Annotated in this window: 56 protein-coding genes and 3 tRNA genes (1 of these 59 running past the window's edge); 32 read left to right on the top strand and 27 right to left on the bottom strand. The window is 39.5% G+C overall.

All coding sequences use genetic code 11. The annotated features are described in order from the left end of the window. Window positions 1–9: 9 nt before the first annotated feature. Together ACXAG7_RS11005 and ACXAG7_RS11010 are read right to left on the bottom strand one after the other, a co-directional pair. Window positions 10–639, bottom strand: a complete 630-nt coding sequence (locus ACXAG7_RS11005) for a PAS domain-containing protein (RefSeq protein ID WP_408045490.1) — start codon at window positions 637–639, stop codon at window positions 10–12. A gap of 128 nt (window positions 640–767) precedes the next feature. Further along, complete coding sequence (locus ACXAG7_RS11010) at window positions 768–1,394, bottom strand: PAS domain-containing protein (protein ID WP_408045489.1); 627 nt, start codon at window positions 1,392–1,394, stop codon at window positions 768–770. A 136-nt stretch (window positions 1,395–1,530) separates the two neighbouring features. Between ACXAG7_RS11010 and ACXAG7_RS11015 the strand changes: the two genes are divergently transcribed. The 7 genes from ACXAG7_RS11015 (at window position 1,531) to ACXAG7_RS11045 (ending at window position 13,993) form a co-directional block, all read left to right on the top strand. After that, entirely contained in the window at window positions 1,531–3,849 is a 2,319-nt protein-coding gene (locus tag ACXAG7_RS11015; RefSeq protein ID WP_408045488.1) for an NADP-dependent malic enzyme, read from the top strand. 47 nt (window positions 3,850–3,896) lie between these two features. Then, window positions 3,897–4,478, top strand: a complete 582-nt coding sequence (gene ruvA, locus ACXAG7_RS11020) for a Holliday junction branch migration protein RuvA (protein WP_408045487.1) — start codon at window positions 3,897–3,899, stop codon at window positions 4,476–4,478. A gap of 5 nt (window positions 4,479–4,483) precedes the next feature. Then, window positions 4,484–11,593: a T9SS outer membrane translocon Sov/SprA gene (gene sov / locus ACXAG7_RS11025; RefSeq protein WP_476666826.1), complete on the top strand. Its 7,110-nt coding sequence runs from the start codon at window positions 4,484–4,486 to the stop codon at window positions 11,591–11,593. Between the two features lie 28 nt (window positions 11,594–11,621). Then, window positions 11,622–12,002, top strand: a complete 381-nt coding sequence (gcvH, locus tag ACXAG7_RS11030; protein WP_408045485.1) for a glycine cleavage system protein GcvH — start codon at window positions 11,622–11,624, stop codon at window positions 12,000–12,002. Continuing rightward, window positions 11,974–12,351 carry a VanZ family protein gene (locus ACXAG7_RS11035; RefSeq protein ID WP_476666827.1) on the top strand — a complete coding sequence of 126 codons (378 nt, stop codon included), beginning with the start codon at window positions 11,974–11,976 and terminating at the stop codon, window positions 12,349–12,351. The genes gcvH and ACXAG7_RS11035 overlap by 29 nt, the downstream gene beginning before the upstream one ends. A 63-nt stretch (window positions 12,352–12,414) precedes the next feature. Beyond that, window positions 12,415–13,137, top strand: a complete 723-nt coding sequence (locus tag ACXAG7_RS11040) for an energy transducer TonB (RefSeq protein WP_476666828.1) — start codon at window positions 12,415–12,417, stop codon at window positions 13,135–13,137. Between the two features lie 100 nt (window positions 13,138–13,237). Beyond that, window positions 13,238–13,993, top strand: a complete 756-nt coding sequence (locus tag ACXAG7_RS11045) for an energy transducer TonB (RefSeq protein ID WP_476666829.1) — start codon at window positions 13,238–13,240, stop codon at window positions 13,991–13,993. 248 nt (window positions 13,994–14,241) lie between these two features. Here the strand turns inward: ACXAG7_RS11045 and ACXAG7_RS11050 are convergent, their stop codons facing one another. From ACXAG7_RS11050 to ACXAG7_RS11080, 7 genes are read right to left on the bottom strand one after another with little or no spacing between them, the layout of a single operon-like run. Beyond that, the gene (locus tag ACXAG7_RS11050) at window positions 14,242–15,267 is read right to left on the bottom strand and encodes a LacI family DNA-binding transcriptional regulator (RefSeq protein WP_476666830.1); all 1,026 of its coding nucleotides are present in this window, start codon (window positions 15,265–15,267) and stop codon (window positions 14,242–14,244) included. Between the two features lie 60 nt (window positions 15,268–15,327). Next, entirely contained in the window at window positions 15,328–16,686 is a 1,359-nt protein-coding gene (locus ACXAG7_RS11055; RefSeq protein WP_476666831.1) for an MptA/MptB family glycosyltransferase, read from the bottom strand. Further along, on the bottom strand, window positions 16,686–18,176 hold the full coding sequence (locus ACXAG7_RS11060; protein ID WP_408045479.1) for a cellulose synthase family protein: 1,491 nt from the start codon (window positions 18,174–18,176) through the stop codon (window positions 16,686–16,688). The genes ACXAG7_RS11055 and ACXAG7_RS11060 overlap by 1 nt, the downstream gene beginning before the upstream one ends. Beyond that, a complete protein-coding gene (locus ACXAG7_RS11065) occupies window positions 18,176–18,871 on the bottom strand; it encodes a glycosyltransferase family 2 protein (RefSeq protein ID WP_408045478.1) in 696 nt (231 codons plus the stop codon). Before ACXAG7_RS11065 ends, ACXAG7_RS11060 begins: the two co-directional genes overlap by 1 nt. A gap of 1 nt (window position 18,872) precedes the next feature. After that, a complete protein-coding gene (locus tag ACXAG7_RS11070; RefSeq protein WP_476666832.1) occupies window positions 18,873–19,379 on the bottom strand; it encodes a toxin-antitoxin system YwqK family antitoxin in 507 nt (168 codons plus the stop codon). Between the two features lie 6 nt (window positions 19,380–19,385). Then, window positions 19,386–21,008 (bottom strand): 4Fe-4S binding protein, encoded by a 1,623-nt coding sequence (locus ACXAG7_RS11075; protein WP_408045476.1) that lies wholly within the window; start codon window positions 21,006–21,008, stop codon window positions 19,386–19,388. A gap of 3 nt (window positions 21,009–21,011) precedes the next feature. Next, window positions 21,012–22,355: an NAD(P)/FAD-dependent oxidoreductase gene (locus ACXAG7_RS11080; protein WP_476666833.1), complete on the bottom strand. Its 1,344-nt coding sequence runs from the start codon at window positions 22,353–22,355 to the stop codon at window positions 21,012–21,014. A gap of 143 nt (window positions 22,356–22,498) precedes the next feature. On the opposite strand from ACXAG7_RS11080, the gene ACXAG7_RS11085 reads away from it, so the two are divergent. The 4 genes from ACXAG7_RS11085 to ACXAG7_RS11100 are packed head-to-tail and all read left to right on the top strand — an operon-like array spanning window position 22,499 to window position 26,378. Then, window positions 22,499–23,365, top strand: a complete 867-nt coding sequence (locus ACXAG7_RS11085; protein WP_476666834.1) for a hypothetical protein — start codon at window positions 22,499–22,501, stop codon at window positions 23,363–23,365. A 22-nt stretch (window positions 23,366–23,387) separates the two neighbouring features. After that, complete coding sequence (locus ACXAG7_RS11090; protein WP_476666835.1) at window positions 23,388–24,389, top strand: glycoside hydrolase family 113; 1,002 nt, start codon at window positions 23,388–23,390, stop codon at window positions 24,387–24,389. Further along, entirely contained in the window at window positions 24,373–25,116 is a 744-nt protein-coding gene (locus ACXAG7_RS11095; protein WP_408045472.1) for a hypothetical protein, read from the top strand. Before ACXAG7_RS11090 ends, ACXAG7_RS11095 begins: the two co-directional genes overlap by 17 nt. Beyond that, complete coding sequence (locus ACXAG7_RS11100) at window positions 25,116–26,378, top strand: BamA/TamA family outer membrane protein (RefSeq protein WP_476666836.1); 1,263 nt, start codon at window positions 25,116–25,118, stop codon at window positions 26,376–26,378. The genes ACXAG7_RS11095 and ACXAG7_RS11100 overlap by 1 nt, the downstream gene beginning before the upstream one ends. Here ACXAG7_RS11100 and ACXAG7_RS11105 read toward each other — a convergent pair. The 4 genes from ACXAG7_RS11105 to ACXAG7_RS11120 form a co-directional block, all read right to left on the bottom strand. Next, entirely contained in the window at window positions 26,375–26,872 is a 498-nt protein-coding gene (locus ACXAG7_RS11105; protein ID WP_476666837.1) for a rhodanese-like domain-containing protein, read from the bottom strand. The genes ACXAG7_RS11100 and ACXAG7_RS11105 overlap by 4 nt on opposite strands. A 45-nt stretch (window positions 26,873–26,917) precedes the next feature. Further along, window positions 26,918–27,970 (bottom strand): arsenosugar biosynthesis radical SAM (seleno)protein ArsS, encoded by a 1,053-nt coding sequence (arsS, locus tag ACXAG7_RS11110; RefSeq protein ID WP_408045696.1) that lies wholly within the window; start codon window positions 27,968–27,970, stop codon window positions 26,918–26,920. Window positions 27,971–28,045: 75 nt separating this feature from the next. Further along, window positions 28,046–28,381, bottom strand: coding sequence for an arsenosugar biosynthesis-associated peroxidase-like protein (locus ACXAG7_RS11115; RefSeq protein WP_408045469.1), 336 nt, complete (start codon window positions 28,379–28,381; stop codon window positions 28,046–28,048). 31 nt (window positions 28,382–28,412) lie between these two features. Next, the gene (locus ACXAG7_RS11120; RefSeq protein WP_476666838.1) at window positions 28,413–29,120 is read right to left on the bottom strand and encodes a DUF547 domain-containing protein; all 708 of its coding nucleotides are present in this window, start codon (window positions 29,118–29,120) and stop codon (window positions 28,413–28,415) included. A gap of 188 nt (window positions 29,121–29,308) precedes the next feature. On the opposite strand from ACXAG7_RS11120, the gene ACXAG7_RS11125 reads away from it, so the two are divergent. Both ACXAG7_RS11125 and ACXAG7_RS11130 read left to right on the top strand, forming a co-directional pair. Continuing rightward, complete coding sequence (locus ACXAG7_RS11125) at window positions 29,309–30,130, top strand: SDR family oxidoreductase (RefSeq protein ID WP_476666839.1); 822 nt, start codon at window positions 29,309–29,311, stop codon at window positions 30,128–30,130. A gap of 126 nt (window positions 30,131–30,256) precedes the next feature. After that, entirely contained in the window at window positions 30,257–31,162 is a 906-nt protein-coding gene (locus ACXAG7_RS11130) for a helix-turn-helix domain-containing protein (RefSeq protein ID WP_408045466.1), read from the top strand. Between the two features lie 100 nt (window positions 31,163–31,262). Here ACXAG7_RS11130 and ACXAG7_RS11135 read toward each other — a convergent pair. The 3 genes from ACXAG7_RS11135 to ACXAG7_RS11145 form a co-directional block, all read right to left on the bottom strand. Next, window positions 31,263–31,348 (bottom strand) — tRNA-Leu (locus tag ACXAG7_RS11135). Window positions 31,349–31,403: 55 nt separating this feature from the next. Continuing rightward, window positions 31,404–31,489, bottom strand: a tRNA-Leu gene (locus ACXAG7_RS11140). A 21-nt stretch (window positions 31,490–31,510) separates the two neighbouring features. Further along, window positions 31,511–31,582, bottom strand: a tRNA-Gly gene (locus ACXAG7_RS11145). Between the two features lie 167 nt (window positions 31,583–31,749). Here ACXAG7_RS11145 and cyoE point away from each other — a divergent pair. The 10 genes from cyoE to tsaB all read left to right on the top strand — a co-directional run bounded on the left by cyoE (window position 31,750) and on the right by tsaB (window position 39,091). Then, on the top strand, window positions 31,750–32,652 hold the full coding sequence (cyoE, locus tag ACXAG7_RS11150; protein ID WP_408045465.1) for a heme o synthase: 903 nt from the start codon (window positions 31,750–31,752) through the stop codon (window positions 32,650–32,652). Beyond that, entirely contained in the window at window positions 32,652–33,242 is a 591-nt protein-coding gene (locus ACXAG7_RS11155) for a cytochrome c oxidase subunit 3 (RefSeq protein WP_408045464.1), read from the top strand. Before cyoE ends, ACXAG7_RS11155 begins: the two co-directional genes overlap by 1 nt. Window positions 33,243–33,298: 56 nt before the next feature. After that, the gene (locus ACXAG7_RS11160; protein WP_408045463.1) at window positions 33,299–34,279 is read left to right on the top strand and encodes a cytochrome c oxidase subunit 3; all 981 of its coding nucleotides are present in this window, start codon (window positions 33,299–33,301) and stop codon (window positions 34,277–34,279) included. Between the two features lie 19 nt (window positions 34,280–34,298). Next, on the top strand, window positions 34,299–34,643 hold the full coding sequence (locus tag ACXAG7_RS11165; RefSeq protein ID WP_476666840.1) for a cytochrome C oxidase subunit IV family protein: 345 nt from the start codon (window positions 34,299–34,301) through the stop codon (window positions 34,641–34,643). 63 nt (window positions 34,644–34,706) lie between these two features. Further along, entirely contained in the window at window positions 34,707–35,354 is a 648-nt protein-coding gene (locus ACXAG7_RS11170; protein WP_408045461.1) for a hypothetical protein, read from the top strand. Between the two features lie 5 nt (window positions 35,355–35,359). Further along, window positions 35,360–36,007: an SCO family protein gene (locus ACXAG7_RS11175; protein ID WP_408045460.1), complete on the top strand. Its 648-nt coding sequence runs from the start codon at window positions 35,360–35,362 to the stop codon at window positions 36,005–36,007. After that, window positions 36,000–36,524: a DUF420 domain-containing protein gene (locus ACXAG7_RS11180; RefSeq protein WP_408045459.1), complete on the top strand. Its 525-nt coding sequence runs from the start codon at window positions 36,000–36,002 to the stop codon at window positions 36,522–36,524. Before ACXAG7_RS11175 ends, ACXAG7_RS11180 begins: the two co-directional genes overlap by 8 nt. Further along, window positions 36,517–36,735, top strand: a complete 219-nt coding sequence (locus ACXAG7_RS11185) for a cytochrome c oxidase subunit II (RefSeq protein WP_408045458.1) — start codon at window positions 36,517–36,519, stop codon at window positions 36,733–36,735. The genes ACXAG7_RS11180 and ACXAG7_RS11185 overlap by 8 nt, the downstream gene beginning before the upstream one ends. A 218-nt stretch (window positions 36,736–36,953) precedes the next feature. Then, window positions 36,954–38,318, top strand: a complete 1,365-nt coding sequence (locus ACXAG7_RS11190) for a TolC family protein (protein WP_408045457.1) — start codon at window positions 36,954–36,956, stop codon at window positions 38,316–38,318. 98 nt (window positions 38,319–38,416) lie between these two features. Continuing rightward, window positions 38,417–39,091 (top strand): tRNA (adenosine(37)-N6)-threonylcarbamoyltransferase complex dimerization subunit type 1 TsaB, encoded by a 675-nt coding sequence (gene tsaB / locus ACXAG7_RS11195; protein ID WP_476666841.1) that lies wholly within the window; start codon window positions 38,417–38,419, stop codon window positions 39,089–39,091. On the opposite strand, the gene ACXAG7_RS11200 is transcribed toward tsaB, so the two are convergent. Continuing rightward, entirely contained in the window at window positions 39,088–39,894 is an 807-nt protein-coding gene (locus tag ACXAG7_RS11200) for a mechanosensitive ion channel family protein (protein ID WP_408045455.1), read from the bottom strand. The two genes, tsaB and ACXAG7_RS11200, sit on opposite strands and share 4 nt — an antisense overlap. Before the next feature lie 60 nt (window positions 39,895–39,954). Continuing rightward, window positions 39,955–40,308 (bottom strand): DUF1304 domain-containing protein, encoded by a 354-nt coding sequence (locus ACXAG7_RS11205; protein ID WP_408045454.1) that lies wholly within the window; start codon window positions 40,306–40,308, stop codon window positions 39,955–39,957. A 211-nt stretch (window positions 40,309–40,519) separates the two neighbouring features. Here ACXAG7_RS11205 and ACXAG7_RS11210 point away from each other — a divergent pair, with 211 nt between their 5' ends. Further along, window positions 40,520–40,864 (top strand): toxin-antitoxin system YwqK family antitoxin, encoded by a 345-nt coding sequence (locus ACXAG7_RS11210; protein ID WP_408045453.1) that lies wholly within the window; start codon window positions 40,520–40,522, stop codon window positions 40,862–40,864. Between the two features lie 35 nt (window positions 40,865–40,899). Here ACXAG7_RS11210 and ACXAG7_RS11215 read toward each other — a convergent pair whose 3' ends face one another. Together ACXAG7_RS11215 and purN are read right to left on the bottom strand one after the other, a co-directional pair. Beyond that, window positions 40,900–41,538 carry a ribonuclease H1 domain-containing protein gene (locus ACXAG7_RS11215; RefSeq protein WP_408045452.1) on the bottom strand — a complete coding sequence of 213 codons (639 nt, stop codon included), beginning with the start codon at window positions 41,536–41,538 and terminating at the stop codon, window positions 40,900–40,902. After that, complete coding sequence (gene purN, locus ACXAG7_RS11220; protein WP_408045451.1) at window positions 41,531–42,100, bottom strand: phosphoribosylglycinamide formyltransferase; 570 nt, start codon at window positions 42,098–42,100, stop codon at window positions 41,531–41,533. Before purN ends, ACXAG7_RS11215 begins: the two co-directional genes overlap by 8 nt. A 180-nt stretch (window positions 42,101–42,280) precedes the next feature. On the opposite strand from purN, the gene ACXAG7_RS11225 reads away from it, so the two are divergent. The 5 genes from ACXAG7_RS11225 to pyk all read left to right on the top strand — a co-directional run bounded on the left by ACXAG7_RS11225 (window position 42,281) and on the right by pyk (window position 46,504). Next, on the top strand, window positions 42,281–42,517 hold the full coding sequence (locus ACXAG7_RS11225; protein ID WP_028891431.1) for an acyl carrier protein: 237 nt from the start codon (window positions 42,281–42,283) through the stop codon (window positions 42,515–42,517). Window positions 42,518–42,524: 7 nt separating this feature from the next. Next, window positions 42,525–43,775, top strand: a complete 1,251-nt coding sequence (gene fabF, locus ACXAG7_RS11230) for a beta-ketoacyl-ACP synthase II (protein ID WP_408045450.1) — start codon at window positions 42,525–42,527, stop codon at window positions 43,773–43,775. A 7-nt stretch (window positions 43,776–43,782) separates the two neighbouring features. Then, window positions 43,783–44,520, top strand: a complete 738-nt coding sequence (gene rnc, locus ACXAG7_RS11235; protein WP_408045449.1) for a ribonuclease III — start codon at window positions 43,783–43,785, stop codon at window positions 44,518–44,520. An 85-nt stretch (window positions 44,521–44,605) separates the two neighbouring features. Then, window positions 44,606–45,073: an IPExxxVDY family protein gene (locus tag ACXAG7_RS11240; protein WP_408045448.1), complete on the top strand. Its 468-nt coding sequence runs from the start codon at window positions 44,606–44,608 to the stop codon at window positions 45,071–45,073. A gap of 3 nt (window positions 45,074–45,076) precedes the next feature. After that, window positions 45,077–46,504, top strand: a complete 1,428-nt coding sequence (gene pyk, locus ACXAG7_RS11245) for a pyruvate kinase (protein WP_408045447.1) — start codon at window positions 45,077–45,079, stop codon at window positions 46,502–46,504. Between the two features lie 56 nt (window positions 46,505–46,560). Here the strand turns inward: pyk and ACXAG7_RS11250 are convergent, their stop codons facing one another. Continuing rightward, the gene (locus ACXAG7_RS11250; protein WP_476666842.1) at window positions 46,561–48,861 is read right to left on the bottom strand and encodes a M28 family peptidase; all 2,301 of its coding nucleotides are present in this window, start codon (window positions 48,859–48,861) and stop codon (window positions 46,561–46,563) included. Window positions 48,862–48,966: 105 nt separating this feature from the next. Here ACXAG7_RS11250 and ACXAG7_RS11255 point away from each other — a divergent pair, with 105 nt between their 5' ends. Further along, the gene (locus ACXAG7_RS11255; protein ID WP_408045445.1) at window positions 48,967–49,434 is read left to right on the top strand and encodes a CBS domain-containing protein; all 468 of its coding nucleotides are present in this window, start codon (window positions 48,967–48,969) and stop codon (window positions 49,432–49,434) included. A gap of 1 nt (window position 49,435) precedes the next feature. Here the strand turns inward: ACXAG7_RS11255 and ACXAG7_RS11260 are convergent, their stop codons facing one another. Then, complete coding sequence (locus tag ACXAG7_RS11260) at window positions 49,436–49,786, bottom strand: hypothetical protein (protein ID WP_408045444.1); 351 nt, start codon at window positions 49,784–49,786, stop codon at window positions 49,436–49,438. Window positions 49,787–50,004: 218 nt separating this feature from the next. Between ACXAG7_RS11260 and ACXAG7_RS11265 the strand changes: the two genes are divergently transcribed. Continuing rightward, window positions 50,005–50,340 carry a single-stranded DNA-binding protein gene (locus ACXAG7_RS11265; RefSeq protein WP_476666843.1) on the top strand — a complete coding sequence of 112 codons (336 nt, stop codon included), beginning with the start codon at window positions 50,005–50,007 and terminating at the stop codon, window positions 50,338–50,340. Between the two features lie 215 nt (window positions 50,341–50,555). Here the strand turns inward: ACXAG7_RS11265 and ACXAG7_RS11270 are convergent, their stop codons facing one another. After that, complete coding sequence (locus ACXAG7_RS11270; RefSeq protein WP_476666844.1) at window positions 50,556–51,554, bottom strand: helix-turn-helix transcriptional regulator; 999 nt, start codon at window positions 51,552–51,554, stop codon at window positions 50,556–50,558. 40 nt (window positions 51,555–51,594) lie between these two features. Continuing rightward, window positions 51,595–53,217 carry a S8 family peptidase gene (locus tag ACXAG7_RS11275; RefSeq protein ID WP_476666845.1) on the bottom strand — a complete coding sequence of 541 codons (1,623 nt, stop codon included), beginning with the start codon at window positions 53,215–53,217 and terminating at the stop codon, window positions 51,595–51,597. A gap of 148 nt (window positions 53,218–53,365) precedes the next feature. Here ACXAG7_RS11275 and ACXAG7_RS11280 point away from each other — a divergent pair, with 148 nt between their 5' ends. Further along, window positions 53,366–54,250, top strand: a complete 885-nt coding sequence (locus tag ACXAG7_RS11280; protein ID WP_476666846.1) for a hypothetical protein — start codon at window positions 53,366–53,368, stop codon at window positions 54,248–54,250. Here the strand turns inward: ACXAG7_RS11280 and ACXAG7_RS11285 are convergent. The 3 genes in view from ACXAG7_RS11285 to ACXAG7_RS11295 are tightly spaced (at most 58 nt apart) and all read right to left on the bottom strand, a layout consistent with a single transcriptional unit that may run on beyond the window. Next, window positions 54,236–55,078 (bottom strand): HvfC/BufC family peptide modification chaperone, encoded by an 843-nt coding sequence (locus ACXAG7_RS11285; protein WP_476666847.1) that lies wholly within the window; start codon window positions 55,076–55,078, stop codon window positions 54,236–54,238. The genes ACXAG7_RS11280 and ACXAG7_RS11285 overlap by 15 nt on opposite strands. Then, window positions 55,075–55,983, bottom strand: a complete 909-nt coding sequence (gene bufB, locus ACXAG7_RS11290; protein ID WP_476666848.1) for an MNIO family bufferin maturase — start codon at window positions 55,981–55,983, stop codon at window positions 55,075–55,077. Before bufB ends, ACXAG7_RS11285 begins: the two co-directional genes overlap by 4 nt. A gap of 58 nt (window positions 55,984–56,041) precedes the next feature. Beyond that, window positions 56,042–57,283, bottom strand: the 3' portion of a protein-coding gene (locus ACXAG7_RS11295) for a ferritin-like domain-containing protein (protein WP_408045437.1). 795 nt of this gene lie beyond the right edge of the window; 1,242 of the gene's 2,037 nt are visible here — the last part of the coding sequence; the start codon falls outside the window, past its right edge; its stop codon occupies window positions 56,042–56,044.

A 57,283-nucleotide genomic window follows, 5' to 3' on the forward strand; every position in this document is an offset into this window, starting at 1 on the left:
ATCGGTATGTTATAAAAAATCTCCAAAGAAAAACCAGTTTAATCCTTTTTTAAGTTTATTGTTCTCGTTTTCTTTTTCATTTTCTGGACTCGCATTTTTTGCCATTTCTTCTTCAAATAAATCCACGACAAATTCATCGTATCCTTTTTGAACCTCTTCGCTTAAAAATGCTTGGAAGTACAATTCACTCGCTTTTTCACCTTTCACCTGTTCGATTTCTAACAAGGTTTTGTACAAAGGCTCAATTTTGTTGATAACACTCTCTGGAATGGCCTTACGACGTCCAGTAAATCCAGTAGCTTCACCGGCTTCATTACGTTCGATTTCGAAATCGGTAATCACCCAGTAATAACGTCCTGTACGCGACAAGTTTTTAACAATGGCATGAAAATTCTCTTCTTTCTTTAAAGATTCCCACAACACTTTAAAAACCACTTTAGGCATGTCTGGGTGGCGAATAATATTGTGAGGTTCACCAATAAGTTCCACTTTGTTGTATTCAGAGGCTTCTTCAAAAGCGTCGTTCATATACAAGATGGTTCCGTGTAAATCAGTTTTACTGATGATAATTTGGGATTTATCCCATTTTACTTCTTCATCAATAATTTTTGAGGGTCTGGGGGACAAGTTAGTATTCATTGCTTTTATGAGTTTTAATTTTAAAACAAAAATAACTCTTTTATAACAAAAAACATAGGAGAAACCCCTAATGATTCGGGTTTCGTCCTATGTTAAATATCAACGATATACTTAAGGAAAATAGTTAATTATTCAAAGTCTCCGAAGAAAAACCAGTGCAATCCCTTCTTAAAATTACTCTTCTGTTCTTCGGGCTTTGTATCTTTTTCTTTTTGATATTTTTCTTTTTTGCTTTCTTCCTCAAAGAGGTCTACTACAAATTCGTTATAACTCTTGCCGACTTCTTCATTGAGATAAGCGTTAAAATACAATTCACTCGCTTTTTCGCCTTTCAATTTTTCGATGTCTAATAAGGTTTTGTATAGCGGTTCAATTTTTTGAATTACGCCTTCCGGAACGGCTTTTCGTCTACCGGTGTAACCGATCGCTTCTCCGTTTTCGTCTTTGTCAATTGTAAAATCGGTAATTACCCAATAATACCTTCCTGTACGGGTGAGGTTTTTTACAATTGCGTGAAAATTTTGTCCTTTTTTTAGGGCATCCCACAAGGCCTTAAAAGCAACTTTAGGCATGTCGGGATGTCGGATGATATTGTGAGGTTCTCCTACTAATTCAATAGCTGAGTATTCGCAGGCTTGGGTAAACACCTCATTTGCGTAGAGGATGGTTCCGAATAAATCAGTTTTACTGACAATAGTTTTTGTTTTATCCCATTGTACTTCTTCATCGATTATTTGTCGCGGGGTCGTTTCCATACTTTTGGTTTTTTGGTTATTACGGAACAAAAGTCTATCAATTAATGCGAATTAAATATGACTTTTATCATGTTGCAAATTATTTTACTTCATTACAAACCGTATATTTGCAGGTTCAAACAAACAACAAAGTATTATGAGCGAATCAAGAAAACGACGTGAAGCACTGTTGTATCATGCTAAGCCTCAACCAGGGAAGATTTCAGTTGTACCTACTAAAAAGTACGCGACACAACACGATTTGTCACTGGCCTATTCACCAGGGGTAGCAGAACCTTGTTTAGAAATTGCAAAAGACAAAAACAACGTATATAAATACACTTCGAAAAGTAATTTAGTAGCAGTAATATCGAATGGTACTGCTGTACTCGGATTGGGAGATATCGGTCCGGAAGCCTCTAAGCCAGTAATGGAAGGGAAGGGGTTACTGTTTAAAATTTTTGCAGACATCGATGTTTTTGACATCGAAGTAGACGCTACAGATGTGGATAAATTTGTAGAGACTGTAAAGGCTATTGCACCTACTTTTGGAGGGATTAATTTAGAAGATATCAAAGCTCCAGAGGCCTTCGAAATCGAAACGCGCTTAAAGGAAGAACTCGATATTCCTGTAATGCACGACGATCAACACGGAACGGCGATTATCTCTGCAGCGGCGCTTAAAAATGCTTTGGAGATTAATGGGAAAGACATAGAAAAGGTACAAATAGTAGTGAATGGAGCAGGAGCTGCAGCAATCTCATGTACCCGTCTTTACTTAGCTTTAGGAGCCAAACGCGAAAACGTTGTCATGTGTGATAGCAAGGGTGTTATCCGTAAAGACCGCGATAATTTAACTTCGCAAAAAGCGGAGTTTGCAACAGACAAAGATGTCAACACTCTCGAGGAAGCAATGCACAATGCAGACGTGTTTATCGGATTGTCAAAAGGAAATGTCGTTTCACCAGAAATGTTATTGTCTATGGCTAAAAATCCAATCGTGTTTGCTATGGCAAATCCAGAGCCGGAAATCGCCTACGATTTAGCTATTGAAACTCGTGATGATATCATTATGGCAACCGGTAGGTCGGACAATCCTAACCAGGTGAACAACGTTTTAGGATTCCCGTTTATCTTTAGAGGAGCCTTAGATGTTCGCGCCACGAAAATTAACGAAGAAATGAAGATGGCAGCGGTACACGCTTTAGCTGATTTAGCGAAGAAGTCCGTGCCAGAGCAAGTAAATATCGTATACGATGAGGTGAGCTTATCGTTCGGGAAAGATTACATCATTCCGAAACCTTTTGACCCTCGATTGATTTATGAAATTCCACCAGCAATTGCCAAAGCAGCCATGGAGTCAGGAGTGGCTAAAGAGCCAATATTGGATTGGGATAAGTACCGTGAGGAACTCATGGATCGTTCAGGAACAGGAAGCAAGGAAATCCGTTTATTACACAATAGAGCTAAAAAAGACCCTAAGCGTGTCGTGTTCGCAGAGGCAGATCACTTAGATGTGTTGAAAGCTGCACAGCGTGTTTACGAAGAGAAATTGGGAATGCCAATTTTATTAGGTAAAAAACAGGTGATTGTAGAATTGATGGAAGAACTCGGATTCTCGGGTGACGTTCCGATCATCGATCCGAAAACTGACGAAGAAGAGGAGCGCAGAACGCGCTATGCACAATTGTTCTGGGAAATGCGTCAGCGTAAAGGAATTACTTTCTTTGAAGCTGAGAAATGGATGCGTGAACGCAATTATTTTGCGGCAATGATGGTAAATACCGGAGAGGCAGACGCCTTGATAACGGGGTATTCACGACCTTATGCTTCTGTGGTGAAACCGATGTTGGAACTCATCGAAAAAGACAAAGGTGTAACCCGTGTGGCAGCGACGAACTTAATGCTGACCAAGCAAGGTCCGATATTCTTAGCAGATACTACGATTAATATCAACCCAACTGCCAGAGATTTGTCAAAGATTACACAGTTGACTTCGGTACTGGCACGTATGTTTGGAATGAAGCCAAATGTAGCAATGCTAGGGTTCTCTAATTTTGGATCTGCAAAATCGGAGAGTTCTAAAAAAATCCGTGAAGCAGTAGCCTATATTCACCGCAACTATCCGAATGTGGTGGTAGATGGTGAATTACAAGCTGATTTTGCTTTGAATCCTGAGTTGTTAGCAAAGGAGTTCCCATTCTCGAAACTCAACGGTAAAAAAGTGAACGTTTTGATATTCCCGAATCTCGAAGCGGCAAATATTACCTACAAACTCATGAAGCAGGTAGACGGTGTAGAATCTGTAGGGCCTATTTTATTGGGAATGAGTAAACCGGTACATATAATTCAATTAGGAGCAAGTGTTGACGAAATGGTAAATATGGCTGCTGTGGCAGTGGTAGATGCTCAAAACAAAGCCTTGCAACAACAAAATGACGATATTTCTAAAGACCTTGATAACGAGGGTTTTTAAAAACAAATAATTTTTCTACTTTAGACAACGCGAAAAAAAAGGAATAGATGATTACACAATTAAGGGGAAGACTTGTTGAAAAAAATCCAACCGATGTAGTGATAGACTGCAACGGTGTTGGATACTTAGTACATATTTCTTTACAAACGTTCTCTGCCTTGCCGGTAGAGGAGAATGTCGTGTTGTACACACATCTGTTCATTCGAGATGACGCACATACTTTATACGGTTTTAGTACCAAAACAGAACGCGAAGTTTTTTTGCTTCTAGTATCGGTTTCTGGGGTAGGTCCTAGTACTGCCAGAACCATGCTTTCGTCAATGACTTCAGAGGAAATTCAACAAGCAATCGCATCGGAAAACGTCAAACTAATCCAATCAGTAAAAGGAATTGGAGCCAAGACAGCGCAACGAGTGATTGTTGATTTGAAAGATAAAATTTTAAAAACCTTTGATTTAGGCGAAGTTTCTGTAGTACAAGACAATACGAATAAAGAAGAAGCGTTATCTGCTTTAGAGGTTTTAGGATTTGTTCGAAAGCAAGCCGAAAAAGTTGTGAATAATGTATTAAAAGAAACTCCAGAAGCTAGCGTAGAACAGCTTATTAAACTGGCGTTAAAAAACTTATAAGAGAGTTGAAAAAGTCATTTAGGAATAAATTATTTACAGCACTTACTTTATTAGTAAGTGTTGTTTCGTTTTCACAAAGTGGTACTACTAATAACACCCAAGGTCAAAAAAAAGACACAGTAATACCGCTGAAATACAATTTTAAGTACAATCAGAAAGGGAAGTTGTTTTTGAACAACCCCTCCAAAATCCAAGTAACTTATGACAAGGCGCTCAACAAGTTCATGATTGTAGAAAAAATTGGTGATTACTTCGTAGGTGTTCCTATTTACATGACTCCCCGAGAGTACGAACAGTACCGTTTAAAAAACGATATCAAGTCGTATTTTAAAGAAAAAATTGACGCTACAGATTCTCGAAAGAAAAAAGGAAAGAAGGCGAGAAAGAATCTATTGCCAAAATACTATGTAAATTCTAAGTTTTTTGAATCTGTATTCGGAGGAAATACCGTAGAGGTCATCCCGAGAGGTCAGGTAAATATCAAACTAGGAGGGGTGTATCAAAATAATGAAAACCCTCAAATTTCCATCGATCAACAAAGTAGTTTTACCTTTGATTTTGATCAACAAATTAGCGCTAGCTTACAGGCGAAAATTGGTAAGCGATTAAAAGTAACCGCAAATTACGATACGCAGAGTACTTTTGATTTCCAAAATTTAATCAAGTTGGAGTACACGCCAACGGAAGACGATATTATTCAAGGAATTGATGCCGGTAATATTAACATGCCTATTAAAAACTCCTTGATCAACGGTGCACAGGCCTTGTTTGGGGTAAAAACCGAACTTCAATTCGGGAAAACCCGTGTAACTGCAGCTTTCTCACAGCAAAATTCTCAGTCGAGAACTGTGGTAGCCGAAGGAGGTGCCACCATAGAAGATTTTGAATTGCGAGCTACAGATTACGACAACGATCGACACTTCTTTTTATCGCAGTATTTTAGAGAAAACTATACCGAGGCATTGAAAGATTATCCTCTGATCAATAGTCCTATCAATATTACGCGTATCGAAGTTTGGGTGACTAACCGAACGCAAAGTGTTACGGACTACAGAAGTATAGTCGCTGCAGCGGATATTGGAGAATCAAATACCTCGGCCACCTCTGACAATCTCGTAAACAATACCGTAATTGACCCAACCGTAGTGCCAATCACTGCTGCAGGTAAAAATTTACCGTATAACGAGGTGAATAAAATTAGCCAGTTACTTACTGATAACGGACCAGTACGTGATGTGGCAACTATTCAAAATGCCTTTAATGGGGTCGGAATTACTCCAGTAACGCAAGGAACGGACTTCTCATATTTACAAAATGCGAGAAAACTACAATCAAATGAATATAAATTGCATCCGCAATTAGGATATATTTCGTTGAATAGAAGACTGAATGATGGAGAAGTACTCGCGGTAGCCTATGAATATACCGCAGTAGGAGCCACTCAAGGGGCAGCTTCTTCTACCCAAACGGTTTTTAAGGTAGGTGAATTTTCGAATGATGGGGTCGTAGCTCCAAAAAACTTAGTAGTGAAACTCTTGCGCAGTGAGATTTTAACCACTACTCGACCTACAGATCCTAGCAAAGCATTTCCTACTTGGCGTTTGATGATGAAAAATATCTATGCTATTGGAGCTTATCCACTGCGAAAAGAAGGATTTCGTTTCGAGCTACTCTACCGCGACGATCAAACGGGAACCTTGCAAAACACCTTACAGAATGCAAGTACTCCAGATTTGGCGAAAAGACCTTTAATGCAGATATTTCACATTGATCGCTTAGATCAGAGTCAATCGGTTATTTCAGGTGGAGATGGTTATTTCGATTATGTAGAAGGAGCAACGGTAAGTTCAGACAAAGGGTATATCATATTCCCAGATCCTGAACCTTTCGGAACACCGTCTTATTTGAATACGAGTTTAAATACTGCCGATAGAACTAAGTACATTTTCAACGAGCTTTATTTGACCACGAAAATTCAGGCCAAAAACGAATACCAAAACAAAGACAAATTCTTTTTAAAAGGATATTATAAAACGGAATCGAGTAGAGGGATTTCTCTTGGAGCTTTCAATATTCCGAGAGGATCTGTAAAAGTTACTGCCGGAGGCCGTGTTTTGGTTGAGGGAGTTGATTACGTAGTAGATTATCAGCTGGGACGCGTTCAAATTTTGGACCCAGGTTTAGAGGCTTCAGGAACTCCGATTAATGCAACTGTTGAAAACAACACCTTCTTTAATCAACAGCGAAAAACCTTTATCGGTATTGATGTAGAACATCGTTTTAATGAGAATTTTACCATTGGAGGTACCTTCTTAAATGTGACGGAACGCCCGATTACCCCAAAAGTGAACTTTGGTGGTGAACCCATTGACAATACCATGCTCGGGTTCAATTTGGATTATTCATCGGAGGTACCGTATTTAACGAAGTTAGCCAATAAGTTACCTTTTGTTGAAACAGATGCCCCTTCAAAGGTTTCTGTTCGAGCCGATATGGCCTACTTACTACCAGGCTCACCGAGCGGAATTGATGTAAACGGAACAGCGACCTCTTATCTAGACGATTTTGAAGCTTCTCAAATACCGATTAACCTGAGTGCTCCTCAACAATGGACACTTGCGAGTACACCGGAATCACAAGGTTTGGAAGCAGAGGGAGCGCTCGTAAATAACTTGGCTTACAACAATAAACGTGCAAAGATTGCTTGGTATAACGTAGATCAACTTTTTTACGGAACGACTAACAGACCGGGAAGTATTAATGAGAATGAATTGGCCCGTGATGAGGTTCGTCAAATTCGTTATGAAGAACTCTTCAATATTGACTTAGATATCACCCAGCAAAATATTGTTCGTACGCTTGATTTAGCTTACTATCCTAATGAACGTGGACCGTATAACTACAATACCAACACAGCAGATGTTGATATTGATGTGGCCAACAACAAAGTGACCATGAAAAAACCCGAAGAAACTTGGGGGGGAATCATGCGCCCACTAACGACCAACAATTTTGAGCAAGCCAACGTTGAGTACATACAGTTTTGGTTAATGGATCCGTATGATAATTATTCGATTACTGCGGAAGAAGGATTGCCAGCAGGGGTAGACCCAAAAAATCCAGCCAATCAAGGGAAGTTATTTATCAACTTAGGAAATATTTCGGAAGATATTTTACGTGACGGTAGTAAGCAATACGAAAACGGACTTCCAGAAGACGGTGCAAAGAACAACGGTTCGAATGTACGTGGATCTGTTTGGGGATATACTCCTATCAACCCATCCATTTTATACGCTTTTGCGTCGGATCCTAATGCGCGCGTTAACCAGGATGTCGGTTTGGACGGATTGAACGATGCGGAGGAAAAAGCAAATTTTGGAACGGGAACAGGTTTCCCAGCAGAATATCGCGCACTTGCCGATCCATCAGGAGATAACTTCCAATTCTTTAGAGGAAGCGAGCTAGATGCAGCCAATGCTTCTATTTTATCGAGGTATAAAAATTACAACAATACCCAAGGAAACTCACCGACTCCAGGGCAATCGCAGGAGAGCTATCCTACGTCTTCCACTACCTATCCCGATACGGAAGATATTAACAAGGATCAGACCATGAATCCAGTGAGTAGTTATTACGAATACGAGATTCCGTTGAGTAGTGCAGAGTTAAACAAGGGAATTGGATTTAACAATATCGTGGATGTTAAAACGAGTTCAGTAACCTTGACAAATGGAACAACGCGTTCTACACGTTGGTTCCAATTCAGAATTCCAGTAAAAGGAGGTACGCCAATTAATGGTATTTCTGACTTTAATAGTATCCGATTCGTGCGTATGTTCGTAACTCAGTTTAAAATGCCTGTTGTACTTCGTTTTGCAGAGCTAGAACTGGTGCGTAGTGATTGGCGTCGTTACACTAAAAACTTAACCAACCCTAGTGACTTACGTGACTTCGAATTAGGAGTGGTAAACATCGAACAAAACGGTGATATCTACCAACTGCCTCCGGGAATTCAACGTGAGCAATTGCAGGGAACTAACCGTATTCAACGACAAAATGAACAATCAGTAACCGTTCGCGTTAAAAATTTACCTGCGGGAGAAACGAGAACGATTTATAAAAATATCTCCATTGATATGCGTCGTTATAAAAACTTACGCATGTTTTTACACGCCCAAGCCATTCAAGGGGGAGTTTCTAATGATGAAATGGCAGCAGTAATCCGACTAGGAACCGACTTAGAGGATAACTATTACGAAATTGAAAAACCATTAAAGCTGTCCACTTCTAACAGTTCACCTTTGGAGGTATGGCCAGAAGAAAATAATTTAGACGTTATCGTCAAGGAACTGGCGAACCTAAAAGTAGAACGTACAGGGAGTGCTACAGCAGTGTACTCGAGTACTAGTTCAAATGGACTAAAGATTTCTGTTAAAGGGAATCCTACCTTGGCACAGGTACGCACGGTAACGCTGGGAGTAAAAAACAACGCCTCGTCAACCAAAACTATTGAAGTGTGGTTTAACGAATTGCGCTCAGTAGGATTTGATAACAAAGGCGGATGGGCCGCAGTGGTTAATGCCGATGCCAACCTAGCAGATGTAGCAAATATCTCCTTAGGAGGGCGCATGTCTACCATTGGATTCGGAAATGTAGAAGACCGCGTTCAACAGCGCAGTTTACACGAAACCAAACAGTACAACGTAGCAACCAACGTACAGCTCGGAAAAATGATGCCGAAAAAATGGCATTTACAAGTACCGATGAGCTATAGTTACGGAGAGGAATTTAAAGACCCGAAGTACGATCCACAGTTTCAAGATGTAGAACTTAAAGATGCGATTGATAAAAACCCAAATAGTAAAAATGCTCAGGATTACACGAGGAGAAAGAGTATTAGTTTTATCAATGTAAAAAAGAATAGAAATCCGGAGAGTAAGAAAAAACAAAAGTTTTACGATGTGGAGAACTTCTCAGTATCGTACTCGTTTAACGAAGAGTTTCACAAAGATTACAATATTGAAAAGTACGTCAATCAAAACCTGATGGCAGGAGCGAGCTACAGCTTTAACTTTAAGCCATTTGTTGTGGAGCCGTTTAAAAACTCGAAAACGTTTAGCAGTAAATACTTGCGATTTATACGTGATCTAAACATCAATCCGGTTCCGAAATCGATTGCCGTTAACTCGAGAATTACGAGAAACTACAGTACGCAACGCTCTAGAAACTTGATCGAGGGCTTACCGGCGCAACCAGAATTGAAACAGCGCAACTTCTTGTTTGATTGGGATTATACTATCGGATTTGACTTGACCAAATCGCTCCAATTGAATTTCAATGCGAACAATAACTATATCTACGACGGTTTTGGGCGCAATGAAGATTTAGAAATTTACGATAAGTTTTTCAATATTGGTAGGCCTAATAGCTACCAACAAAAGCTCAATGCGACCTATAAAATTCCGATTAACAAATTACCGTATTTGAGTTTTGTTACCGCAGATTACGGATATACAGCCGATTTTGACTGGAGAGCTTCTGCAGAGAGCGTTGTCGATAAGGTAGGTAACATGATTCAGAATGCGAATACTCACAATATCAATACGACCATTGACTTTGGAAGGTTCTACAAGATTTTGAATCTCGAAAAGCTCTTGGTAAAAAAGGCTAAGAAAGCTCCAGTTAAAAAAGGATCTATCAAATTGGGTAGCCAACAGACGGCCGGAAAACTCAAGCTCAAGAAAAACGCGAGTATTGGGCAAAAGGCACTTAAAGGCTTATACGATGTGCTAACTTCAGTGAAACGCGCTAAAATTAGTTATAGCCAAAACAACGGTACCTTACTTCAAGGGTACAAGCCTTCTGTTGGATTTTTAGGAAGAAACAACTTTGAAGGAGGACAGGCACCGACCTTAGGATTTGTTTTTGGTAGTCAATCGGATATTTTACAGACAGCCATAGAAAATAATTGGTTAGTGACGAGTAACCCAGGAGATCCGTATTACAGTAAAAATTACGGAAGAACCAGTAACAACAAGTTAGATTACAATATTTCGATTAAGCCATTAAAGAATTTAACCATCGATTTACGTGGTAACAGAATTCGTACAAGTCGCTTAAATCAGCAGCTAGATATCATTCCGGATGGAAGTGGAGGTTTCCAACAAAATCCGAATATCAAGGCTTTTGAAACTGGAAACTTCAGTATTAGTCACTTTATGTTAGGAACGATGTTTACAGATGGAGAAACGCTTTACCAAAATTTCCGTCAATACAGACAATCGATTACGACTAGGCTAGCGGCGAGTTCAGGATTGGCTGTAGGCAACTTTAAATCGAATGGGCAACAAGTAATGTTACCAGCGTTCTTGGCGGCCTATTCAGGTACGGATCCTAACTCGGTAAACACAGGAATTTTCAGAAACATCCCGATTCCGAACTGGACCTTGAGGTACAACGGGTTGATGGGCTTTAAATGGTTCAAAAAGAACTTCTCATCATTTACACTTACCCACGGGTACAAATCGTCGTATACGATAGGGAATTACACCAACAATTTACAATATGGAGATGCGAGTAATCCAGGCTTGAATACTTCGGAAAACTGGCAACCGCAAACACTTATTTCCTCGGCAACGTTGATCGATGAGTTCTCACCGCTGATTAAAGTGGACTTCCGAATGAAAAACTCTTTTTCGTTTAAAGGGGAGATTCGAAGAGACCGAAGTTTAACCTTGAACTTCAATAACAATACCATTACAGATATAAATGGTACAGAATACGTAATTGGATTTGGATATAAGATCAGAGATGTTAAATTTGTAACCCGATTTACAGGGAAGAAAGAAACGTTGAAAGGAGATATTAATTTAAGAGCAGATATCTCTTTGCGCGATAACCTCACCCTCATCAGAAGTGTGGATACAAACAACAATCAGGTGACCGGTGGAGAGCGTTTGTTCGGAATTAAATTTTTGGCAGATTACAATTTGAGCAGAAACTTAACAGCTTCGTTCTATTACAATCACCAAACGTTTAACTACGCGATATCGACGACCTTCCCAAGACAAGCTATAAACGCAGGATTAAACATCGTATATAACCTAGGAAATTAAACACAAACAAAATAAAACAAACAATACAATGAACATTCCATCAGAATTAAAGTATACCAAAGACCACGAGTGGGTAAAGATTGAAGGAGATACGGCAGTAATTGGTATTACTGATTTTGCACAAGGTGAATTAGGAGACATCGTTTACGTGGATGTCGATACCTTAGATGAAACGGTTGAGATCGAAGAAGTATTCGGTTCTGTAGAGGCCGTAAAAACTGTATCAGATTTATTCATGCCTTTGACAGGAGAGGTAGTTGAATTTAACGAAGAGTTAGAAGACGAACCAGAATTGGTAAATTCTGATCCTTATGGAAAAGGTTGGATGATTAAAGTAAAGATTGCAGATACTGCACAATTAGAAGGGCTATTATCTGCCGATGCTTATCAAGACCTTATTAACGGATAAGAAAATTAAGATAACAATAGCGATACTAATTACGGTTGGTATCGCTATTCTTAGTTTAATAAAACTCGGTGCCCCACCTATTCAGGTTAAAAATGGTGATAAAATACAGCATTGTATTGCATATTTTACGTTGTCTTTTGCCTGGATGTACGCACTTGTTACAAACAAGCGCTCATTAATTGTAATAGTCATACTTTGTGTGTTTTACGGCATAATTATTGAGGTTTTACAAATGACCATGACGGAGTATCGCAGTGGAGAACTCTTAGACGTTTTCGCAAATACTCTCGGAGTACTTTTAGCTTTAGCAATTTTTAGGTCAGTTTTTTATAAAAAGCGCAGTATTTGAAAATTTAGCTTGTAAAAGTTGAAATAATTTAATTAAATTAGCGAACTATTAAAAACATTAAGGATGGAAATTAAAAAAAATCCAAAATCAAACTTAGAAAACTACAGTAAGCTGTTTGTCCAGTTAGGTTTGGTTTTAGCTTTATTTATAACGTATGTTGCTATTGAAAATAAGACGTACGATAAAACATATGAGGGGTTAGGATCAGCAGAAATGGCTGAAGATGTAGAGGATGAAACACTTGAAATCCAAATCGAAACTCCACCACCACCACAAAATACACCACCACCACCAGCACCAGAGAAAATCGAAGTTGTAGAAGACGAGGAAGAAGTTGAAGAAACGATCATCGAATCTACAGAAACGGATGAAACTGAAGCTGTTGAAGTGGAAGAAATCGTTGAGGTGGAAGAGGAAGAAGAAGTAGTGGAGGACGTACCGTTCAACATTATTGAAGATGTACCTGTATTCCCAGGATGTAAAGGGTCAAAAGCGCAAAAGAAAGCTTGTTTAAATAAGAAAATGCAAAAGCACGTTCAGCGTTATTTTGATGCTGAATTAGCAAACGAATTAGGTTTATCACCAGGTAAAAAGAGAATTTACTTAATCTTTAAGATTGGAAAAACTGGAAATATCGAAGATATCAATGCCAGAGCTCCACACCCAAGGTTAAAGAAAGAAGCAATCAGAATTGCTAAAAAATTACCTAAAATGCTTCCTGGTAAGCAAAGAGGTAGACCTGTAAGAGTAGGATATACCTTACCAATTACCTTCAATGTAGAATAATAGTCTATTACATATATGTTAAAAAAGCAACCATTTTGGTTGCTTTTTTTTTGGCATGCTTCTTGATTTTTATGAATTCATTAACGCAAATTAGTATACTATGAAAATGCCAAAAAAACAACCCAGAAAACAATTGGAAAAATTCTCAACTGTATTTATGCAAATAGGATTGCTATTGACCCTGTTTGTCGTATACAGTGTATTGGAGTTTCAAACGGAAAAGAAAGAAGATCTCATCGAGGTTACCGGTGAACGCATTACCGATTATGAAATGCCCGCCGACCAAGCAATTGAATTTCGCCGTGTAGTTCCTAAAAAGGCGACACCACCACCGACCTTAGAACAACCTAAGAAGCTAGATTTTACAAAACCTAAAGTGGTTGACAATTCTTTTGATGTCCTAGAGTCTTTAATTCCTAAAGATGAAGAACCCCAAAAGATCGATATTACTAGCCTACCGGATGAACCAGTAGAGGAACCTATCGATGAAAGTGAAGATCCTTTACCGTTGCTAGGATTGCAACACGCACCTGTTTTTAGAGGTTGTGAAGGACTTTCAGAACAAGAAGGAAGAAAGTGTTTAGAGCGTAAGATGAAAGCCCATGTAGGACGATATTTTGACGCTGGACTTGCCGAAGACCTCGGAATGAGCCCTGGAAAATACAGAATAGCAACCCAATTTGTAATCGATAAGGACGGGAAAATATCCGAAATAAAAATTCGAGCACCTCATGCCGCTTTGAAAAAAGAAGTGGAACGCGTGGTAAAAAAATTACCCAAGTTTAAACCAGGAATGCAGCAAAGTAAACCAGTTAAGGTTAGATATACTTTGCCTATTACATTTCGAGTGGATTAAATAAGTTTTGACGTAAATTACAAAATTTACTTTGATGTAGTTTTTTGTTTTTCAGTAGGTTATGTGTGTGGCTATTGAAATGTTAAATGTTAGAAATAAGTAAATTTTTTGTAAAAATAATTTGTGATAAAGGAAAAGATTACTATCTTTGAAACGTGGTTGAATAAACCACTTTCTTTTTCTTTTTCATAGCAATTTTTCCCACTCAATCTTTTTGAGTGGGTTTTGTTTTTTTAAGAGCTTCTTGTTTATTGCTTCTTGGTAGAGTCTCTGATGACCAAATCTGTTTTAATAACCTTAGTAATAGGAGTTTCGTTGGTATTTCGCTGTTCTAAACGATTGATTAGTAATTCGGCAGCTGTAGCACCCATAATTTCACCGTGTTGGCTAACAGTGGTCATTTTGGGACTCGAATGACGTGCGAGTATTCCGTTTGAAAAGGAAACAACTGAGAAGTCTTCAGGGATGCGATAACCCTTTTTAATGGCGGCCTTCATTGCAGCAACCGCCGACGATTCATCCGTAGTAATCACACAGTCTATAGGGTGGTTGTGGATGATGGGGGTTAGGAGTTCCTCGTATTTTTTATAATCCTCTTCCACAATGTTGACTACGATATTTTTGTTGAGGGCAATCCCCAAATCTTCTAAGCCTTTTACATAACCTAAGTAACGGCGTTCTCCAATTTTTAGATGACTCATGGTTGAGATAAAGGCAATGTTTTTACAGCCGCTGTCATACAGGTGTTTTACCGTATTTACGGTCGCTTCAAAATCATTGGTGATTACCTTGTCACAAGGAACGTCTTGCGCTACACGATCAAACATAACCATGGGAATTCCACGGTGAATCGTATCTGTAAAATGCTTATATTTACGATTGACTAAGGTTTCTTCAGCCAATGATAAAATAAGTCCGTCGATACTACCATTGGAGAGCATTTTAATAGTTTCGACCTCCTTGTCGAAAGACTCATTAGAGATGCATGAAATAATTTTATACCCTTGCTCTGTAGCAACGCGTTCGATTCCTTTAAACACCTGAGCTAAGAAATAATTGAGCATGTTTGGAATTAAGATTCCGATGGTCTTTGTTTTCTTGTTCTTTAAATTAACCGCTGTTACGTTGGGTTGATAGTTGTTTTCTTTTGCAAACTTCTGAATTTTTTCTTTCGTTTTTACACTGATTTCATAACTGTCATTCAGCGCTTTTGAGACGGTAGAGATAGAAACATTCAGTTGTTTTGCGATATCTTTAATGGTGAGCCTTTTCATAAATTAAGAACAAAGTATATAACAATATTACAAAAATCCTAGCAGATTTTTTCGAATACTTCACTTTGAAAAGAGGTGGCCTCCTTTTACAGTTCGAAGTTCGTAAATGAGGTAGCCAAATAAAAGAAGGTATTCCAAGGCTATAATCCACAAATGTTCTTGCCACGGGGTATTGGCATAGGCCTGATAACTCAATATTAAAACGGCACTCCAAACAATCGGAAAGGTATACCGAGTGAAGACCGTTAAGATTAAAGGAGTGGCTACGTACCAAGGATGAACCGTGGTGCTTGTAAAATAGTAGAAACTCAAACCGAACAACATAGAAACCAAGAGGTATTGGGGATCCTTTCCTTGCTTTCGAAACGTTAAATAGCCTAAAAATAACAGGGCTAATACGGGCATGATTTTACCTATAATGGCAATCTCATTATAACCTCTAAACCAGTAGCCAATGGCACGAGCTATGTAGTACAAACTGGCGTTGAATTCGAAATTTCGAAACCAGAGCCCTACAGAGTTGCTGTAATTAGCGATAAATGCTCCATCGATAAAAGGTATAAAGAAGAGGAGGGTGCTCAGAAGTACCATTCCTGTATATCCAATAGTTTTGAGTAATCCTGTTTTCCAGTGCTTCTCTGCGTTGAGGAAGTACGGAAGAAATAGGGGTAAAAATAGCAGCGGTATGAGCTTTACAGCCACAGAAGCCGCTAATAAGAAGGCAGAAAGTAGCCATTTGTTCTTTAGTAAATAATAGATACTAGCCACCATGAAAAAGAGCATTACTGGCTCAAAGTGTAAATTTCCTGTGAGCTCTATGATCACAAACGGATTTAGCGCATACCAATAAATTTGAGACTTGGGCAATTGTAAGGCTTGGAGTATCTTCTTACCGTAAATGATAATACCGATATCAGCGAGTATAATAAGTGCACGCATAATACCTACGGCTCCTAAAATACTGGTACCGCTCAAGGTACTAGCAATCCAAAAACACAGTTGATTAATAGGAGGGTAATTGGTGTAATGACTCCCGTTTAAACTTCCCATGCCTTCATAGAGTTCCACTGCTTGTGCAATGGGGTATTCGTGTTGTTCAATAAATGTTTGAGGTAAGGATAGATAGGGGTTGTAGCCCTGAGCGAGCATACGTCCGTCCCAAATAAATCGATAAAAATCTTGCGATAAGTTGGGGAGGGCAAATAAAAAGGCCAAGCGGAAGAGTACTGCTGCAGCTGTTAAAAATGCAGCGTCCTCTTGCTTATCACGATACAAGAAATAGCTCGCGGTAAACAAACTAATCCACAGGGCGGCAAAACTCCAATAGGAGGTGCGCTCTAAAAAATACGCAAAGTAAAAATACAGTGCTGTGAGCAACACGAGGAGTATACTTGCTTTGTATTTTTCTAGAAAGTGCATTAGGCCTTAGAAAAAATGGATTTAAAGAACACATATCCAAATCCGATAAACAACATGAGGTGGAATGGAAATAAACCAAAATCTCCTCCTTGATCACCTACGATAAAAGCGCTGTACATACCAAAGGCAAAGTAGAGGGCCAATAAACCTTCTATAATGACATTTGTTGAAGGCTTTTTACGGATGTATTTGTTGTTTTTCCAACTGTCGGTTAGTGATTTAATATTGAATTTCGGCGTGCGTACAAACTCACTTTTTTTACCGAAATGACCTTCGAGTACTGCAATGGTATTGTGCAGTGAAAAGCCCATGGCAATGGAGAAAAAAGAGAAAAAGGCTCCGATGTATTTGATAAAATTGACAAAGCCACCACCATAGGTTCGCTTGTACATAAACCAATAACAAATAAAGAAGATGAGTGTACTAACAATAAAGAAACTCATAACTAAAAAGTAAATCTTTAAATGTTCGTATTCGTTTTTGATATACAGCATAGGAATACTCAATACTGCGACTAAAAAGATACAGGTGAACATTGAACTGTTCAACAAGTGAAGCATTCCGTGAATTTTTGTTTTCAGAGAAATGGTATCGCTTACCAAGATGCGTTTGAGCATCTTTTGAAAATTTTCGGCACCTCCTTTATTCCAGCGAAATTGCTGTGAGCGCGCTGCACTGATAATTACGGGGAGCTCAGCAGGTGTTTCCACGTCTTCCAAATACTTAAATTTCCATTTTTTCAACTGTGCGCGATAACTGAGGTCCAAGTCTTCTGTCAAGGTATCTCCTTCCCAGTTTCCGGCATCGTAAATACACGTTTTACGCCAAATTCCCGCAGTTCCGTTAAAATTGATAAAGTGCCCTTGGCTATTGCGTCCAACTTGCTCTAATGTAAAATGGGCATCGAGCGCAAAGGCTTGTATTTTTGTAAGGGTTGAGTAATTTCTATTGATATGTCCCCAACGCGTTTGGACAACTCCAATAGCTTGATCTTTAAAGTAAGGAACTGTTTTTTCTAACCAGCAAGGTTTAGGTAAGAAGTCGGCATCAAAAATGGCGATAAATTCTCCTTTGGCGATGGCTAATCCTTCCTTGAGTGCTCCGGCTTTGAAGCCCTGTCTGTTTTCTCTGCGAATGTGTTGAATATCTAGTCCTGTAGCTTGTAATCGTTTTATATGTGCTGCTGTAGAAAGGACTGATTCATCTGTCGAATCATCCAAAACTTGGATTTCTAACTTTTCACGAGGATAGCGAAGCTTGGCAATATTATCTAAGAGGCGTTCCATGACGTATAGCTCATTAAACACCGGAAGTTGTATGGTGACAAAAGGAACTTCTTCAGGGTTCGTCAAATCGAACTTAGAAGCATTGTCTGTTTTTTTTCTCGCTTTCAGATAATTAAAAAGTAAATTTAACTGAGCCAAAGCGTACATTAGTATCAATACTAATGAGATGGTGTACACCGTAATGATGACGTATTCTAAAACCATTATTTAAAACTGTATTTAAATATCCAACCTAAAATTTTAACGCCTGCAAATATAGTACCTTTGACGGTTCCTGAAACTTTTGAGACTCCTATTCTGTTTCTGTATTTCATAGGAACTTCTTCATAGCTATATTGCTGTTTTAATGCTTTCAATTGCATCTCAACTGTCCATCCATAAGTCTTGTCTTCCATGTTTAAGTTGAGCAATTTAGGGTATTTGATGGCTCTAAACGGACCGAGGTCTGTAAACTTTGCGTTAAAAAATATTTTCATTAAAAATGTGGCGAGCCAATTGCCAAATACCTGTTGCGGAGTCATGGAGCCCGCTTCGCGCAATGTCTTGGTTCGGGCACCAATAACAAAATCGATACCACGTGTCGTTATCGGATCGATAAGCTCAGTGAGCTGCTCGGGGAAATCCGAATAATCACCATCTAAGAAGACTACGATATCAGGCTTTGTTTTTTGTTGAGCTATGTAGTCCATTCCTTTTAAACAGGCGTAGCCATATCCTTTACGCTTTTCGGAAAGAACTGTGGCACCTGCTGCACGAGCGTTGGTTTCTGTAAGATCAGTTGAATTGTTACTCACTACAATGACTTCATCAACCACGGTAGGGATGTCGTTAATTACTAAGGCAATTGAATCTTGTTCGTTGTAGGCAGGGATGATAACTTTAACTAGTGGTTGCTGCATTTTACTGTAAATCCTTCAAATCATTTTCCTTTTTAAATGAGGAAAAATCGGTCCATTCATTTATTTTTTTTCCGTCTTTGAACTTGACGGCTTTTACTAATTTGTTTTTCTTGTACAACAAGCAATATCCATTTTTTTTGTCGTTTTTTAGCTGACATTTATGGTTGACATATCCTCTGGAATCGTAGTACAACCACCACTTGTTTTGCTTGCCATCAATAAAATGTCCTTCTTTTTCTTTTGACGAATTCTTGCGGTAAAAGTACCAATAATTTACGGGAAGATCATTTTTATAATGTCCTTGTTTTTTGATCACACCATTTTTGTAATAAAACTTCCAATAGGCGGTTTTCTTACCTTGGTCAAGCCATCCTTCTAGTTTGAGCTGTCCGTTGCTATAAAACTCTTTGTGATATTTTTTTTGCCCAAAACAAGAGAGGTAAAAAAGGGAGAAGAACAGCAAAAATACTGCTGTAAACTTCTCCGCTTTTATAGATATTTGATTCACGTTAGCTTATTTTTTATTTACTAATTTCAACAGGTCTACGTCGTTCCCTAACAGTACATCAGTTGGGTTAATACGACCTTCTTCTGGTCCGTTTTCGAGTTTTAATACACCTCTCGGACACACTGCTGAACACACCCCACATCCTACACAACTCGCGCGCACTATGTTTTCTCCCTTTTGAGCATATGCACGAACGTCAATTCCTTGCTCACAGTAAGTAGAACAGTTTCCACAAGAAATACATTGTCCTCCGTTTGTGGTAATTCGGAATCGAGATTTAAAACGCTGTACCAATCCCATATACGCCGCTAGTGGACATCCGAAGCGACACCATACACGGTTTCCAAAAATAGGGTAGAATCCCGTTCCGATAACTCCGGCAAACCAAGCGCCAATCAAGAAGCTATACGAGTCTTTAATCCACTGTGATTTGATGCCTAAGAATGATGAGGCTCCTGAAAAATAGCAGTACAGAGTAACCACAGTCATCACTAGTGAAAAGACGAGTACGGAATGAATTACCCAGCGCTCCAATTTCCAGGCGTTTAGTGTTTTGTTTGAGTGTTGACGGTACGGATCTCCTAATGTTTCTGCCAATCCACCACAACCACATACCCATGAACAATACCAGCGCTTACCAAAGAAGTAGACCATAACAGGTACGATGACTAAGGTGAGTAAAACTCCCCATACTAAAATAAAAATACCGATAGCACCACTGTTTTTTAACGAGTCTAAGTTCCATTCGAAGAAGAAATCATAGTCTAGTGGAAAGGCATTTTTAAAGTCGTATCCTGGAAGGTTTAAGCTCGCCATTATTTCTGGAATTAAAAAAGCAAACACTATCTGGAAAAACAAAACAGAGGTAGTTCGTACAATTTGATAGTTGTTGTGACGGTATTTAATGTACATGCGAACCGCCATGACAATCATAATTACACAATATAAGAATCCGTATACAAACCACTGACTGGCAGCACCGCCGTTTAAAGCTTTGCTAATAGGGTCTAGAATAAATGTCCAGTTCACTACGTAATCTGGTAAAAAGTACAAGAGGATGTAGAACAAAACAAGGTAGCCTAAAACTAACCAGGCAATCCAACCTCTGTTCGTACTAGCCTCGAGGTAAATACCATTGTTTTTAATTCCTTTTGGGCCCAATAGTATAAAATTCGGTAGGATAAAAAGTAAAGCTCCCAGTATTCCTAGTCCAAAGGTTCCTAACCAAAGTAATCCAGGATGTTCTTTTACAAAGCCTTTTCCTGCTCTTTTGGCTAGGTCATAGCTTAAGGTGTGTGGTTTACCGTAAATTTTGTATTGAAATTGAGCGCCTTTTAAGTCCCAATTTTTTTCAGCATCGTATTTGGCGATAAGCTCGTCGTAATACTGGTTTGAATTGGCAAATGCTGTCCGTGCTCGTGAGGAAAACTCGAAAATATTCAAGGCTTCGTCAGTGACTACTGCATTGCTTAATTCATCTTTTATACGTTCGCTTTTATATCCTTTCTCTTGCAGGTACTCCTCCAATTCAGCAGAAGTTAAGCTGAAGGATCCTGAAAAAAGACTTCCTGTAAATATGCTTAGTCCTAGTAAAAAAATTACAAGACCTATTTGTTTTATTGCTTTCATATCTTAATTTCTGCTAAAAATGCGTTTCCAGCTTTTCTTTTTTAATTGAATGTTGGTGCTTTGTTCTCTGTTGAATTTTGACACAATTTCCCGCTCGTAAAGTTGGTAAAATTCCGGGTCGAAGTTGGCGTCTGCTAAATGGGCCATTACCTTGTCAACAGTTTGTTTTTCCAACAATACCTTGTTGAAAAACTCGTGACGCATGCGAATTCCAAAGGTGTTGATACCAATAAATTCGCGAGTCTTTTTGTCAAAACTGATATGGATGCATTTTTTTCCGCTACTGTGTTCCCAATAAAATCGTTCTTCATGGTCTTTTGGTTGCGCCCAAACCCAACCGTAGGTCTGGTATTCGATATCAATAAATTTTGCCGAATTAAACCAAGGCCCTGGCTTGTAGGGAGTCCTGTTGTCACAAATGGTTTGTGCGACCGTTTCTCCCATCATGCGTCCGGTATACCAGACAGCTTCTATGGGGCGCCTTTGACCAATGGCTTCGTGTTGTTCAGCACAGTCTCCGATAGCATATACATCGGGTATGTTGGTTTCCAAGTGTCGATTGACGAGCACACCGCGGTTGGTTTCGATGGCTGAAGATTTTACAAATTCAATATTTGGAGATACTCCAGCGGTCAACCCGACAACATCACAGGCGATTTCTTCACCGGTTTCAGCGATAATGACTGAGGTTACCTTGCCCGCACTATTGGTTTTGATCTCTTTTAAATTCACTCCCAGTCGAAGGTCGATATGATTTTCTGTGATTTCACGATTAATCATAGCCGATTCTTGTGCAGGGAGTACTCCATTCCAAAAACTTTCTTCACGAACTAGAAAAGTGACAGGTATTTGGCGGCTGTGTAACATTTCGGCTAACTCGATTCCAATGAGTCCACCACCTACAATCACTGCGCGTTTACAGGTATTGTTGTCTGGAGCATACTGCTCAAGTTGTTCGAGATCTTGTTTGTGATACATGCCCATTACTCCTTTGGCATCTTGACCAGGCCAACCAAATTTGTTGGGTTTCGAACCCGTAGCGATAATCAATTTGTCATACTGCATCATTTCACCTGACGAAAACTCGATTTGGTGGTCGTCACTGTGTATGTGCTTGACGTATCCTTTTTTGAGATTGATCCGATTTTTTTTCCAGAAGTAAGGCTCATACGGCTGTGTGTGTTCAAACTTCATGTGGCCCATGTATACGTACATAAGGGCGGTTCTAGAAAAAAAGTAGTCTGTTTCGGCAGAAACAATAGTAATCTGTTTGTCTGATAATTTACGAATATGACGAGCCGCAGTGACTCCTGAAATACCATTACCAATAATTACAACGTGTTCCATAAAAAAGTTGATTTGCACATTAGGTCGAACTTAAAGTTAAGAACTTAATGAATAGCTTAAATTTAGAATCAGTATAAATAACACGGTGTTGTAAGTAGAGAAAATTTTGAGCGACCTAGTTGGTAACTTAAAATTCAAAGACCATGAAAACAAAACGTGTATTACTCGCTATAGCTATGTTAGGATTAGGTTGGCAAGGATTTGCGCAATCGGAAGAAGATAGCAAAAGTAATATTCAAACATATACGCCCTCAAAATTGTTGAATAAAGGACAATGGGATATCAAGTTCTTTAATAATCTTTATACAGAAACCAGAGCCAATTTCAACGGTAAGACCGCTGACAAGCCTCGCGAAAACTATTTTACATCAACAGTAGAAGCATTTACGGGAATATCTGATAATAATCGTATCAATGTTGGTGCTATTGTCGAATTTCGTTCCAATACCAGAGGAGGACGTCAGGCGCTTTCTGTATTTAGTTTAAAAGACACGAATAGTGATAGAAAAGGAATCACGAGTATTGCACCGGCCATTAAAATTCAGCCGTTGAAAAACGTAGCAAACTTCTCTATTCAATCAGCAGTACACATACCGCTAATCGATGAAGAAAGTGATAGCAATGGAGTTTTCTTAGATCAAACAGCATGGATTTTCCAAAATCGTTTCTTCTACGATTATACCTTTAGTGGTGGGAAATGGCAGTTGTTTACTGAGTTGAATACGGAGTACAATTTTGGTGATGAGAAGAGTTTTGCGAACAAGACATTTTTTGTAGTTCCAGGTGCTTTTTTGAGTTACTTCCCTACGGATAAATCAACGGTACTGGTATTTGCACAGCACGCTGAGCGTTTTGGAGAGTTTACTCAAAATTATACGGCACTCGGTTTAGGAGGGAAATACCAGATTACAAAAGTATTAAACCTCGAAGTGTTGTACAGTAATTTTGTGAGAGGTCAGGATACTGGATTAGGACAGAGTTTTAACATTGGATTACGAGCGTTGTTTTAACAGAATACCGTAACTTGTAGCTATGAAATGCAAAAAAATACTGCTTAGTGCTCTGGTGCTACTAGGCCTGGCTTGTACAAGTCGGGGGCAGAAAATTAATGGCTTGAGTTTTGTAGCGAGCCCCAATAAAATATCAAAAAAACAAATCATCCCCGTTCAAAAGGTATCAGCGAATTACGTTTCGTTGATGCCTTTTGGCTTTATTAGAAGTTTGGATGAACCACTCGTAAAATTCAATGAAAAATGGCAGTGGTTTGGCGAGACGAGTGCGGGAGTTTCTCAATATGCAGACCTGTTTAAATCAAACGATATCCAGGTGATGCTCAAACCGCAAATTTGGGTGCACGGAGGTTTGTACACAGGAAAAATAGCTATGAATGATGAGGAAAGTTGGAAGCTCTTAGAATCGAGTTATCGAGATTTTATCACGACGTTTGCTACCCTGGCTGAAAAGGAAGGAATTCCAGTGTTGTGTATCGGAACAGAGCTAGAGCAGTTCGTTCAGAACAGACCGGAATATTGGACGGCGTTGATTGCCGATATTCGTAAAATATACAGTGGTAAACTTACCTACGCGGCCAATTGGGATGAGTTTAAACGCGTTCCATTTTGGGGGGAACTGGATTATATTGGCGTAGACGCCTATTTTCCGTTAACTCCAGCTAAGAAAGTGGATAAAGAAGCCTTTAAAGTTGCCTGGAATTCACACAAAGAAGAAATTAAAGCCGTTAGGGAAAAATATCAAAAACCTGTTGTATTTACAGAATACGGATATCGAAGTGTTCACCATACCGGAAGAGAACCGTGGGATGCAAAGCGCATTGAAGGACAGGTAGATTTGCAAGCCCAACAATTGGCGTTAGAAGCACTTTACGAGACTTTTTGGCAAGAGCCTTGGTTCGCAGGAGGATTTGTATGGAAATGGTTTGCAGACCACGAAAATGTTGGCGGACCGAATAACAACCGTTTTACCCCCCAAAATAAACCCGCAGAAATAACTATTAAAAATGCATATCAACAGTAAAATTTTAGGCCTACTTTTAGTGAGTATCGGATTTTTGATGTCTTGTTCAAAAAACGACATCGCCACGGATAATTTAAAAAATTATATCAGCACAGCGCCAAGTCATCAAAAAGGTGGAGTGATAGCTTGCGCAGCGAGTAAACCCACGGCAAGTGAAGGTACTTTTATCTTTTTTTATCCGCCTCCAGGAGCGTCAAATATCCAGTATTTTGAAAGTAGTACGGCTCAGATTTCAAAGGACGATTTTGGTCAGTATCAGAAGGTAGCATTACCTCAGGAGCCCGTTTTTAATGGTTATTTAAAACGATTTGTAAAGGGCAGTGCTGAAGATGCATGGTGCGTGGTCACCTTTGAAGTACTCGGAGTTGTATACAGCTCCAATCCGATTCGATTAAAAAGACAAACCAAACCAACCGAGTGGACAACGAGTGCTGTGATTGACACGAGTATCCAAGGGAAACCTAAATTTGTTTGGAATGACGGAAGTATCAAAGAAAATACCATCTACTTCCAAGTAGTAAGCAGCGCACAAAATGATCTTATAACCGGAACCTATACCAAGGATAAATGGTTTCAATACTACGATACCTCTAATGTCGTTCTCAATGTAACTCGTACTGCACCACCTGTAGCTTTAGGTAGCGGAAATTATCAGTTTACCCTGATGGGAGTTAGTGAAGACAATTGGGTAAATCTAGTCATTCAAAAAAGCTTTGTAATTAACTAATGAAAAGAATAGGCTTCTTAATCGTACTTCTCGCAATATCCCTTCAATCAATTGCGCAGGAATTAACGGTACGAAAATTGTATTTTGAAGGGCTGAAAAAAACAAAGGAATCCACCTTGCGAAAAATGTTGGATACCGAGGTGAATACACCGTTAGACTCCACGCTGCTCAGCACGGATATAATTCGTTTAAAAAGGATGCCAGCGGTAGCACATGCCTATTTTACAGTAACGCCAATTAACGAGAGTGAATGCGAGGTTAAAATAGGAGTTGAAGAGAATTTTACGCTCATTCCGACCCTGAATTTATGGACTACTACCAACAGGCGACTCGCTTATAAAGTGGGGCTTTACGAATACAATTTATTAGGAAGAAACCTCCGTGTAGGTGGCTTTTATCAACACAATGGTTTTGATTCTTATGGGGTGCAGTTTGAAGCTCCCACCTTGTTTTCCAGAAATTTTGGTTTGGCTTTTTACCACCAAAGTTGGAAAAGTGAGGAACCCTTATACTTTGATCAGGCTTCCGCAAATTACAAATACGAAAATATTTCCTACGAGCTCTTAGGGCTTTTTCAAATTAATTTTAGAAATACCATAGCAGCAGGAATTAACTTATTTAAGGAGCGCTATACCTACTTAAGTGGACATACAGCAGCCCAGGTACCACAGCGATTGGATGTCAATAAGAAGTTGTTGAAATTTCAATATACGTACGATGATCTCGACTACTTTTATCACTATGTGTCTGGATTTAAAAGTCAGTTGTATTTACAATACGTAACTACGGTAAATTCCTATCAAAAAGACTTTCTCATCGCTTGGAACGACTTGTTTTATTTTAAGCGATTCGGAACGAGAGGAAATTGGGCGAATCGCCTGCGTGTTGGATTGTCGTCAAATATAAAAAGCCCCTTTGCACCGTTTGCCCTTGATAATAATGTAAATTTGAGAGGAGTGGGAATCTTGGTGGATAGAGGTACCGGAAGTATCGTATGGAATACGGAATACCGTCATACGCTGATTGATAAAAAATGGTTTGCCTTACAAACAAATGTCTTTACTGACATCGGTTCTTGGAGACATCCAGGAGGATCTTTGAGCGACTTTGTGCAAGCAAAGAACATTCATGTCTATTCGGGAGTAGGACTCCGTTTGATCAATAAAAAGATTTTTAATGCGATTTTTAGAATTGATTACGGTTATGGGCTTACAGCCAATGCCTCCAGAGGCTTTGTATTTGGGATAGGGCAGTACTTTTAGTACACCTTTTTCCCTTTTTGCAACCATTGACCCCAGGTTTTGTTAAATGTATGAACCTTTTCAGTCAGTTTCGCACGAGCGTCGAAAACGGGGTTGCCTTGGTTTTTCCATTCAAAAATGCCTCCGTATAAATTGAAAACATTGGTGTATCCAGCCTTGTATAGTTGCTCGGCAATGTCTTCTGAACGTATGCCTAAAGAGCAGTAAACAACTATCTTACTGCGTTTGTCTTTAGGAAGCATGTTCAGTGTTTTCGCAAGGTCAAAGCGGTCATAGCCAACGCACACAGCATTTTTTAAGTGGCTTACCTTAAATTCTCGAGGTTCACGACTGTCGAGTAAGATAACGTTGGTGCTGTCACGTACTAGTTCAGTAACCTGTATATAAGGGATTTGTTCCGTGTTGTATTTTTTAAGTAAGGTTTGCAGGCTGTCTTGAGCTTGGAGCTGCAAGCAACAGCAGAGGCTTATAATACATGCGATAGTACGAATCATATGAGTTTTGTTATTAATAAGCCTCAGGGTTCCTAGCTATGCTAGCTAAGCAACAGTTCCCTGACAGCTACTTCCTGCTCCGGCGGTACAGCCGTAACAATGTTGATTTATAATGATATTTCTGTCTTGTAACGCTTGTTCATTGTAGTCGGAAATATGGGTAACTTTACTGGCTACTTTGAGGTTGAGCATTTGATTAAAATCACAATCGTACAAATAGCCGTCCCAGCTTACTGAAAGCGTGTTGGTACACATTACATTGGCTACAGCCATAGGGTTGTAAGCTTCTACCAAGGCGTACATATAATCCTCGTAATTTTCCGAAGCGATTAGGTAGTCTAAAAATCGCGAAATAGGCAGGTTGGTAATCGCAAAAAGACTGTTAAAGACGATTTCAAAGTCTTCGTATAGTGCTTTTTTAAAGTCTTTTTCCATAGACTGTTGATCTCCCGGTAAAAAAGCTCCTGATGGGTTGTAAACCAAATCTAATTTTAAACCACTTCCTTCAACACCATAGCCCACGGCATTGAGCTCTTGCAACGCTTTGATTGATTTGTCAAAAACACCATCTCCTCGCTGTTTATCAGTTTTTCCTCGTGTCCAGTGAGGCATGGAAGAAACGACGTGCACATTGTGTTTTTTGAAAAATTCAGGAAGGTCGTAGTATTTTTTATTCGCTCTGATAATGGTTAAGTTGGAGCGTACGATAAAGTCTTTAATACCAGCCTTGGCTGCCTCCTCTACAAACCATCTAAAATTGGGGTTCATTTCAGGGGCTCCTCCCGTTAAATCTAAGGTATGTGCTCCCGTGGCTTTGATGACCTCCAAACATTGCTGCATGGTTTCTCGTGTCATAATCTCTTTGCGATCAGGACCTGCATCCACATGGCAGTGAGCACATACCTGATTACACATATAGCCAACATTAATTTGAAGAATTTCTAACTTCTTGGGACGCAGTGGAAATTGATTGGTTTCCTTTATTTTTTGCGCAAATGTTGGAAGTTCATCCTTGAAAATTCCATTCGACAGAATTTCTAGTTGACGTTGTGTGTTGGCTAAATCGTTATTTCTTGCTAAAAGAGATTTTTTCATTATCGTATTTAAGAGTTTGCAAAAACCGAACACGGTGGTTCGGTTTGCGACAATTTAAGGTGTATTGGGGAAAACCAATTACATATCTAACTTATTCACTTTGTTCATCATTTGTACCCCGTGAACGAGGGTTGCTCCACTTTTAATGGCAGCTCCAACGTGGATGGCCTCCATCATTTCTTCTTTTGTCACGCCTCGTTGTAAACCGTCTTTAGTATAAGCATCAATGCAATAAGGGCATTGTTCAGTATGTGCTACTGCTAAGGCTATCAAACTTTTCTCTCTCGCCGTTAAAGCTCCTTCTTCAAAAACTTTACCGTAGTATTCGAAAAATTTGTTTCCTAACTCTTCACTCCATTCGGTGATTTTGCCGAATTTTCTGAGGTCGGCAGGGTCGTAATATGTTTTTGACATGGTCGTTTTTTATAGATTTGAAATAAAAATACTACTTTCCATTTAAACTCCAATCGTATTCGAGGTAACGCACTTTCGCTTTTGGGCTAATCGGTGTATTGCTGTACTTGTTTAAAAAGTCAATTAGAGATCCTTTTTTGGTAAAATCATCTTTAAACCACTCGAAAATTTTTGACAGGTATATCTTTTTTTCTCCCAGTTGATTGCGTTTAGGATCGTTGATAAACTTTTTCATCAAAGCGCTGGTTTTCGCTTCGTAGTTGGCTTCAGTATAGGCAAAGTTTCCTAGTTGAGGACAAGAGCCCGAGGCGCAATTTACTCCTACGTGAATTTTAGGATCGTTAAATTGTTTACGCAGAATTTCGTGTTCTATTTGGTTTAAGGTATAGGTTTTACCACCTACTTTAGCAAAAGGAATATTCCAAGCATCCTTCCCTTTTTTCTTCACAGACATGATGCTTTTTAAAGGGTAGTTGTCCAAAATCAAGGCTATTGTATAAGCGTTGTAGGCATTGACCCAAAAGGCTTTAGTTTTGGCCGCTGACCAACTCTTCTGTGCAGAGGTTTTGGCTAAGTAGTCTAAGTATGATTGCAGTGTTGCTCGATCTTTTTTAAAGGCCTTGTAATTTACATGACCACTGGTGCTTACGTGTTTTTTTAAAAGCGAATCAAAGGTCTTGGTCTGTGCCGTAGTACTTAACACAAAGCTAAAACTTAGTAATAACAATAGGTTTCTCATGGATATATTCTTTTTACAACTGATGGTTTAGACGTGGTGGAATGCAAGTCATTACACGATTCTTTAATTTAATTAAAATATTTGAGAATTCATACCATCCTGAAAAAGTATACAAAGTGGGGGGATTCGTATAAGAACTGGCTAGGCAAGTGACTGTAAATTTGTGGTATAGATTAAAAATAAACATCATGACAGCAAATAAAACAGTATTAATAACAGGAACATCTTCAGGTATCGGTAAGGCGGCTGTAAAGTTATTTCAATCCAGTGGTTGGAATGTGGTTGCGACCATGCGTACACCAGAAAAAGAAACTGAGCTACAACAACTAGACAGGGTGTTGGTAACGGCACTTGATGTAACGAAGCAAGAGAGTATAGAGGAAGCTATAGCAAAGGGAATTGCTAAGTTCGGAACTATTGATGTTCTGATTAACAATGCAGGCTTTGGAATGATGGGGCTTATTGAAGCTTCCTCAGAAGAGCTGATGCAGCGAATTTTTGATGTGAACGTGTTTGGTGTAGTAAGAACTACCAAGGCGATATTACCACATTTTAGAGCACGAGGAGAGGGGCTTATCGTTAATGTGTCGTCCATGGTTGGTAGAGCTTGTTTCCCTTTTCAGGCATTGTACCACGCTACTAAACACGCTCTTGAAGGCTTTACCGAAGATAGTCAGTACGAATTAAATCCGCTCGGAATACGAGTTAAATTGGTAGAGCCGGGGGGAGTTGCGACCGATTTTCTTACCAGTTTAGAGCAAACAGGAGATGGAGGTATTGCCGATTATAAAGACAGTTTAGAAAAGTACTTTTTAGCAGTGCAGGCCTATGCGGAGAAATTGAGTACCCCAGAACAGATTGCTCAAGTTGTTTTTGAGGCTGCTACTGATAATTCGGATCAGTTGAGGTACTGGGCAGGAGAAGATGCAAAACAATTACTTGCGGCGCGAAAGGCAATGAATGATCGAGATTTTTATCAGATGATTGCCGAACAATTTGGAGTTCAATAAAGACTTATTCGTTAATTTGAAGCCTATTTGCAGGAAACTGTGGGTGGGCTTTTTTAATAATAGTTCAACAAGGGCCCTCTTAATTACGGATATGGCCCTTTGGTTTTTGAGTATCTTTATACAGTTATGAGTACATTTTTAAAAATAACGTCTATTTCAGAATTGCACAATTTTTTCGGATGTGAAAAACCGTTTCACCCCTTACTTTCAGTAGTAAATTTGGCAGACATTAGCGTGCCCAGAGAAGCTTTAGGGAAAAAATTGACCACCCCGTTTTTTAGTATCTCCTTAAAAACAAAAGTCGGAGAACCTTTTAAGTACGGAAGGAAGTATTTTGATTTTTCAGAAGGGGTTTTATTGGGGATTGCTCCAAATCAAGTACTGGAGATCTCGGAAAGTTCCAAAAGAGGAGACCTAGAAGGTTGGGCCTTGTATTTTCATCCCGATTTGATTCGCGGTTATGGGTTAATGGACAGTATAATGGAGTACGGTTTTTTTTCCTATGAAACCAATGAAGCATTGCATCTCTCGGAAAAAGAAAAGGGTACTTTAAACGAGATTGTTCGGAATATTAGTGAGGAATGTCAAGCTCCTATTGACGATTTTAGTCAGGATGTGTTGGTAACGACTATCGAGTTACTGATTAATTATACCAAGCGTTTTTACGGCCGACAGTTTATCACTAGGAAAAGTGAACACACGGATATCGTAAGTCAATTTCAAGGTCTGTTAAAACGGTATTTTGATGCAGCGTTGGTAGAGGGCTTGCCTCAGGTGCGTTATTTTGCGGCACAATTGCATCTATCAGATAGCTACCTCAGTGATGTATTAAAAAAAGAAACCGGGAAAAACGCTCAGGAAACGATTCACTATTTCGTGATTGACAAGGCTAAAACTCTGCTTCTAAACACTGATAAGACCATTGCGGAAATCGCTTTTGAGCTGGGTTTTGAATACCCACAATACTTTAGCCGACTGTTCAAAGGCAAGGCAGGAGTCACTCCAAAAGCGTATCGGTCGGGGTTAGGGTGATTTTAAATTGATGATTTTTAGTTGATTGTGTTTTTTGAGAAGCTTAGGTAAGAGCGTGATAAAAACAAAAAAGCCTTAACAAAATTTGTTAAGGCTTTAGTACAGAAGGCGGGACTTGAACCCGCACGGGCATTACGGCCCATTGGATTTTAAGTCCAACGTGTCTACCAATTCCACCACTTCTGCGTATAAGTTGTTGACTACTTTTTAAAATAAGCCTCACCTAGGTGAGGCTTATGAGTACTGAAGGCGGGACTTGAACCCGCACGAGCATTACGGCTCATTGGATTTTAAGTCCAACGTGTCTACCAATTCCACCACTTCAGCATTAACTTTTAAAAGGATCAGAGCGAAAGACGGGATTTGAACCCGCGACCCTCACCTTGGCAAGGTGATGCTCTACCCCTGAGCTACTTTCGCGTAGTCGTTTTATATTTTAAAGAACTTGCATTACTGTGAATGCGGGTGCAAATATAAGACCTTTTTTTGAATTGCCAAGCGTTTTTTTAATTTTTTTTATTTCAGATGTAAAAATTATGGCAAATCCCTTAGAAAGAAATATCTTTGCAAAAATATTTTAGATCTAAGTGAGTACTGTTTCAACGATACAAGAAAAATCATCTTTAAAAACACTTTTTACTGACTTTAAACAACTTACTAAGGTAGGCTTGTCTGTCAGCGTTGTGTTTACTTCGATTACGGGTTATTTATTAGGGGCTACAGAGATAGACTTTACTACAATAGTACTATTGGCCATTGGTGGATATTTTATGGTAGGTGCTTCCAATGCATTTAATCAGGTAATCGAAAAAGATATAGATGCGGTAATGCAACGAACCAAAAACAGACCTTTGCCTGCGGGCCGCATGTCTGTGACTACAGCGATGGTAATCGCTTCGTTTTTTACCATTGCAGGGATAGCTATTTTATATGCAATTCATCCGAAATGTGCCTTATTCGGGGCTGTTTCCATCTTTTTATATACGAGTGCCTATACGCCATTAAAAGCGGTTACACCTTTAGCAGTTTTCGTAGGGGCGATTCCAGGGGCCATACCTTTTATGTTAGGATGGGTGGCTGCAACGGGAACTTTCGGTATCGAAGCTGGTTTTTTGTTCATGATTCAGTTTTTTTGGCAGTTTCCTCATTTTTGGGCTATTGGATGGTTGCAATTTGAAGAATACAACAAAGCGGGCTTACACATGTTGCCCATGGACAAGAAAGATCGCGGTGCCATTGTACAAATCATATTTTATACCTGTGTGATGATCCTGATGTCTATCGCACCTGTATTAGAAGTTACGGGAAGTTTTTACATACATCCGATTACCGCTGTGATTATTTTAGCACTGGGAGGATTGATGTTGTACTACGCCTTTGTTCTGTACAAATCACAGCAAAATACTGATGCGAGAAAATTAATGTTGGCTAGCGTATTTTATATTACGGTAGTACCAATTATATATGTAGTAGATAAATTTTTACACTAATGAGTGAACAAACACAAAGCTTACAAGAAGAGTTAAGCGCAGCGAAAAGGAAATCGGCAAAACCGATGTTATGGGTAGCTATGATCAGTATGGTGATGTTCTTTGCAGGTCTTACCAGTGCCTATGTAGTGAGCATGAACAGAGAAGATTGGGTAACCTTTGAATTACCTCAAGCATTTTACATCAGTACTGTACTAATTGTATTTAGTAGTATAACCCTTTGGTTGTCACAAAAATTCTTAAAAAAGAATCAATTAAGCCAATCATTGACCCTATTGGTACTCACATTTATTCTCGGAATGGGATTTGTTTGGTATCAATATGTAGGATTTAATCAACTTAAGGAAGTAGGATTGTATTTTACAGGACCGGAGAGTACGGTATCAACTTCTTTCATTATAGGAATCACTTTTATGCACGTATTGCACTTGTTAGCAGGGGTTATCGTGTTATTAGTCGTTATTTATAATCATTTTAAAAAGAAGTATACAGCTGCTGATATGCTTGGATTTGAACTCGGAGCTATCTTTTGGCATTTTGTAGATGTTTTATGGATTTATCTATTTTTCTTTTTCTATTTTATTAGGTGATGAAAATTGCGTAATTTTGGCGCACTGTTTTAACAAAAATTAACTAAAGAGTATTTATGGAAGCAAATATTGCTGTAAATTCTGACAAAAAAGAAACCTGGGGCGGTGGTGGTGCAAAACCATTTGGCGCTACTTATGGTAAAATGATGATGTGGTTTTTCATATTATCTGACGCATTGACCTTTTCTGGATTCTTAGCGGCGTATGGTTTAACTCGTTTTAAATTTATTGACTCTTGGCCAATTGCCGATGAGGTATTTACGCACATCCCGTTTTTCCACGGAAACTACCCAATGATTTATGTTGCGTTTATGACCTTTATCCTTATTGTGTCGTCGGTAACTATGGTATTGGCTGTTGATGCAGGACATCAAATGAAACAAAAAAAGGTAGCGGCCTATATGTTCGTAACCATCGTATTCGGTATTATTTTCGTTGGTTCTCAGGCTTGGGAATGGAAAACGTTTATCAACGGTTCTTACGGAGCGGTTAAAACTTCAGATAATCATATCTTACAATTTGTAAAGGACGGACATCAAATCGCATTAGCTGATTTTGTGCACGGTGAGCGTATGGATGATAGAACGCAGCACACCAGAAAGAATGGACTTTGGTTCGAAAATGAGAAAACAATCTCTCAGTATTCAGTAGCACAAGTGCAACAAGCTTTCAAAAACGATCCTTCTTTGTTAATCAGGACTGAAAAAATGAATCTTGAAACGAAACAAAAAATTGTATTGTCGAGAGCGGAAAGTGAAGCGCAGTTGGCAAAGGCAATTGGAGTAGTGGAAGGAGCTAACTTAATCGAGAATGAGTACGGTAACCCAATTTTTGCCGATTTCTTCTTCTTTATTACAGGATTCCACGGATTCCACGTATTTTCAGGAATCGTATTGAATATTATCATTTTCTTTAATGTTGTTTTAGGTACTTACGAGCGCAGAGGACATTATGAAATGGTAGAGAAAGTAGGATTATATTGGCACTTTGTAGATTTAGTTTGGGTATTTGTATTTACCTTCTTCTACTTAGTATAATTATAAAATAAAAGCAAACATGGGAAGTCACGGACACGAATCAAATACTAATAGAATCTGGATAGTTTTAGCGATTCTATCAATTATTACAGCAGTGGAAGTTGTTTTAGGGATCTACAAACCTGATAGTCTACATTTAAAAGGATTTTTAGGGACGAGTTTCTTAAACTGGATATTCATTATCTTAACGATCGCAAAAGCTTACTATATCGCATGGGCCTTTATGCACCTAGAAGGTGAAAAAACCTGGTTCAGACGTTCAATAGTATGGACAGGAGTATTCCTTATCTGTTACCTAGTAACACTAGTGTTAATCGAAGGAAGTTATTTACACGATACATTAGCACCATTAGTAAAGTGGTAATCTTATAAAATTAGAAATTAGGTGGTGTTAAACCACCTTTTTTTGTCTTTAATCTTAACTGATATGAGTAAAAAACAAAAGTTTATCGTACTCTTTGCACTCTTTATAGTGCCGTTATTATTTTATATATTTTTGTCTTTAGGGATCAATAATTTTGCAAAATTACCCGTCTTGACCAACGATATCGTCGATATCTCGGCGGTTGATAAGAATTGTAAGTTCGATAGAAATATCTCTATCGTAACCTTTTTAGGAAAGGATGTGGATGCCGTTAAAGGGGAGTTCTTTAACTTGAACCAAAAAATTTACAAGCCCTTTTACGGATTTAAAGATTTTCAACTCGTCGTGGTGGCCGTAAAAGGTACCGAAGAAGAGGTGGCCAAGCTCGAGAAGAAAATTGGTGCCTTTACAAACATGATTAAATGGAGATTCGTTTTTGCAAGTGAAGCGGAAATAGAAGTTTTGTACGACAGTTTTAAAACCAACCAATCACTCGATAGTAATTTACATACTTCAAAAGCATTCATTATCGATAAGGATGTTGCTTTACGTGGTCGTAAGGACGACAAGGACGCCGCTGACGGTATTTTGTACGGATATAATATGACCTCGGTTGCGGAGCTCAATGATAAAATGAAAGACGATGTAAAAGTGGTATTGGCTGAGTACCGTTTGGCGCTCAAAAAGAACAATGCCGATAGAGAAATATAGTGATTATGAAAAAGCAAAATTATTCGTACGTAGGAATTGCCTTTATTATTTTACTCTTTGGGATCTATGCCGTGCCAAAGATTGTGAGCCACTTTAAACAGGCTGATTTGCATAAATTTAATAAAGTACCCAATTTTGAGTTTATAGATCAACACGGAAAAACCATCACGCATAAGGACTATGAAGGAAAGGTGTATGTAGTAGAGTTTTTCTTTACTACCTGCCCAACCATCTGCCCGATTATGAATAAGAAGATGGTGACAATTCAAAACGAATTTATGGGAAATCCGAATTTCGGTATAGCTTCGTTTTCAATTACTCCTGAAATTGATACTCCAGAGCAGTTGACAGCTTATGCGAAACGCTATGGTATAAACCACAAAAATTGGCATTTACTGACCGGAAAGTCAGAAGATGAAGTGTATGAATTATCCAACGAAGGATTCAAGTTGTTTGCGGGAAAAGGAGAAGGGTCTCACGGAGGTTTTGAGCACTCAGGGCTTTTTGCCTTGGTGGATAAAGATGGGTATATCCGATCTCGTTACGACGAGCACGGAAATCCAATTTTGTACTACAGAGCCTTGGATGAGCACAAATTTGGAGATCAAATAAAAGAATTAAAACAGGATATTAAATTGTTGTTAAATGAGTAATGTAAAGCAGGAAAAACAATATAAGAAGTTTATTACAGTAGTATCTGTAGTAATTCCTTTGGCTGTAGCAGCCTTATTCGGTATCAAACTCGATGTGGAACCGCTGAGTTTTTTACCACCAATTTACGCGACGATCAACGGGATCACAGCGGTTTTATTAGTGGCTTCAGTGATTGCCATTAAAAAGGGAAATAGAAAGTTACACGAGCAATTAAATACATTAGCCATCGCTTGTTCCGTATTGTTCTTAGTAATGTATGTAGCCTATCACATGACATCTACCTCAACGCCTTACGGAGGAGAAGGAGCTATTCGATATGTGTATTTCTTTATTTTGGCTACGCACATACTACTGTCAATTATTATCATTCCTTTCGTATTATTCACGTTTATGCGTGCAAGGCTTGGGCAATTTCCGGCTCATAAGAAGATTGCGAAAATTACCTTCCCATTGTGGTTGTATGTCGCAGTGACGGGAGTTATTGTTTATCTAATGATCTCTCCGTATTATGTATAGAAAAACTGTATTGACACTGGTAGTTTTTATACTGCTATCCGGAAAAGCTTGGTCGCAATGTGCGATGTGTAAGGCGGTTGTTGAAGGAGGAAATGAAACGATGGCCGAAGGCGTAAATAATGGGATTACCTATTTAATGATCTTCCCTTATATCCTTGTAGGAGTGTTGTTTTATTTTATTTACCGCCACCGCAAGAAAAACGCGGCTTAAAAAAAATACATAAAAAAAATTGTAACATAATGCAATTTTAGTCGTCCTATTGACGTGAATATGAGTAACTACTGTTCGATATCAAACAGATAAGTGTTCGGTTTTTACCATATAATAAAAAATCACAAAACTTAAAGCGCTGTACTGTAGTGTTTTAGGTTTTGTTTTTACATTGGAATAGGAATTGGAGATATCCAGCAAACATAAAAATTAACGTCTTGAAAACTAAAATTGTATTACTAGCAGGGCTATTACTCAGCTTGAGTGCTACTGCTCAAAAGAAATGGACCTTAAAAGACTGTGTGGACTACGCAGTAAAGCATAACCTCACCATTAAACAAAATGAAATTAACGTGCAATTGGCAGAAAAGGACGTCGCTATTGCAAAGGGAAATTTCTTGCCTAGTCTGAACGCCTCTGCGTCACAAAATGTAAACTTCGGATCGTTTATTGGTCAAAGTGGTTCCAGAATTTCTAGAAATACTCGTGGAAATGGTTTTGGCTTGAGTTCAAGTACGGTGCTCTACAACGGAAACAGGAATAAAAACACCCTAAAACAATCGAAGTTAGGAGTGGAAGGAAGCAAGTTGGATTTAAAAACCAACATTAACAATATTTCCTTAAATGTGGTTCAGACCTATTTAAATGTACTTTTTGCAAAGGAGAATTTAAATGTGGCTATCGTACAAGCGGAAATTAGTAAAAAACAAATCGAGAGAGCGCAGGCACAATTTTCTGCAGGAGCGATTCCTAAAGGAGATCTGTTAAACGTACAATCTACGGCAGCCAATGATGCTCAGAATGTGGTGCTGCAAGAGAATACCTTAAATTTAGCCTTGTTGCAATTGGCTCAGTTATTGCAAATTTCAGCCGATGATTTTGATATCGAAGCAATTGCTGTCGATTCGCCATCTACAGCGATGCTGTACTCGAGTTCTAAGGAGGTATACCAAAGAGCTTTGTTAGATCGTCCTGAAATTGACAGAGCAAAACTCAATGTAAAGAATGCAGACCTGTCTATTGATTTGGCAAGAGGAGGTTTCTTACCGACCTTGTCATTCTCGGCAAATGCGAGTACTTCGTATCAAACAGTATTGGGAGAAAAAGATGTGATTCCAGTGCGCGATCCAAATACTGGAGTGGTAAGCCTACAGAACAATGGATTTTTTACGCAATTAGACGGAAATCTTGGATACGGAGCTGTTTTGAGTTTAAACATTCCGATTTTTAACGGGTTCCAAACGAAAAATCGCGTAGATCGTTCGGTTATCAACAAGAAAATTTCAGAGATTGCACTAGAGAATCAAAAATTACAACTGCAACAAACCATAGAAAAGGCTTATTTAGATGCAAAAGCTGCACTAAAAACCTACGAAGCGTCCAAAGCTTCTTTAGATGCCCAAAACGAGGCTTTTAAGAATGCACAGGTAAGCTATGACTACGGATCGATGACGCAGTTCGATTTCGATCAGGTTCGCAATCGATTGGTCAATGCGGAAGGAGCGATGATTCGTGCTAAATACGATTATGTTTTCAAAACAAAAGTTTTAAAATTCTATTTTGGAGAATCCATAGTAGATTAGTTTTACAGGGACTAATTTATTGTTGATCTAAAACCTTACCATGCCGTAAGGTTTTTTTTTATGCCGTATCTTTGCGACATTAACTTAAATAAATACCAGTGGCACTTATATTAAACATTGAAACAGCGACGAAAAATTGTTCGGTTAGTTTAGCTCGTGATGGTGAGGTTGTAGCTTTGAGAGAATTGAATGATGGTAACTATTCTCACGCAGAAAAATTACATCCCTTTATTAAAGAGGTGATAGCGGAAGCAGGGGTAGCTTTGAATGATTTAACAGCTGTAGCGGTGAGTAAAGGTCCGGGGTCTTATACCGGATTACGCATTGGTGTATCAGCAGCAAAGGGACTTTGTTTTTCGCAGGACATTCCGTTAATCTCGATTGAGACTTTAATGTCATTAGCGAGTAGTGTCGAGGTAACTGATGGCTTGATTGTACCGATGTTAGATGCGAGACGTATGGAGGTGTATTCAGCGGTATACGACGGTACACTGCAGCAAGTGCGTCCAATTGAAGCAGAAATTATCGATGAAAGCTCCTTCTCAAAGTGGTTGGCCTCAGAGAAATTATACTTTTTAGGCGATGGAGCGGCAAAGTGTAAAGCGCTTATTACACATGAGAACGCGGTGTTTATCGAAGCTAAGTTTCCGTCGTCGAAAGAAATGGCGCGTTTGAGTTATGAGAAGTACAAAAAAAACGACATCGAAGATGTCGCTTATTTTGAGCCTTTTTATCTAAAAGATTTTGTGGCAACGCCTGAGAAAAAGCGTTAACCTTCTTTTTGGATTTCCACAGAGTGTGGGTAAGGTATTTCGATACCAGCTTTGTCTAAAGCGAGTTTTACATTTTCAGTTGTTCCGAAATAAACATCCCAATAATCGGCAGTTTCTACCCAAGGACGTACGGCAAAATTTACAGAGCTGTCTGCCAATTCTGATACGTTTACAGTAGGAGCAGGGTCGCTCAATACTTTCGGGTTAGCCGTAAGGACGTCCATTAAAATCTCTTTGGTTTTTTTAATGTCAGCGTCGTACGAAACTCCAAAGGTTAAATCGACACGCAATTGCCCTTCAGCTGTGTAATTGATGATGTTTCCGTTAGAAAGCGATCCGTTGGGTACGATGGCCAACTTATTCCCTGGAGTATTGATGTGGGTGGTGAAAATTTGAATTTCTTTGACCACACCAGTTACGCCTTGTGCCTCTATGAGATCACCTACTTTGAACGGTTTAAAAATCATGATCAAGGTTCCGCCTGCAAAATTAGCCAAAGAGCCTTGTAAAGCTAAACCTACAGCCAATCCGGCAGCACCAATAATAGCTGCAAAAGAGGTTGTAGCGACTCCTAATTTAGAGATTACAGTGACAAAAAGCAGGGCTTTTAAAGTCCAATTCAAAAGGTCTCCTAAAAACTTTTGTAAGGTAATGTCGACCTGTTGTTTCTCCATGATTTTTTTACTCGCCTTGACAAAAATTCGAATGGCAAAAAGACCGACCAACAAAATAGCAATAGCCATGGCTATTTTCGGTGCATAATCGATGACTAGATTTTTAATTTTTTCCGTGTACTGTTCCATTTTTTGATGATTAATTAAATTGATTACTGTGGGTTAGTAGTAGTAGTCATTAAATTAAGTTTACACAAAGAATGAGATTCCTGTTAAAAGTGCAGGGATAGATTGAACGATAAATATTCGAGGCTTTCCCGTAGAATACGCACCGTAGCAACCAGCTACAAATACACAGGCTGTAAAAAACAAAGCAGTTTGGTGGTTTTGGGTAATCAGAGCCCAAATAAATCCAGCTGCTAAAAAGCCGTTGTAAAGTCCTTGATTGGCAGCGAGCACCTTGGTTTCTTCAGCAAATTCCTTGCTTTTTAATCCAAAGGTTTTAATGCCTTTAGGGCGTGTCCATAAAAACATTTCTATAACGAGTATATAAATGTGTAAAACGGCTAATAAGCCGACGAATAGATATTGTGCTATGTTCATAAATCAAATGTATAAAAAATAAAGTTCTCAAGGGGCTAAGGACTAACAATCTCTGTTTTTTCCAGTATTTACAGTAGTTTCTTCAAAGTCAGGAGCTTTGCAAATAAAGGGAAAATCACCCTAATGTTAATTTAATGTTATGTAGAGGTTGTTCAAATGTAAATTATTTGATATATTTGTAACTATAGTGTTAATGATTAAAATGTTAGATATGAAAAAATTAGTTGTTGCAGCGTGCTTTTTAGCGGTTACTGCTATGAGCGCACAAGTAGCCCCGAAATACGAAAAGGCAGGTGACTTAGTAAAAGTTACTTATTATCATAAAGACGGATCAGTAAAGGAGCAAGGATACTTTAAAAACAAAAAGTTGGAAGGAACTTGGATGACTTTCGATCAAGAAGGAAACAAAACGGCCATCGCTCACTACGAAGCTGGAAAGAAAGTAGGGAAGTGGTTTTTATGGCACAAAGATGGTTTACGCGAAGTGGATTTTAAAAATCACACCGTAGCCAGCGTACAAAACTGGAAGGAAGAAACGAAGATTGCTGTAAAGTAATCGCATAAAAAAAGCCGTATCGTAAGATGCGGCTTTTATTTTCTTCCGAAGTCTGCAGGGATTTCTCCCCAAGCCTTCGTTTCCCATTTCAAAATAGGCGTTTGAAACGAGTTGTTTTTTAACCAGGTTTCTGCGCGCTTTATCAAGTCGAGAATTTCTTTATTACTCGCATCGAATTGAATATTTGTTCTGCACTGTTTTTTTCGAATCCAACTCATCGCAATTTTTGAATCCGAATAGATAGGAATATTTTCCTTGTTTTTATTTTTTAAAAAGGCAATTCCGTGCACCAAAGCCAAAAATTCACCAATGTTATTGGTGCCGTTTTTAAACGGGCCCATTTTAAACAATTCCTGCTTGTTGTGGGTGAGGACTCCACGGTATTCCATAAGTCCCGGATTTCCAGCGCAAGCGGCATCTACAGAGATGCTTTCGAGTATCGGGCTCCCGTATTTTTTCTTTTCCGCTTCACTGAGCACTTTTTTTTGAGTATCGACACCTTTGTAGTCTGCAAAACTTTTTTGCAGGGCTTTTTCAGCTTCGGCCTTATCTGCAAAAGATTTGTACTGGGCACCTTCAAAGCCACTAATCTGTTCTTTGCATTCGGCCCAAGTGGTAAAAACACCTGTTTTTTTACCTTTCCAAACTACGTAGTATTTTTTTTTCTTACCCATTCTTTAGTATTAATGATTCTAGTACACGAGGAAAGTGTTCGTATTCCAATTCGTGTACTTTTTGAGCGATGGATTCAGGAGTATCACTTTCAGTAACGGCTGTACTAGCCTGGAAAATGATGGCGCCTTCATCATAGTGCTCGTTGACGTAGTGGATCGTAATCCCCGTTTCCTTAGCTCCGGAGGTCTTAACCGCCTTGTGCACATTCATACCGTACATTCCTTTTCCTCCGAATTTAGGAAGCAATGCTGGGTGGATGTTGACAATTTTATTCGGGAATGCCTCGACAATAGCAGCGGGAATTTTCCATAAAAATCCTGCGAGAACGATATAATCGGCTTCTGCCAACAGGAAATTAAGCACGGTATCATCGTCTTTAAACGAAGATTTTTCAAACAAACTCGCCGGAATGTCCAAGCGTTCGCAGCGGTCAAAAACGCCCGCATTTGGGTTGTTACTCAAGACGTGCGTAACCTCGATTTGCTCCGAATTTTGAAAAAATTGGATGATATTTTCGGCATTACTACCCGAGCCAGAGGCAAAAATTACGATTCGATTCATGTTTTTTTAGCTTGTGTTGTACATGCAAAAAAAAGAATAATTATTAACAATGATGGGCTCGGAGGCAAAAGATTCAAGTATTTTTTTTATTTTAGGCGACACATTTTTCAGCAAAAATTAGAATTAAAACTTAAGATTTGTATTTTTGCCCCGATTTTAAATTTTAAAACTTATAAAATTATGTCAGACATTGCATCAAGAGTAAAAGCGATTATCGTAGACAAATTAGGTGTAGACGATAACGAAGTAACTAACGAAGCAAGCTTCACAAACGACTTAGGAGCAGATTCATTAGATACTGTTGAGTTAATTATGGAATTCGAGAAAGAATTTGATATTCAAATTCCAGATGATCAGGCTGAGAACATTGGTACTGTAGGTCAAGCGATTAGCTATATAGAAGACGCAAAAAAATAAGAATTATATGCAATTAAAGCGAGTTGTAGTAACTGGACTTGGCGCATTAACGCCTATAGGAAACAATAAAGAAGAATATTGGAACAGCTTAGTTAACGGAGTTAGCGGAGCAGCACCTATTACGTATTTCGATGCTGCCAAGTTCAAGACTCGTTTCGCATGTGAGCTAAAAAACTTTAACGTGAACGACTTCATCCACAGAAGAGAGTCACGTAGAATGGATAAATTTACGCAGTATGCAATGGTCGCTTCAGATGAGGCAATTGCAGATGCGAAATTAAACCTTGACGAGGTAAACAAATTACGCGTAGGTGTAATTTGGGGAGCAGGAATTGGTGGATTAGAAACTTTCCAAGAGGAGGTTTTGAGTCATGCGAAAGGAGATGGTACTCCTAAGTTTAACCCGTTCTTTATTCCTAAGATGATTGCAGATATTGCTCCAGGAAACATTTCTATCAAGAATGGATTTATGGGGCCTAACTACACGACAGTATCTGCGTGTGCATCATCGGCGAATGCCATGATTGATGCCTTAAATTACATTCGTTTAGGTCATTGTGATGTAGTAGTTACCGGAGGTAGTGAAGCAGCCGTAACTATTGCAGGTATGGGAGGTTTTAATGCAATGCATGCTTTATCAACGAGAAACGAGAGTCCAGAATCAGCATCGAGACCATTTGATGCGGAAAGAGATGGTTTTGTTTTAGGGGAAGGAGCAGGAGCTATTGTATTAGAAGAATACGAACATGCCAAAGCAAGAGGTGCAAAAATTTACGCAGAAGTAGTCGGTGGAGGCCTTTCTTCTGATGCGCACCACATGACGGCGCCACACCCGGAAGGAATTGGTGTAATTGCCGTGATGAAAAACTGTTTAGAAAACGCAGGTTTAAAACCAGAAGACGTGGACCACATCAATACTCACGGAACCTCTACACCATTAGGGGATGTTGCTGAATTAAAAGCAATATCGGAAGTATTCGGTGACCACGCCAAGAATATTAACATCAACTCTACCAAATCGATGACAGGACACTTACTAGGAGCTGCCGGAGCTATTGAGGCTATCGCTTCAATTATGGCGATGGAGCACGGTGTAGTACCTCCAACGATTAACCACAGTACTGTTGATGAAAATATTAATCCAGACCTTAATTTGACTTTAAACAAAGCTCAAAAGAGAGAGATTAAAGTAGCGATGAGTAATACTTTTGGTTTTGGAGGACACAACGCGTGTGTTGCATTTAAAAAACTAGACTAAAAGGCGTATGAATTTCCTTCGTAGAATAGTTAGACCCCAAAATAAAGAGGATGAAAACTTTTACTACGAATTGAAAGAACTGCTCAATTTTAAACCTATAAAGCTTTCTCATTACAAGAAAGCTTTTACGCATAGGTCACTGAAGTTAGTAGATGCTAAAGGAAATCCTATCAATTACGAACGACTTGAATTCTTAGGCGATGCCATTCTCGGATCGGTCATCGCTTCCTATCTTTATAAAAAAGTCCCTGAAGGAGACGAAGGATATCTTACTCAAATGAGGTCGAAGGTGGTGAGTAGAGACCACCTCAACTCTTTGGGAAAAGACCTCGACCTTATCCGCTTTGTCAAAAGCAATATTACCAACAACCAGATTAGTAATAACATTCACGGAAATATTTTTGAAGCGCTCATCGGAGCCATTTATTTAGACCGCGGATACAATTACTGCCATCAGTTTATTTACGAACAAGTTATCTTACCCTATGTCGATATAGAACGCCTCGAAGGTAAAATTTCGAGCTATAAAGGCTATATCATCGAATGGTGTCAAAAAAATAAGAAGAAATACAGCTTTGACTCTTATGAAGATACCGGAAATCAAAGTAAAAAACACTTTAGCGTACGCGTCAGTATCGATGGTATTATGATCGCTAAAGGAAGGGCCACTTCTAAGAAAAAAGCGGAGGAAATTGCTGCAAAGCGCGTGTATTACGCAATGCAGGATAGAATGAAGAATTCTTAACAAACTGCGCGAAAACCTTTTCGTTAATTTCATATTGTATTTTCACTACATTCATTAACTTAGCAAAAAAACTAAGTGATTAGCAATGCCTGTTTATGAGTTGGATATGAATGAGTTTGGGAACTGTGATTGTGCCCTCATCGGAATTCATACCACCCTCAGTGATTACAAGCTGGCATATTTGCTAAATAGTACACTCGGTTTTTTGTTTACTCAAGCAAAATACTGTCTGGATATTCAATTCAATACAGATACCGTCGCTTCTTTTTCCGTATTTGAGTATTTTAACGCGGAGAGAAACTGTTTCCTGATCAGTAATGTAGATAGAAAGAAGCAGAAAACGGAAGGAATCGAATTGTTTACGGAAAAGACCGTACTGAAGTACCTAGTACCGGAGAAGAGTAAAGTAGATTATTTTGTAAAAATAGAAGGGGATTTTGAAGAGCACTTTATCGAAGAGCTCGCAACGACTATTAAACGTTTGCCTCAAATTATCACTTCTTATCAAATAGATGTCAATACGCTAAAATCAAAAGATTTTTTAATTTTTTAACCTATGCCATATAACAAGAAAACCAAAATTGTAGCCACTTTAGGTCCTGCCACGAACACTAAAGAAATTTTAACTAAGATGGCTGCAGAGGGAGTGAATGTATTTAGAATTAATTTTTCGCACGCCGATTACGATACCGTAAAAAAGCGCATCGAACAAATTAGAGAAATCAACGACGAGAACGGTTATAACGTAGCCATTTTGGCCGATTTGCAAGGTCCAAAGTTACGTGTAGGTATTATGGAAGAAGGTGTTGAAGTAAAGGCAGGAGATTCCTTTGTTTTCACTACTGAAGAGTGTATAGGAACTGCAGAAAAAGCGTTTATGACCTATCAACGTTTCCCAAAAGACGTAAAAGTTGGAGAACAAATTTTGGTAGATGACGGGAAGCTACAATTTGAAGTTATAGCGACCGATAAAGAAACTGCGGTTGAGACGAAAGTTATAGTTGGAGGGCCTTTAAAATCTAAAAAAGGAGTAAATCTCCCGAATACCAATATTTCTTTACCTGCGTTGACAGAAAAGGATAAAAAAGATGTGGTGTTTGCGTTGGAACAAGAAGTAGATTGGGTTGCGCTTTCTTTTGTGAGAACTCCGGAAGATTTGCGCATGCTACGCGATCTTATCAAGCAAAAATCTCGTTACAGAGTACCTGTAATTGCAAAAATAGAAAAGCCAGAGGCCGTAGAGAATATCGATGCGTTGATTCCTTATTGCGATGGATTAATGGTGGCACGTGGAGACCTCGGAGTGGAAGTTCCGATGCAAGACGTACCCCTAATTCAGAAGAGTTTGGTGCGCAGAGCAAAACAAGCTAGAATTCCAGTGATTATCGCCACGCAAATGATGGAAACTATGATCGATAATTCAGTGCCAACGCGTGCTGAAGTTAACGATGTGGCAAACTCTATCATGGATGGTGCGGATGCCGTAATGTTATCAGGAGAAACTTCGGTAGGGAAGCACCCAGTGCGCGTAATTAAAAAAATGTCGGAAATTATCAGTAGTGTGGAGTATTCTGATTTGATTAAAGTACCACAAGAACCACCACATATTCGCACGAATCGCTTTATTACAAAGTCGGTTTGTCATCACGCAGCCTTGATGGCTGATGATATCGGAGCCTCAGCCATTTCTACTTTGACAAATAGTGGTTATACAGCGTTCCAAATTTCTGCTTGGCGTCCAAAAGCACACGTATTGGCTTTTTCGTCTGAAAAGCGAATTTTAGGAAAATTGAATTTGTTGTGGGGAGTACGTGCCTATCACTACGACAGAGAATTGAGTACTGATGATACCATTGAAGATATCAACGAAATAGCCAAGGAAAAAGGCTATGTAAAATCAGGTGATTTTATGATCAACCTCTCATCAATGCCGGTGCAAGAAAAGGGGATGGTAAACACCTTACGCGTATCTCAAATTAAGTAGGTAATACAAATACAAGAATAAAAAAAGCTCATCGTTTTCGATGAGCTTTTTTGGGTTTATAAGGGGAGTAACTGCGTTGTAATTATGGCGTCGTTGATAACAAACGGCATGGGCATCATCTGCTCGTCACGAGGCTTTATATTAAATTTTGGATGCTGTAGCAAATCGTAGGAAATTTCGTTGATAAGGATTTCTGGTTTACGAGTACCGGCTACCTCCATTGATAGGGTGAGCTCTTTGTCACTGTTGGCCATTTGATATATTAATAATGATCCTTTACCGGCCTCAAAGGCAGCTCCCTCTTTGTAAGAGGCTCCATTGACACAAAGTTTGCTAAGAGTAAGCGGTACCTTGTTGTAAAATTCAAATTTAGCCACCTTTCTACGCGGCTGTATACTGAATTGTAAATGTCGTTTCCCGTCGATAATAGTATCGTTCAAAACCTCGATTTTAGCGGTTTTTATCCCTCTGTTTACTGTCTTTTTAACAGCGGAGTATTTTGTGTTGTACTTACTCATTCCCTCTGATCCTTCAAGAGTACCTGTTTGTAAGCCCTCGTCGAAGATTTGCGAGGTATAGGCATCGAGCGTATGGTTGTAAGTAGCCCAATGAGCGGTGCTGTCAATACCGTTTTGAACATACACCAAACTGTTCGGTTTTTTGGCATCCACTGAGAATCCACTGTTGATGCTCGTTTGGATAAAAAAGAAGATTGCTGCCATCCCCACTAGCCATTGCAAGGTGCTCTTTTTCTTACTTGGGAGCACTACAGGGAGTAGCCAGCCAAACAGTAAACTACTCAAAATTCCAGCGATAGCTAGCATTTTTAAGCCCAGTCCAACAGGAAACAATTTGATCATTGGAGCTAACATGTATACGGTGGGTATTCCCAAGACAGCTATCAGTACTTCGCGCTGGTTACGTGCATCGACACAAAATAGGCGAATAGCTAAGATCGCCATGGCCATCAGTACGGGAATAATTAAAAAAGCAGCACCAGGTAAATATTCCGCGATGGCTATATTTAAAAGTAAGCCGATAAAGATAGGGGCGATGTATAAATCATCGGTGGGTTGAAATCTGAAATAGCGATAGGTTTTTAAAAGTATCCAAAAGCTCATTAAGGTAAATGCGGTAATGTATTGATAACCGTTATAAGTGAATCCGTGTAACATATCGCGGTACTGTGGAAAAATAACCAAGAGAAGCTGCCACAGACCAAAACAGAGTGCTCCAGTGGCTAGCAAAGAGATTACAAAGGGAGCGAACCCTGTGATACTGCCCTTTAGCGTGATTTTTTCACTTCGAAAACCAAAAAACAATAAAACGACAAAGCTAATCCATGCAAATAGGAGCATGGGATATATCCAAGAAAATGGATAGCTGAGCATTTTGATAATTGGGAAGTTGACAAATACCAAATCCTTATCACTGTCCAATAGTGCCAAGTCGATTTTAGAAAAGTGATCCAAACAAGACATGAGGTACTCTGCTTGGTGGAGCAGTGAACTCCTATCCATGCGGTCGTATGAATCCTGAGCGGTGTGGTAATCAAAATGATCACCGATAAAAGCAAAATTAAATCCGTTGATATTTCCCTTCTCTCTAAAAACAGTTAAGTCGGTATCGTTTGGCAGTATCTTATAAACGCTGTACATGAGTGAATTCGCTGCTGGATGGTTGGGGTTGGCACGTAAAAATTCCTCCAATAAACGCTTGTTCTTACCATTGGTTTCCATGAGCATATAGCTGCTGCCCCCGCTACCCCTAGCTTCAAAATTGAGTACTAAACCGATATCCTTGGCCCAAGGATGATGGTCGACAAATGCTTGGGCTCCTAATAACCCGAGCTCTTCGGCATCTGAAAATACGAGGATGATATCGTTGAGAGGAGCTTCATTTCGTTCCATAAAGGCACGTACCCCTTCTAAAATAGTGACCACTCCAGATCCAGCGTCACTGGCCCCGAGCGAAGAGTGGGGATTTGAATCGTAATGCGATAACAATAGCAAGGCTTTTCCGGCTGTTTTTCCTTTGATTTTAGCAATGATATTCTCCGTGGTAGTACTGGCCTTCCATTTGTTGTTAATCGTTGTTTTAACCTGTATTTCTGGACGAAGTCCGAGCTTTTTTAATTCGGTAACTAAATATTCCTGAACGATTTTGTGCTCTTGGCTTCCTGTAAAGTGGGCCTTTTTAGAAATGTTCTTTAGGTGATAAAGGGCGTGGGGCATCGAAAATCCAGTTGCTTTCTCCAAATTTTTACTTGAAGTTTCACTGGGAATACTGTCGTTAAAACTCCAAACGACGGTAAGTACTAGAATGATGAGGCCTAGTAGCTGGTTAGTTCTTTTCATGGGTTGGTTTTTTAGTGTTCTAAAGATACCTAAATATTCCAGTATTTTGCTCTGTTGTGTTAACTGGTTAAAAATCAGTATATTTAGTGACTAATATTCAAAAATATGGGAATAATAAACTTTCAAGGAAAGCGTTCGGGAACAACACCGAAGGAGCATACTCCAATTCTGGTTTCCGATTACATGAGTACTAAGATCATTTCATTTAAAGCCTCTCAAACCATTGAAGAAGTAATTGAGACCTTAATTCAGAACAAAATTTCAGGAGGACCTGTCGTCAATGAACAGAACGAACTCATAGGGATTATCTCGGAGGGTGACTGCATTAAACAAATCTCCGAAAGTAGGTACTACAACCTGCCAATAGACAAGAATAATACCGTTGAGAAAGCCATGAATACCGAGGTGGAAACCATTGATGCTAACATGAATATATTTGATGCGGCTAACAAGTTTCTCGATTCTAGGAGAAGGCGATTTCCCATTCTGGAAAACGGTAAACTCATTGGGCTTATCAGTCAAAAAGACGTGCTAAAAGCAGCCGTTAAGCTCAAGGGAAATACTTGGAAATAATTTATTCTTGCTTGACGAGTAAGTACACTTCATTTTCCAATTCTAAATAGCCCTGATCATACACATAAAAGTAGGTGTTGCCTGCTTTTGTGGTATAGATCGATGTCATAAATTTAAAATCAAAGCCGCGGTCAAACAATTTTCTTCTCGATACTTTGGTCTTTCCGTGACTGTTGAGTTCACAGAGAATTTTATAATTCTTCCGCAAGCGGTTGTTCGTATTTCGAATGAGATTTTTACTTTCCTTATTGACTTTGTTGTTAAAAGAATTTCGACAGTAGTCTGAGCAGAATTTTTTGTCAATCCTACCAATTACTTTTTCACGGCATTCCAAGCATTGTTTTTCTTCCATAGTGTTCAAATATAAGAATTCTACCATTGACTCCGGTATCAAAAGCAGGGCAGTACTGCGAAGGTAGTAAATACTTAGTTAATCAAAAACGATTACATTCAATTACAAACGAAAACAAACGGTTAACAACCGCTTTGGGTTTGGTCACTGCCCGATATTTGCAGTGTCCTTGAGAATAAGGGCAAAGTCTTAACTGTTAAACGATAAAAATTTATATTATGAACGCACTAAAAAACAGAGTACAGTTGATTGGAAACCTAGGAAATGATCCAGAAATAATCACTTTAGACAGCGGTAAAAAGTTGGCGAAATTTTCATTGGCAACGAACGAAACTTACAAGAACTCACACGGACAAAAGGTAACGGATACCCAATGGCATTCCATTGTTGCTTGGAACCAAACTGCTACTATTATAGAACAGTACGCCCAAAAAGGAAAAGAAGTGATGATTGAGGGCAAGTTGACCTCGCGTTCCTATGAGGATAGCGATGGTGTAAAGCGCTATATCACTGAAGTCGTATGTCAAGAAATATTGTTATTAGGAAGTAAGTAGAGGGGAATTTTGCTAAGAAAAAAAGAAGCTCGGCTTCTGTCGAAAAAGAAAATTGAAAAAGGAAAAAGGAATGAGCTCAATAGTTTGGCTATTGAGCTCATTCTAATAGTGTATACCTTGTGTAAGTATTTGCTATGGGGAATTTGCTACTTGTATTTTGCACTCTGGAAAGAACTCATTTTTATAGGATGTGCCTATTGTTTAAAACCTTTTCGTTAGCTATATAGGGCTGCCGCTTGTTTAAGTTGCTCGGCAATGCGTTGTCTAAAACGCTCAGGTTTTAAAATCTCAAGGTGATTAGCATATCCTAAAAATAGCCGTTCCAATTCAAAATTAGGAATGACGAAAATATTGAAGATACTGCCGGTCTCATCCGTATGAAGCAAACGCTGTGTACTGTGAAAAGGTTTGGTGGCTATATAAGGACTCATCTTTGCATCTGCCTTGAATTGAATTCTTATGGGTCTTCTATTGTGTACAGTGGCTCCGACAACATTTTTGAAGTAACGGTCTGGATCCAGTGCCGCATCCCGATAGGGTTCGGAGGTACAGAGTTGTATTTCTTGAATTCTGTCTAAGGCCAGCGTGATCAATCGATGCTTTTCCAAAGCAAATAAAAACCAACGATTGTTGTATTCTTTTAAAAATTGTGGATGGAGTATTCTACTGTAGGCCTCTGAGGCTTTAAACGATTGATAAATGATGGTCAATACTCGTTCTTCTTTTATGGCTTGATAACAGGTATTGATGTGGGCTAGGCCTTTTAGATGTTCGTTTTTGTCAAAGTGGATAATGGTTTTTCCCGCGTCTTCAGCACCTAGAACAGAGCCTTCAATACGGTGAATCATTCCTTGAATATCACTAAATAATGAAAAATCTTTGAATTGTTTAAGTACCGCAACCGCTTCCTTAATTAAGTGAACATCGTCTTTTTTTAAAGGGAGTTTGGTAATGCTGTAATCAGGGTCAGCGTAGCGATAGTATTTACGCTCGTATACTTCAATAGGAGCATTGTACCCCAATTTATCACTTCGCATGAGTTGTAAGTCGAGTTGAAGCGTGCGCTTGCTGACATCACTGTGTTTTCCTTCAAATTCATACAAGGCATCCGAACAAGCGACTAACAGGTCGTTGAGCGTCCACTTTTTTAGCGTGTTACGCAGGCATTGATCTATGGTTTTGTATCTTATTAAAGCATTTTTATTGACAGCCATAGGTAGTAGTTAAAAAAGGGGAGCGTGCTCCCCTTTTGGATTAGTTATTGCTTTGACGATTCAAGGCGAGTTTAACCGCTTCAAATGCGTTTACGATTCTTCCGGTTTTACATAAATTTTTAAAAGGAACTTTCTCCGTAGTTCCAGGCCTGTTGACTTTTGATTGGATGCGTATTCCCGATCGCTTGATAATCAGAATCAGTTCTTCAGGAGTCAATTCTGGAAAGTGCGTTAAGAGCAAAGCCGCGACACCTGTTGCTACCGGAGCAGCCATACTCGTTCCGCTACGCGTGTCATAAGTACTTCCGGGAATGCACGCGTAAATATCAACCCCAGGAGCAAAAATATCGACTCCGTGATTTCCGTAGTTCGAAAATTCAGCTGCGAGATTGTCCTTGTCATGTGAGCTGGCACCAATTTCTAACCAGTTACTGGCCAAGGTTGAATCGTTGAACAGAGCTGTCGGAAAATTCGGAAAGTAATCGGTATTTTTATGATCATTACCCGCGGCGTGGATTAAAAGTACGCCTTTTTGCTGCGCGTATTGCACGGCATCGTCAATGAGTTGTTTGTTAGGGGAGTGATTTTTCCCAAAACTCATATTGATAATTTTAGCGCCGTTGTCAACGGCATAGCGAATTCCATTTGCGATGTCTTTATCTTTTTCATCGCCTATAGGAACCGATCTGATGGCCATGATTTGAACCCCTTCTGCGATGCCTTGAATCCCAAGTTGATTGTCGCGTTTGGCAGCGATAATACCAGCAACGTGGGTACCGTGTTCTGATCGTACACTCAAGTCATTGTTCCCGTAGTGCCTTTCGTGTAGGTCGTTGGGAGTATCGCCGATGAGTTTTCGACCGTCAAAGGTCAAGCTGTAGTTGTAGTCCAAACGTCGTTGCATAGCTTCCATACGTGAAGTTAAATCTTCGTAGTGTTTGATAAGTTTTTCAGAAGTTAATTGTTTAGCACTGTTCCTCGCCAAAATCTTTAAAAATCGATCCCTTTTTTCGCGTAACCCAGCTCCTTTTAGTCGAGTTCGTTTTAGTTGCTTCTCAGAAAAGATTTTTCGTCCTACAGCCTTTTGTAAAGGAGGGATTAGTTTGTGGAAGAAATCGTATTCATCCTGATTGCGACTTATGTTTTTTTGGAGTTGCTCTTTGCCTTCTTCATAAGCCTTTTTGTAGGTTAAAAAGGTAGCAAAGTCCGCGCGTTCCTCGGGAGTAATGTTGAATTTGTTCTTATTTTTGAATTGCGCCGAATACTGTTTGTAGTAACGAGTGAGCTCTAAGGTTTCGGCTTCCACACTACTGCCGTCTTTACCGCCTATAAAGTTCCATCCGTGAATATCGTCGATGTATCCGTTGCCGTCATCATCAATTCCGTTACCGGCTATCTCTTTTGTGTTGGTCCACAGTACTGGTTGTAAATCTTCATGAGTGACATCAATTCCGGAGTCGAGCACGGCTACGATAATGGGAGTAGGCTTCAGTTTGTTTTTTTCTAAGAGTTTATAAGCCTGCTGTAAGCTTATTCCGGGGTACTGATCCGTGTGCTGATCTAAAAGATGCCAGTTTTTAGGGGGTTCTTGGGCCAACGTAACGTGAGCAGCCAATAATGCAATTGCCGCTAACCGTTTAGCAGCCATGGTAACATGTCTCATAGTCAAATTTTAAGTAATTACAATTTTTGTGCTTTTCAGCAGGGTAAAGATACGTTTAGAACTTGATAAACAGTAAAACCGATTGTTTTTTTTACTGCGCAAAATCAATGCGTATAAGCATCGTAATTTTACGCTATAAAAAAAGGTTATGAAGATAGCAGGGAAAATGAATGGCTTATTGGTGAGGAGTGTGGCCGGTTTTGAATCGTCGAACACCTTGGAAGAAAAATTATATGAGGTGATAGCCTACAGCTCGAGTCCTTTAGATTCAAAAAGTATGGAGTTCGCATTGCTCTCTTTAAACTTTAGGGAAGAGCAGGTACATAGTGCGTTAAAAACGATCGCAGTGAAATTTTTGAGAACTCATAAGTTTATGGGGATGTTATTGGTGGAAACGAGTAAAGAAGTGTTGAAAAGTGCCACCCGATCAGAAATTGACTCGCTTTTGAGGCAATTGAATGGTTTTGTCAATGAGTTTTTGGAGTTGTACGGGTATGAAGAGTGCTATTCCGATAGTAGATTTTTAGCCTATTACCGTTTAGTACAGGAGTTGGAAGCTAGCGGTTGTACAAAGATTCCAGCTCCTCTGGTAGATTCCTTCGTCAATGCCAGTAAAGCACAAGCGCGTTGGGTTTTGGAGGATCAGGACAACCTAAATGAGGGGGTTTTTATTGCAAGTGGTGAGGACTGCCAACCATCACTACTTTGGGACGAATCTGTCATCTCGTATATTTATGCGCAACGATTGGATTTTTTTACAGAAGAACAAATAAAAAATAACTTGAAAAGGGAGGGAATTGTTATCGAAGAGGTAGCAGAGCATTTTGACATTGCTAATGATCGATTTATAGCTGAAGCTTCACGCCGAGTTCAATATTTTGCTGTAGTAGGAGTATTAGGGGTGTTCATCGCGGTATTGCTCTTCTGGAAACACGGAAGCACGCTCCGTACATGGTTCCTCGCTTCTGTTGGAGTAGGCTTCTTGTACTCCGCAATACTATTACATCATCGTATAAAATCAAGAAGCGATTAGCAGGCCTTTTTGGAAAGCTATGGGGAGCCAGATTGCCAATCGCGCTTGGAACTCGCCAAAACTCATGGGCTGCACTGGTTGTATGCTTTGGTGTATTTTGGCAAGTGATTTTCCTTGTTGAGAACCGAGTAAAAAGTAGTATTGCCAAGGAGTGAGGGGGGTGTGTTGAATGCGATACTGAACTCTTGAAATGGCTAGGTAAGCATCCTTTTTATTCGGATAAGAAAGCGATTGGTCTTTTTCTAAAGCTTCGAGTAACTCGAGTATCGGATAGGGCTGTTTTAGAATTGCTGCGCTGTCGGGACACGAAAAATGTGTTGTGGCTAGTAAGGGGGTAAAGTAGAGTGCTTGTAATGACGGAAGCAGCATGTTCTCAGTGCCCTTTGCTAATAAAACGGTACTTTTTGTACGTTCAATAGCGGCAATTAGGGCAGGAAGTTCTAGAAAGATGGCTGGTAAACTATCGGTTGCGGGTCGTGTTTTTTGCAAGTAGGCTGCAAAGTCCTCTCCATACTCGTAAAGGCTCCAAGAAGTAGAAGGAAGTTGTATGATGTAAGCTTTGGCAAAAAGATTGAAGAGTTCGGGACCTGTGAATTTTTTGAGTAAGGGAAAGTCGGCTTCCATACATTCTAACAATCGGAGTACGTATCCTGAGCTATATACTTCAATACGCCGCTGTGGGTCGATGTTGTTCGAGGCTTTGACAAGGGTGTCGATAGGAGTGCTTAGTGCCAATTCGAAGGCCTCTATTTTTTGTTGTAAACTACCTCTATGGATCAGTAGGTTCTTAAAGTGTTCTTGCAGTTGAGCTAATGAAGGTGCTTTCATGAAAGTGTCGATTCGTTGAATTGTAGTTGATGATTGATAGGCGTAGAAACAATTTGTGTATTGTGAGCAGGGAGGACCCTAGTGGGCAAGACGCCGTTGATAACTTCTTTGGCTTTGAAAAGTTCCTGCACCAGAACTGGGTATTCAGGAATGTTGGCATCCCATTCTAGTAAGGTAGCGACGCCTCCGGTGAGTTGCTGTGCTAGTTGATACAATTTCCAAACCTCTTCGGGTACAGGTTGGTCATGGGTGTCAATGAGTAAATCGCCTGTTGCTGTAGGGCCAGCAAGATGTATTTGTACTATGGCAGTAGCAGGTAAAGAACGGATGTATTCGTAAGGATCATAACCGTGATTATGAGCGGAAACATAGACGTTGTTGACATCTAGTAGAATACCGCATTGAGTTGCTTTTACGAGTTCAGTGAAAAATGCGGCTTCGTTGAGTGTTGACTGTTGGAACTCTAAATAGGTTGAAGGATTTTCAAGAACGAGTGGGCGTTGTAGGTAATCTTGTACCTGCAGCACGCGTTGGATTACGTGTTGTAAGCTCTCTTCTGTCAAAGGCAAAGGGAGTAAGTCGTGTGAATTATGGGTAGCTATTCCTGTCCAGCACAGGTGATCCGAGACCCATTGAGGGCGGATGAGGCTTGCTAGTGATTTTAGCTTTGCTAAGTAATCGTAATTTAGCGGATCAGTACTGCCGATGTTTAACGAAACTCCGTGCATAACAAGTGGAACTTTCTCAGCAATCTGTAAAAGTGCGTGTCGTGCATATCCGTAATTGTTCATATAGTTTTCACTGATAATTTCAAACCAGTCTACAGTGACATCATCGTGCTGTAAGAGATAGGGGAAATGTTGAGAACGAAGTCCTAAACCAAATCCGAGGTTGGGTACATTCATAATAATTAGTTTTGATCGTAAAAAGGGAGATATAGTATCTCCCTTGGTTTAGCATTTCTTAGGTTGAAGGCGGCATTGCCAATCGGATATCACTGTCATTAGGACGTGTATTCGATACAGGAGTTCCGCGTTGTTCCATGACTTTTGCATAGGCTTTCCAGGCAATTTCGTAAACAGGGTCTCCTGTTTTGTAGTGAATTTCACCAATGGGCGCTGAGCTAAACTGAGGCTCTGGACCGTAATTGTAGACTTGCATAATTTGACGGTCTCCTGCACTCGGTTCTGGGTAGAGTTGAGAGGCAGAAATAGGTACGGCACAACCACCGAGTCCGCCACATTTGTTATTGGCTGGAGCGCTCATAAGTGTTGTACTCGAATCTGTGTTGTTGGCGGGTGTACTTTGACTGCAACTACCTCCGCCTTTTGTGCTTTGTACAAAACCACAACCTCCTTGCGTTTTACAGCCATTTGATCCTTTGCAGCTGTGAAATATTCCAACATCAGCTGCTGCTTCGGGATTGTGAGGCCCCATTAGGTTCATTCCTTGGCAAGCGTGGTATAAGTGATCATTAGCAAGCGGTTTCATATTGAGTGAAAGTTGAGGTACTTTACCGGTAATTGCCCAGCATATGGCCACGCGATCACCGGAACCGAACATAGCGGGATTTGGGAACTCAGTAGTGTTCCCTTTTATTTTCCAGTATTCATTGAGTTGGGTGGTGATCCCTTTAAGCGTTCCTACTGCGGCTAGGCTCAGTGTTTCATAGGTTTCCGCTGCATTGCTATTTTTTAAATTATTCAGGGCATCGGCCACTTGCTGCGCCGTAGGAATATCGTAGGGAGAACGTTTTCCAGAGGGATTGAGCATAGCCGCTGTCCAAGCATTGAGATTGTTTTCATTTTCTTTGTGCCACTGATCCCAAGTTTGGTAGCCTGGTTTTTCAAGCAGTTCACGAACCTGCGCAAATACCTCGTAATGATCGATAGCTCTGGCTTTAGAACGGGCATAGGCCTGTCCGGAAATAGCGGTCTGTTTACCCGCGCTATTGTACCCGGGATAGTCCTTTTTAAGCGCTTCGGAATCGGGCTGGAATCGTTTTGAAACGGCATCGTAGGGGGCAAAAATTTGCCAACGATCATTGATGCTTTGCACAACGCCATTTCCTTCTCCTTGATCTGTAATAGCGTTGATCATGTTTTTAAACTGGTAGCGAATATCACTGAGTTCTTCTAATTGTGCATCGATACCAGGGTATTCTTTTTTAGGGTGGTTATCGGTTTCACGATTAAATTGATCTCG

It is taken from the genome of Tenacibaculum sp. AWR4_210, assembly GCF_056160945.1.

Bases quoted from the DNA above. Each gene is read 5' to 3' on its own strand.
- ACXAG7_RS11035 (WP_476666827.1), top strand. From the start codon at position 11,974: ATGCTTATCAAGACCTTATTAACGGATAAGAAAATTAAGATAACAATA.
- ACXAG7_RS11240 (WP_408045448.1), top strand. From the start codon at position 44,606: ATGCCTGTTTATGAGTTGGATATGAATGAGTTTGGGAACTGTGATTGT.
- fabF (WP_408045450.1), top strand. From the start codon at position 42,525: ATGCAATTAAAGCGAGTTGTAGTAACTGGACTTGGCGCATTAACGCCT.
- ACXAG7_RS11130 (WP_408045466.1), top strand. From the start codon at position 30,257: ATGAGTACATTTTTAAAAATAACGTCTATTTCAGAATTGCACAATTTT.
- ACXAG7_RS11280 (WP_476666846.1), top strand. From the start codon at position 53,366: ATGAAGATAGCAGGGAAAATGAATGGCTTATTGGTGAGGAGTGTGGCC.
- ACXAG7_RS11250 (WP_476666842.1), bottom strand. From the start codon at position 48,861: ATGAAAAGAACTAACCAGCTACTAGGCCTCATCATTCTAGTACTTACC.
- ACXAG7_RS11285 (WP_476666847.1), bottom strand. From the start codon at position 55,078: ATGAAAGCACCTTCATTAGCTCAACTGCAAGAACACTTTAAGAACCTA.
- bufB (WP_476666848.1), bottom strand. From the start codon at position 55,983: ATGAATGTACCCAACCTCGGATTTGGTTTAGGACTTCGTTCTCAACAT.
- ACXAG7_RS11095 (WP_408045472.1), top strand. From the start codon at position 24,373: ATGCATATCAACAGTAAAATTTTAGGCCTACTTTTAGTGAGTATCGGA.
- ACXAG7_RS11050 (WP_476666830.1), bottom strand. From the start codon at position 15,267: ATGAAAAGGCTCACCATTAAAGATATCGCAAAACAACTGAATGTTTCT.
- ACXAG7_RS11160 (WP_408045463.1), top strand. From the start codon at position 33,299: ATGGAAGCAAATATTGCTGTAAATTCTGACAAAAAAGAAACCTGGGGC.
- ACXAG7_RS11255 (WP_408045445.1), top strand. From the start codon at position 48,967: ATGGGAATAATAAACTTTCAAGGAAAGCGTTCGGGAACAACACCGAAG.
- ACXAG7_RS11065 (WP_408045478.1), bottom strand. From the start codon at position 18,871: ATGCAGCAACCACTAGTTAAAGTTATCATCCCTGCCTACAACGAACAA.
- ACXAG7_RS11215 (WP_408045452.1), bottom strand. From the start codon at position 41,538: ATGGGTAAGAAAAAAAAATACTACGTAGTTTGGAAAGGTAAAAAAACA.
- ACXAG7_RS11090 (WP_476666835.1), top strand. From the start codon at position 23,388: ATGAAATGCAAAAAAATACTGCTTAGTGCTCTGGTGCTACTAGGCCTG.
- ACXAG7_RS11055 (WP_476666831.1), bottom strand. From the start codon at position 16,686: ATGCACTTTCTAGAAAAATACAAAGCAAGTATACTCCTCGTGTTGCTC.
- ACXAG7_RS11185 (WP_408045458.1), top strand. From the start codon at position 36,517: ATGTATAGAAAAACTGTATTGACACTGGTAGTTTTTATACTGCTATCC.
- ACXAG7_RS11125 (WP_476666839.1), top strand. From the start codon at position 29,309: ATGACAGCAAATAAAACAGTATTAATAACAGGAACATCTTCAGGTATC.
- ACXAG7_RS11260 (WP_408045444.1), bottom strand. From the start codon at position 49,786: ATGGAAGAAAAACAATGCTTGGAATGCCGTGAAAAAGTAATTGGTAGG.
- gcvH (WP_408045485.1), top strand. From the start codon at position 11,622: ATGAACATTCCATCAGAATTAAAGTATACCAAAGACCACGAGTGGGTA.
- ACXAG7_RS11200 (WP_408045455.1), bottom strand. From the start codon at position 39,894: ATGGAACAGTACACGGAAAAAATTAAAAATCTAGTCATCGATTATGCA.
- pyk (WP_408045447.1), top strand. From the start codon at position 45,077: ATGCCATATAACAAGAAAACCAAAATTGTAGCCACTTTAGGTCCTGCC.
- ACXAG7_RS11015 (WP_408045488.1), top strand. From the start codon at position 1,531: ATGAGCGAATCAAGAAAACGACGTGAAGCACTGTTGTATCATGCTAAG.
- ACXAG7_RS11155 (WP_408045464.1), top strand. From the start codon at position 32,652: ATGAGTGAACAAACACAAAGCTTACAAGAAGAGTTAAGCGCAGCGAAA.
- ACXAG7_RS11180 (WP_408045459.1), top strand. From the start codon at position 36,000: ATGAGTAATGTAAAGCAGGAAAAACAATATAAGAAGTTTATTACAGTA.
- ACXAG7_RS11045 (WP_476666829.1), top strand. From the start codon at position 13,238: ATGAAAATGCCAAAAAAACAACCCAGAAAACAATTGGAAAAATTCTCA.
- ACXAG7_RS11105 (WP_476666837.1), bottom strand. From the start codon at position 26,872: ATGATTCGTACTATCGCATGTATTATAAGCCTCTGCTGTTGCTTGCAG.
- ACXAG7_RS11120 (WP_476666838.1), bottom strand. From the start codon at position 29,120: ATGAGAAACCTATTGTTATTACTAAGTTTTAGCTTTGTGTTAAGTACT.
- ACXAG7_RS11085 (WP_476666834.1), top strand. From the start codon at position 22,499: ATGAAAACAAAACGTGTATTACTCGCTATAGCTATGTTAGGATTAGGT.
- ACXAG7_RS11040 (WP_476666828.1), top strand. From the start codon at position 12,415: ATGGAAATTAAAAAAAATCCAAAATCAAACTTAGAAAACTACAGTAAG.
- ACXAG7_RS11005 (WP_408045490.1), bottom strand. From the start codon at position 639: ATGAATACTAACTTGTCCCCCAGACCCTCAAAAATTATTGATGAAGAA.
- ACXAG7_RS11080 (WP_476666833.1), bottom strand. From the start codon at position 22,355: ATGGAACACGTTGTAATTATTGGTAATGGTATTTCAGGAGTCACTGCG.
- ACXAG7_RS11275 (WP_476666845.1), bottom strand. From the start codon at position 53,217: ATGAGACATGTTACCATGGCTGCTAAACGGTTAGCGGCAATTGCATTA.
- ACXAG7_RS11060 (WP_408045479.1), bottom strand. From the start codon at position 18,176: ATGGTTTTAGAATACGTCATCATTACGGTGTACACCATCTCATTAGTA.
- ACXAG7_RS11210 (WP_408045453.1), top strand. From the start codon at position 40,520: ATGAAAAAATTAGTTGTTGCAGCGTGCTTTTTAGCGGTTACTGCTATG.
- ACXAG7_RS11225 (WP_028891431.1), top strand. From the start codon at position 42,281: ATGTCAGACATTGCATCAAGAGTAAAAGCGATTATCGTAGACAAATTA.
- ACXAG7_RS11175 (WP_408045460.1), top strand. From the start codon at position 35,360: ATGAAAAAGCAAAATTATTCGTACGTAGGAATTGCCTTTATTATTTTA.
- ACXAG7_RS11265 (WP_476666843.1), top strand. From the start codon at position 50,005: ATGAACGCACTAAAAAACAGAGTACAGTTGATTGGAAACCTAGGAAAT.
- ACXAG7_RS11100 (WP_476666836.1), top strand. From the start codon at position 25,116: ATGAAAAGAATAGGCTTCTTAATCGTACTTCTCGCAATATCCCTTCAA.
- ACXAG7_RS11115 (WP_408045469.1), bottom strand. From the start codon at position 28,381: ATGTCAAAAACATATTACGACCCTGCCGACCTCAGAAAATTCGGCAAA.
- rnc (WP_408045449.1), top strand. From the start codon at position 43,783: ATGAATTTCCTTCGTAGAATAGTTAGACCCCAAAATAAAGAGGATGAA.
- ACXAG7_RS11010 (WP_408045489.1), bottom strand. From the start codon at position 1,394: ATGGAAACGACCCCGCGACAAATAATCGATGAAGAAGTACAATGGGAT.
- purN (WP_408045451.1), bottom strand. From the start codon at position 42,100: ATGAATCGAATCGTAATTTTTGCCTCTGGCTCGGGTAGTAATGCCGAA.
- ACXAG7_RS11170 (WP_408045461.1), top strand. From the start codon at position 34,707: ATGAGTAAAAAACAAAAGTTTATCGTACTCTTTGCACTCTTTATAGTG.
- ACXAG7_RS11075 (WP_408045476.1), bottom strand. From the start codon at position 21,008: ATGAAAGCAATAAAACAAATAGGTCTTGTAATTTTTTTACTAGGACTA.
- ACXAG7_RS11205 (WP_408045454.1), bottom strand. From the start codon at position 40,308: ATGAACATAGCACAATATCTATTCGTCGGCTTATTAGCCGTTTTACAC.
- ruvA (WP_408045487.1), top strand. From the start codon at position 3,897: ATGATTACACAATTAAGGGGAAGACTTGTTGAAAAAAATCCAACCGAT.
- ACXAG7_RS11270 (WP_476666844.1), bottom strand. From the start codon at position 51,554: ATGGCTGTCAATAAAAATGCTTTAATAAGATACAAAACCATAGATCAA.
- ACXAG7_RS11165 (WP_476666840.1), top strand. From the start codon at position 34,299: ATGGGAAGTCACGGACACGAATCAAATACTAATAGAATCTGGATAGTT.